Annotated in this window: 51 protein-coding genes and 3 pseudogenes (2 of these 54 cut by a window edge); 20 read left to right on the top strand and 34 right to left on the bottom strand. The window is 59.9% G+C overall.

What is annotated here, in order from left to right; all coding sequences use genetic code 11:
• The 5 genes from PQR54_RS03935 to PQR54_RS03915 all read right to left on the bottom strand — a co-directional run.
• Window positions 1-1,001 carry the start of a hypothetical protein gene (locus tag PQR54_RS03935; protein ID WP_408244150.1) on the bottom strand. It extends 1,231 nt beyond the left edge of the window, so only the first 1,001 of its 2,232 coding nucleotides appear in the window; its start codon is at window positions 999-1,001; its stop codon lies off the left edge, out of view.
• Window positions 998-2,185 carry a hypothetical protein gene (locus PQR54_RS03930; RefSeq protein WP_408244149.1) on the bottom strand — a complete coding sequence of 396 codons (1,188 nt, stop codon included), beginning with the start codon at window positions 2,183-2,185 and terminating at the stop codon, window positions 998-1,000. Before PQR54_RS03930 ends, PQR54_RS03935 begins: the two co-directional genes overlap by 4 nt.
• A gap of 126 nt (window positions 2,186-2,311) precedes the next feature.
• On the bottom strand, window positions 2,312-3,340 hold the full coding sequence (locus PQR54_RS03925; RefSeq protein WP_408244148.1) for a hypothetical protein: 1,029 nt from the start codon (window positions 3,338-3,340) through the stop codon (window positions 2,312-2,314).
• Between the two features lie 134 nt (window positions 3,341-3,474).
• The gene (locus PQR54_RS03920) at window positions 3,475-3,993 is read right to left on the bottom strand and encodes a shikimate kinase (protein WP_408244147.1); all 519 of its coding nucleotides are present in this window, start codon (window positions 3,991-3,993) and stop codon (window positions 3,475-3,477) included.
• Between the two features lie 295 nt (window positions 3,994-4,288).
• Window positions 4,289-4,924, bottom strand: a complete 636-nt coding sequence (locus PQR54_RS03915) for an SEN1982 family lipoprotein (protein ID WP_408244146.1) — start codon at window positions 4,922-4,924, stop codon at window positions 4,289-4,291.
• 198 nt (window positions 4,925-5,122) lie between these two features.
• Between PQR54_RS03915 and PQR54_RS03910 the strand changes: the two genes are divergently transcribed.
• The gene (locus PQR54_RS03910; protein WP_408244145.1) at window positions 5,123-5,680 is read left to right on the top strand and encodes a hypothetical protein; all 558 of its coding nucleotides are present in this window, start codon (window positions 5,123-5,125) and stop codon (window positions 5,678-5,680) included.
• A 58-nt stretch (window positions 5,681-5,738) separates the two neighbouring features.
• Here PQR54_RS03910 and PQR54_RS03905 read toward each other — a convergent pair whose 3' ends face one another.
• The 5 genes from PQR54_RS03905 to imuA form a co-directional block, all read right to left on the bottom strand.
• A complete protein-coding gene (locus PQR54_RS03905) occupies window positions 5,739-5,897 on the bottom strand; it encodes a hypothetical protein (RefSeq protein WP_408244144.1) in 159 nt (52 codons plus the stop codon).
• 188 nt (window positions 5,898-6,085) lie between these two features.
• Window positions 6,086-7,048 (bottom strand): SOS response-associated peptidase family protein, encoded by a 963-nt coding sequence (locus PQR54_RS03900; RefSeq protein WP_408244143.1) that lies wholly within the window; start codon window positions 7,046-7,048, stop codon window positions 6,086-6,088.
• Window positions 7,049-7,111: 63 nt separating this feature from the next.
• The gene (locus tag PQR54_RS03895) at window positions 7,112-10,261 is read right to left on the bottom strand and encodes an error-prone DNA polymerase (protein ID WP_408244142.1); all 3,150 of its coding nucleotides are present in this window, start codon (window positions 10,259-10,261) and stop codon (window positions 7,112-7,114) included.
• Between the two features lie 6 nt (window positions 10,262-10,267).
• A complete protein-coding gene (locus PQR54_RS03890) occupies window positions 10,268-11,737 on the bottom strand; it encodes a Y-family DNA polymerase (RefSeq protein WP_408244141.1) in 1,470 nt (489 codons plus the stop codon).
• Window positions 11,667-12,374: a translesion DNA synthesis-associated protein ImuA gene (gene imuA / locus PQR54_RS03885; protein WP_408244140.1), complete on the bottom strand. Its 708-nt coding sequence runs from the start codon at window positions 12,372-12,374 to the stop codon at window positions 11,667-11,669. Before imuA ends, PQR54_RS03890 begins: the two co-directional genes overlap by 71 nt.
• 87 nt (window positions 12,375-12,461) lie before the next feature.
• Between imuA and PQR54_RS03880 the strand changes: the two genes are divergently transcribed.
• From PQR54_RS03880 to PQR54_RS03860, 5 genes and pseudogenes are all read left to right on the top strand, one after another.
• A complete protein-coding gene (locus PQR54_RS03880; RefSeq protein ID WP_408244139.1) occupies window positions 12,462-12,677 on the top strand; it encodes a hypothetical protein in 216 nt (71 codons plus the stop codon).
• Between the two features lie 445 nt (window positions 12,678-13,122).
• Window positions 13,123-13,341: a hypothetical protein gene (locus PQR54_RS03875; protein ID WP_408244138.1), complete on the top strand. Its 219-nt coding sequence runs from the start codon at window positions 13,123-13,125 to the stop codon at window positions 13,339-13,341.
• Window positions 13,342-13,794: 453 nt separating this feature from the next.
• Entirely contained in the window at window positions 13,795-15,567 is a 1,773-nt protein-coding gene (locus tag PQR54_RS03870; RefSeq protein ID WP_408244137.1) for a hybrid sensor histidine kinase/response regulator, read from the top strand.
• A 280-nt stretch (window positions 15,568-15,847) separates the two neighbouring features.
• Window positions 15,848-16,285 carry a response regulator gene (locus PQR54_RS03865; protein ID WP_408244136.1) on the top strand — a complete coding sequence of 146 codons (438 nt, stop codon included), beginning with the start codon at window positions 15,848-15,850 and terminating at the stop codon, window positions 16,283-16,285.
• 91 nt (window positions 16,286-16,376) lie between these two features.
• Window positions 16,377-16,505 (top strand): annotated as a pseudogene (locus PQR54_RS03860) (KUP/HAK/KT family potassium transporter); the annotation flags it as partial.
• A gap of 37 nt (window positions 16,506-16,542) precedes the next feature.
• On the opposite strand, the gene PQR54_RS03855 reads toward PQR54_RS03860, so the two are convergent.
• The 4 genes from PQR54_RS03855 to ligD form a co-directional block, all read right to left on the bottom strand.
• A complete protein-coding gene (locus PQR54_RS03855; RefSeq protein ID WP_408244135.1) occupies window positions 16,543-16,674 on the bottom strand; it encodes a hypothetical protein in 132 nt (43 codons plus the stop codon).
• A gap of 785 nt (window positions 16,675-17,459) precedes the next feature.
• Window positions 17,460-18,302 (bottom strand): tetratricopeptide repeat protein, encoded by an 843-nt coding sequence (locus PQR54_RS03850; RefSeq protein WP_408244134.1) that lies wholly within the window; start codon window positions 18,300-18,302, stop codon window positions 17,460-17,462.
• Window positions 18,299-19,246, bottom strand: a complete 948-nt coding sequence (gene ku, locus PQR54_RS03845; RefSeq protein WP_408244133.1) for a non-homologous end joining protein Ku — start codon at window positions 19,244-19,246, stop codon at window positions 18,299-18,301. The genes PQR54_RS03850 and ku overlap by 4 nt, the downstream gene beginning before the upstream one ends.
• A gap of 174 nt (window positions 19,247-19,420) precedes the next feature.
• Window positions 19,421-21,928, bottom strand: a complete 2,508-nt coding sequence (gene ligD, locus PQR54_RS03840; protein WP_408244132.1) for a DNA ligase D — start codon at window positions 21,926-21,928, stop codon at window positions 19,421-19,423.
• Between the two features lie 758 nt (window positions 21,929-22,686).
• Here ligD and PQR54_RS03835 point away from each other — a divergent pair.
• A complete protein-coding gene (locus PQR54_RS03835; protein WP_408244131.1) occupies window positions 22,687-24,381 on the top strand; it encodes a hybrid sensor histidine kinase/response regulator in 1,695 nt (564 codons plus the stop codon).
• Between the two features lie 140 nt (window positions 24,382-24,521).
• Here the strand turns inward: PQR54_RS03835 and PQR54_RS03830 are convergent, their stop codons facing one another.
• The 3 genes from PQR54_RS03830 to PQR54_RS03820 form a co-directional block, all read right to left on the bottom strand.
• Window positions 24,522-24,950 carry a response regulator gene (locus tag PQR54_RS03830; RefSeq protein ID WP_408244251.1) on the bottom strand — a complete coding sequence of 143 codons (429 nt, stop codon included), beginning with the start codon at window positions 24,948-24,950 and terminating at the stop codon, window positions 24,522-24,524.
• A 197-nt stretch (window positions 24,951-25,147) separates the two neighbouring features.
• Window positions 25,148-25,318: a DUF2934 domain-containing protein gene (locus PQR54_RS03825; protein ID WP_408244130.1), complete on the bottom strand. Its 171-nt coding sequence runs from the start codon at window positions 25,316-25,318 to the stop codon at window positions 25,148-25,150.
• Window positions 25,319-25,384: 66 nt separating this feature from the next.
• Complete coding sequence (locus PQR54_RS03820) at window positions 25,385-25,879, bottom strand: YciE/YciF ferroxidase family protein (protein WP_408244129.1); 495 nt, start codon at window positions 25,877-25,879, stop codon at window positions 25,385-25,387.
• Between the two features lie 535 nt (window positions 25,880-26,414).
• Between PQR54_RS03820 and PQR54_RS03815 the strand changes: the two genes are divergently transcribed.
• Window positions 26,415-27,302: a manganese catalase family protein gene (locus PQR54_RS03815; protein ID WP_408244128.1), complete on the top strand. Its 888-nt coding sequence runs from the start codon at window positions 26,415-26,417 to the stop codon at window positions 27,300-27,302.
• A gap of 581 nt (window positions 27,303-27,883) precedes the next feature.
• On the opposite strand, the pseudogene PQR54_RS03810 reads toward PQR54_RS03815, so the two are convergent.
• From PQR54_RS03810 to PQR54_RS03775, 8 genes and pseudogenes are all read right to left on the bottom strand, one after another.
• Window positions 27,884-28,087 (bottom strand): annotated as a pseudogene (locus tag PQR54_RS03810) (hypothetical protein); the annotation flags it as partial.
• 166 nt (window positions 28,088-28,253) lie between these two features.
• The gene (locus PQR54_RS03805; RefSeq protein ID WP_408244127.1) at window positions 28,254-29,798 is read right to left on the bottom strand and encodes an IS630 family transposase; all 1,545 of its coding nucleotides are present in this window, start codon (window positions 29,796-29,798) and stop codon (window positions 28,254-28,256) included.
• Window positions 29,799-30,277: 479 nt separating this feature from the next.
• Window positions 30,278-30,556, bottom strand: a complete 279-nt coding sequence (locus PQR54_RS03800) for a hypothetical protein (protein ID WP_408244126.1) — start codon at window positions 30,554-30,556, stop codon at window positions 30,278-30,280.
• Between the two features lie 175 nt (window positions 30,557-30,731).
• Complete coding sequence (locus PQR54_RS03795; RefSeq protein WP_408244125.1) at window positions 30,732-30,944, bottom strand: helix-turn-helix domain-containing protein; 213 nt, start codon at window positions 30,942-30,944, stop codon at window positions 30,732-30,734.
• A 44-nt stretch (window positions 30,945-30,988) separates the two neighbouring features.
• A complete protein-coding gene (locus PQR54_RS03790) occupies window positions 30,989-31,228 on the bottom strand; it encodes a helix-turn-helix domain-containing protein (RefSeq protein ID WP_408244124.1) in 240 nt (79 codons plus the stop codon).
• Window positions 31,229-31,339: 111 nt separating this feature from the next.
• Complete coding sequence (locus PQR54_RS03785; RefSeq protein ID WP_408244123.1) at window positions 31,340-31,669, bottom strand: hypothetical protein; 330 nt, start codon at window positions 31,667-31,669, stop codon at window positions 31,340-31,342.
• A complete protein-coding gene (locus tag PQR54_RS03780) occupies window positions 31,653-32,636 on the bottom strand; it encodes a hypothetical protein (RefSeq protein ID WP_408244122.1) in 984 nt (327 codons plus the stop codon). Before PQR54_RS03780 ends, PQR54_RS03785 begins: the two co-directional genes overlap by 17 nt.
• A gap of 518 nt (window positions 32,637-33,154) precedes the next feature.
• Window positions 33,155-33,559 (bottom strand): DUF6088 family protein, encoded by a 405-nt coding sequence (locus tag PQR54_RS03775; RefSeq protein ID WP_408244121.1) that lies wholly within the window; start codon window positions 33,557-33,559, stop codon window positions 33,155-33,157.
• A gap of 1,362 nt (window positions 33,560-34,921) precedes the next feature.
• On the opposite strand from PQR54_RS03775, the gene PQR54_RS03770 reads away from it, so the two are divergent.
• Complete coding sequence (locus tag PQR54_RS03770; RefSeq protein ID WP_211605911.1) at window positions 34,922-35,209, top strand: helix-turn-helix domain-containing protein; 288 nt, start codon at window positions 34,922-34,924, stop codon at window positions 35,207-35,209.
• 871 nt (window positions 35,210-36,080) lie between these two features.
• Here PQR54_RS03770 and PQR54_RS03765 read toward each other — a convergent pair.
• Window positions 36,081-36,917, bottom strand: a complete 837-nt coding sequence (locus PQR54_RS03765) for an HNH endonuclease (RefSeq protein WP_408244120.1) — start codon at window positions 36,915-36,917, stop codon at window positions 36,081-36,083.
• A 53-nt stretch (window positions 36,918-36,970) separates the two neighbouring features.
• On the opposite strand from PQR54_RS03765, the gene PQR54_RS03760 reads away from it, so the two are divergent.
• The 7 genes and pseudogenes from PQR54_RS03760 (at window position 36,971) to PQR54_RS03730 (ending at window position 43,736) form a co-directional block, all read left to right on the top strand.
• Window positions 36,971-37,513 carry a DUF3732 domain-containing protein gene (locus PQR54_RS03760; protein ID WP_408244119.1) on the top strand — a complete coding sequence of 181 codons (543 nt, stop codon included), beginning with the start codon at window positions 36,971-36,973 and terminating at the stop codon, window positions 37,511-37,513.
• A gap of 199 nt (window positions 37,514-37,712) precedes the next feature.
• Window positions 37,713-38,084: pseudogene (locus tag PQR54_RS03755) on the top strand (glutamate synthase-related protein); the annotation flags it as partial.
• 218 nt (window positions 38,085-38,302) lie between these two features.
• Window positions 38,303-39,310: a glycine--tRNA ligase subunit alpha gene (glyQ, locus tag PQR54_RS03750; protein ID WP_106310562.1), complete on the top strand. Its 1,008-nt coding sequence runs from the start codon at window positions 38,303-38,305 to the stop codon at window positions 39,308-39,310.
• A gap of 15 nt (window positions 39,311-39,325) precedes the next feature.
• On the top strand, window positions 39,326-41,425 hold the full coding sequence (gene glyS, locus PQR54_RS03745; RefSeq protein ID WP_408244118.1) for a glycine--tRNA ligase subunit beta: 2,100 nt from the start codon (window positions 39,326-39,328) through the stop codon (window positions 41,423-41,425).
• 10 nt (window positions 41,426-41,435) lie between these two features.
• Complete coding sequence (gmhB, locus tag PQR54_RS03740) at window positions 41,436-41,990, top strand: D-glycero-beta-D-manno-heptose 1,7-bisphosphate 7-phosphatase (protein ID WP_408244117.1); 555 nt, start codon at window positions 41,436-41,438, stop codon at window positions 41,988-41,990.
• Between the two features lie 40 nt (window positions 41,991-42,030).
• The gene (locus PQR54_RS03735; RefSeq protein ID WP_408244116.1) at window positions 42,031-42,789 is read left to right on the top strand and encodes a lysophospholipid acyltransferase family protein; all 759 of its coding nucleotides are present in this window, start codon (window positions 42,031-42,033) and stop codon (window positions 42,787-42,789) included.
• A gap of 44 nt (window positions 42,790-42,833) precedes the next feature.
• Window positions 42,834-43,736 (top strand): M48 family metallopeptidase, encoded by a 903-nt coding sequence (locus PQR54_RS03730; protein WP_408244115.1) that lies wholly within the window; start codon window positions 42,834-42,836, stop codon window positions 43,734-43,736.
• A gap of 80 nt (window positions 43,737-43,816) precedes the next feature.
• Here PQR54_RS03730 and PQR54_RS03725 read toward each other — a convergent pair whose 3' ends face one another.
• From PQR54_RS03725 to PQR54_RS03715, 3 genes are all read right to left on the bottom strand, one after another.
• On the bottom strand, window positions 43,817-44,215 hold the full coding sequence (locus PQR54_RS03725) for a hypothetical protein (protein ID WP_408244114.1): 399 nt from the start codon (window positions 44,213-44,215) through the stop codon (window positions 43,817-43,819).
• Window positions 44,216-44,241: 26 nt separating this feature from the next.
• Window positions 44,242-44,628, bottom strand: a complete 387-nt coding sequence (gene gloA, locus PQR54_RS03720) for a lactoylglutathione lyase (RefSeq protein ID WP_408244113.1) — start codon at window positions 44,626-44,628, stop codon at window positions 44,242-44,244.
• Window positions 44,629-44,715: 87 nt separating this feature from the next.
• Entirely contained in the window at window positions 44,716-45,837 is a 1,122-nt protein-coding gene (locus PQR54_RS03715; RefSeq protein ID WP_408244112.1) for a porin, read from the bottom strand.
• Between the two features lie 257 nt (window positions 45,838-46,094).
• Between PQR54_RS03715 and PQR54_RS03710 the strand changes: the two genes are divergently transcribed.
• The gene (locus PQR54_RS03710; protein WP_408244111.1) at window positions 46,095-47,030 is read left to right on the top strand and encodes a DMT family transporter; all 936 of its coding nucleotides are present in this window, start codon (window positions 46,095-46,097) and stop codon (window positions 47,028-47,030) included.
• Between the two features lie 45 nt (window positions 47,031-47,075).
• Here PQR54_RS03710 and rsmA read toward each other — a convergent pair whose 3' ends face one another.
• The 4 genes from rsmA to PQR54_RS03690 form a co-directional block, all read right to left on the bottom strand.
• Window positions 47,076-47,906, bottom strand: a complete 831-nt coding sequence (gene rsmA, locus PQR54_RS03705; RefSeq protein ID WP_012431739.1) for a 16S rRNA (adenine(1518)-N(6)/adenine(1519)-N(6))-dimethyltransferase RsmA — start codon at window positions 47,904-47,906, stop codon at window positions 47,076-47,078.
• Between the two features lie 147 nt (window positions 47,907-48,053).
• Window positions 48,054-49,064 carry a 4-hydroxythreonine-4-phosphate dehydrogenase PdxA gene (gene pdxA / locus PQR54_RS03700; RefSeq protein WP_408244110.1) on the bottom strand — a complete coding sequence of 337 codons (1,011 nt, stop codon included), beginning with the start codon at window positions 49,062-49,064 and terminating at the stop codon, window positions 48,054-48,056.
• Between the two features lie 4 nt (window positions 49,065-49,068).
• Entirely contained in the window at window positions 49,069-50,430 is a 1,362-nt protein-coding gene (locus PQR54_RS03695; protein WP_408244109.1) for a peptidylprolyl isomerase, read from the bottom strand.
• A gap of 67 nt (window positions 50,431-50,497) precedes the next feature.
• Entirely contained in the window at window positions 50,498-52,864 is a 2,367-nt protein-coding gene (locus PQR54_RS03690; protein ID WP_408244108.1) for an LPS-assembly protein LptD, read from the bottom strand.
• 223 nt (window positions 52,865-53,087) lie between these two features.
• Between PQR54_RS03690 and PQR54_RS03685 the strand changes: the two genes are divergently transcribed.
• Window positions 53,088-54,179, top strand: coding sequence for an aminoglycoside phosphotransferase family protein (locus PQR54_RS03685; protein WP_408244107.1), 1,092 nt, complete (start codon window positions 53,088-53,090; stop codon window positions 54,177-54,179).
• A 3-nt stretch (window positions 54,180-54,182) separates the two neighbouring features.
• Window positions 54,183-54,911 carry an N-acetylmuramate alpha-1-phosphate uridylyltransferase MurU gene (gene murU / locus PQR54_RS03680; RefSeq protein ID WP_408244106.1) on the top strand — a complete coding sequence of 243 codons (729 nt, stop codon included), beginning with the start codon at window positions 54,183-54,185 and terminating at the stop codon, window positions 54,909-54,911.
• 72 nt (window positions 54,912-54,983) lie between these two features.
• Here murU and PQR54_RS03675 read toward each other — a convergent pair whose 3' ends face one another.
• Window positions 54,984-56,873, bottom strand: a complete 1,890-nt coding sequence (locus tag PQR54_RS03675; protein WP_408244105.1) for an ABCB family ABC transporter ATP-binding protein/permease — start codon at window positions 56,871-56,873, stop codon at window positions 54,984-54,986.
• Between the two features lie 282 nt (window positions 56,874-57,155).
• On the opposite strand from PQR54_RS03675, the gene PQR54_RS03670 reads away from it, so the two are divergent.
• Window positions 57,156-57,450: the 5' portion of an acyl-CoA thioesterase gene (locus PQR54_RS03670; protein ID WP_116118972.1), read on the top strand. The gene runs 101 nt beyond the window's last position; only the first 295 of its 396 coding nucleotides appear in the window; its start codon is at window positions 57,156-57,158; its stop codon lies off the right edge, out of view.

Raw genomic sequence — 57,450 nt, 5'->3', positions numbered from 1 at the left:
TTGACTTCCTTGTGGTCCTTCTTCAACAGCACCCGTTTGGGCATCAAATCGGACGGCGCAAAGTGCTCGCCAACAATCGGCAAATCTCTTAAGTGCTTCGCGGATTGGTCGCCGCTCGAGCCTTCCGGTCTCGTTCGTGCAAAGAGCGCGTTTTCCCGACCCTTCGCATCTTCGAGCGTAAGCAGCGTGACCACCTCCTCTTGATGACATCGCGTCCGCTCTCGCCAGTCTCTTTCGAGGTTCAACGACGACGATGCGGATATCAAGCAGAAGGAAGTCCCGGACAGTGGTGCATCAATGCGTTTGATGCCACCATGCGAGTGAAAACTTACGACTCGGGGCTGTGAGGCGCCATAAAGCGAACAGTACATATCGCGAAGCGCATACGCTACGCTCGCGATACTCATCGAGTCGATATATATGACTTCAAGGTCACTCTTCCAGATGTCGCCCCGTTTTTTTAGTTTGTGCAGCAATGCAAATGCGAGGAACTGCACACCCTCGACCTCCGTCAAGGCTTCCTCAGTTCGAAGAAACAAGGTTGAGCGTCGTTCAGACGGTTTAACGAAAGTGAAACCCGGCGGAGCCGAGACGACCACATGGCCCGCTGAGAACAGCTTTGCGAGACCAGCGGTTCGAATCGCCGCCGTTTTGTCGCGTAGCAGTATATCCAGTTCGTGAACGGGGTTCTCCAGCTGCGCGTGCAGGCGAATGGTTCCTTCTCGGTCGAATACACAAATGCACAGACAAACCTTTGTAGACGTTCTGGCTGCTGCCTGTTGAAGGACGGGTCCACTAAAGCGTTGCTTCACAAGCTCCGCTTCTCCTGATGAGCAAACAATCGCGACGACATCAGGTGCGTTGACGGTCTGCAAGCCGTGCTCAATGGCATCCGCCAAATATGTGTCGTGCAACTTTCCCGGGGGCTTGAACAGGAAGTGAAAATTTCGGATGGGGCCTGATATGGGGAGGACACAATCAAAAATGAAGAATCCCTTCATAGCAGGACCTTCGTCGCAGGAACAACGATTGAATAGCAGGCGCCTGCAGTCATGGGCAACTCCGGCCGGTCCTTGAGCCAGTGCTTTGGTTCAAACGACACGGTCGCCCTAGGGCTAGAAAAGTCCTGCGTGAGGCAGACTCGCCCAGTACGCAACCGAAGATATGCGTTCAGCTGTTGCAAGGTTCGCAACACGTGAGAGAGCCCCCCTCCGCTCCCCGCTGTGGATTTTGTAGTCGCATGAAGCTCGAAACATTTCTGAACTAGAGAAACTTCTTGCTCGATTGAGAGACTCCCAATCTCGTCTGCATCGTGACCATGTCGTGATAGCCAGCGACGGGCAAGCCCTGGTCCCGTATCGACGACTGTTAGCTCCAGCAGAGAGGTTTGTTTGCTGGCGACCTGTTTACCCTCGGCATTGGCGTATTTATGCCGATTGGCAATGTTGTGCATGAGGAAAAATGCGAGCGATGGGTCTTCTTCGCCGAGATAAGCGGCCGCATCCTTCGCTTCGTAGGAGATGAACTTAGCCATAACGGCGCGTACGCTCTTCCCGTAGGGACGACCCCTCTCATCGGTAGTCGCGTGCTCGTCTGTGTTGCGAAAAAGTTCATAGAGGAGCGTTCCCAGCGCGATGCGCGAGGATTCCGGCATCTTCTGTCCAGTTGTTGGCGCGCACGAAGCAATCAAGCGACTGGTCAGATTCACGAAATCTTCTCGGGACCGGACAGCCCCTACCTCTGGACGAGAGTAAAGTGGAATGAGGAATTCGTTTTTTGCTCTGGCAAAACAACACAGAAACGCACCTCGACCGTGCATCGTGCTCCGGAAGCTTCCGTCTTGCATCGACATAATTCGTGGGACCGCGCTCGCCAACGCCTCACGGGTGGACAACGGGGCGCCTCCGTTGGTCTCAATGATTTCGGAGAAGTACGCAGCAGCCATACCGTACGGTTCTTTCGCCAAGGCCTCAGGTGCATCCGTGGCACCCCTTCCATACGGACGCAGTGTCGGATGCTTGACGGTGCGAGACCACGCGGCCAGAAACTGCATGAGCGAGCCTGGGACACCAACATTCCCGCCAAATCTCAAGTTCGTCTCGAGCCGCAATACCGCACTTTCCTGAAGCATCTCGTACGCGGCTTCAATATTCTTGAGACTCGTTGTGTTTGGAAAAGAAATCATCTCATTTCGGTCCGCATGCATTTATCCGAAGATTCTGAGGACACTAATCCCGACGCAGCGTCGACTCAATTGACGTTCCAACACCACCCGTATCAACGCAGAACAGGTGCCGGACCTTGCTGAATCTCAGTCGTCCTTCATCGCCTTCTCCAACATGTGCGCATGGTAGCCGCATAAGCCCTCGTTATCTTGGTCATCTTGGCGGAGCGGTTCAGAACAGAACTTACACTTACGGAAGTCGAGCTCAGCGTCGCACCATGAGCACACTTGCTCTGCAATGACAAAGGTAACTCGCTTACATTGATAACATTGCTCGACACCAGGTTCCCCGCCATCTCTATGGTCATAGTCATTGGCGTCATTCAACGCCTTGATTAGCAGCGGTCCAATCAAATCAGTGTGGCCGCAGGCAACGCAATGGTAGCGAAAGACATCGTCCGCACGGCTAATGCTCTCCCCCGCATCGAGCTCCTCTTGATGTGGACGGTGGAGCGATGAATGGCACTCTTCGCAGCGAGTCTCGGCTAGCCATGACTTCATTCCCTCGGGCACACCCGCTTCTTCCCAAGCCTTGTCGGATTCGAGGGTCGCCGCAGCGAAAAAATCGTGATGCGCAAGCATTATTGTCCACGCTGGCCCAAGTAGGTCCGCGGGCACCGCCTCTAGTTGCGTCTGAACAAAATCCTGTAGGACGGGAAACAAGTCCGCCACAAAGCTCGCGACTTCGCCGAGTGTGTTAGCCGGATGCAGATGTTCGAGATGGTTACGGCATTCCTGGAGCCTCTCAACCGCAGCCCAATCTACTTCAATATCGAACGCATCAAGCCGTTTTTTAATGGTTGCAACATCGATGGTCGTCCGCCTGAACTTCCCAACCGGTTTCCACTCGATGCCGCCATTGCCGTCTGAGTGCGGGAGTACCTCTGGCGGGTTGAATATGAGTGCAGTTGCGTCCTCAGAGTCGTCGACCGAAATGGCAATCTTGTACTTGAACAAGAGGAGAACGCCTGCGAACAGATTCCTGACAGCGGATAGCGCGCGAGTCGCATCGCCACCCTCCGCCTCCGGCTTCTTGCTACGTTCGAAATCCTCAATGCCAAGCCGAATCGAAATGAGCGCGTTGTCTCGAAGTTTTGTTACGTCGAATTCGGGCATAGCAGAGTTTGTCCCTATTGTCCTGCGCTGAGACGCAAACCTACGTCGGCGCCGCACCATTCGCAGCGGCTTCAAAGAGAGGAGAGGCGGTTCCCCGGTGGCAACGGGCTGTCTTGTACCAGCTCAAGCGTCGCTCAATCTGAGACGCGGACAAAAATGATGTTGGCATTCGCCTTTGGCCGATGCTTCCTATGATAAGCAAAAATCTCGTGGTCGAGCGGCGTCCAGAAATGTAGTATGTCGGGGTGAGGCTCATATCCGTCCTCGACATCGAGGAAATCTTGGTCTCCAGCAAGGCCTGCAGACGTGTTCCGCTGCACATAGATATTAAGCGCTGCCGTGTAGCCCATGCGCATCAGAACTTCCTGCATGCATGCCCCTGACGCCAAGACCACATCGGACTGGGCGAACTCGGCGTCGAGCTTTGATTTGAGCCTTGTAATGTCCAAAGCTCCGACGAAGTGGCCTTTTTCGCGCTCGATATAGTCATCGAAGTCGACCATCGGACGGCCCAAGCCCTTTGCCACCGCGGTTGCCAGCGTCGTCTTACCTGCGCCAAGGCATCCATCGAACGCAATCAACCCATCCGGCGCCACCAGAACTGCATCAACGAGTTCGTTCAGCTCTCGAAGCTCGATTCCAGATTTTTTCATTTGCGCATCATTGACCGGTCAAATACAATACGATACCCGCAACGGCCGCTCGAAACGCCCGGTCGAACTGATTCTACCCAGACACTTTAGTTAAGCCCAGCAATCAACTATCTCGAAAGAGTTAGGCGTTCGACAACACGCGCGTAGACGTCGGGTTTAAGGAGCGCGATGCACGAAGACCGACGCTTCCGTCCGTCGCCTCGCAACGCGCTAATAAGCTCCGCCAGCGTTGCATTCAACCTCACCAAGTCAATTGCCGGCGTACGTTACTCAATAATCGCCGTTGGTCCGTCCGTCAACCTCCCTTGCTCTTGAACAACCGCTCATGCATCCAGCCATCGTTGGTTGCAACCAATACGGCCTTGTCGCCAGGCGACCCCGTCACATCGTGCTGCACCGACGGATACGCCGCCTGGATTGCAGGCTGTTTCGCCCAAGCCGGCGCGTCGTCAACCTCATAGAGGTAGTTGACCTGTGAAATTTTGGTGCCAAACATGTCCGCGGGCTGGGTGAAGTTTTCCACTTCCTTCACTTTATATTTACCACCGCAGAAAGCATCCCAGCCGCCCATGTTGCCGGCTCCGCCCTTCACAAGATACTTTTTGCCTTCGTCAGTCAGGGAGTACTGTGCACCGGGAACCATCTGATTGCCGAATGCTGACTTGACGTCCATATCCTTCGCTGAAAGCAGGCCGGCGCTAACTAGCGCGGCCGCCTTTTCAGGAGCGTTGATGAAATCCATGCCCCCCTTCTTCTGAAGGGTGAACGGCGCTTCTTTTGCGGGCATCATCACGCAGACGCCCGTCTTTGTATTTAGATAATCCTGAATTGCTGTCTGGAAGTTGCCTTTGCTCGCATCCTGCTTGCTGCCACAACCAGACAAGAGGAAAAGACTTGTAGTAACAGCGGCGATAACATTCTTCTTCAACATTCATGCACCCCTATGCATCATAGATATTTTTGTCTCGTTCTAACGAAGCGAGGTGCCGATTATCTCCGTCTTAGGCTTTGGCTCCAAGTCGATTTTGAACGATTGAATTTTATGCTTCAAGGCGCACCATAGACCTAAAGAGTTGCAATCCAGAAGCCGATAACCAAAGGTCGAAGCTCGTGTTAGAGGACCAAAAAAGTGAAGTTGCAATTTGTTCTGGCGGCCGTAGCGGTCGCATGTGCGGGTTGCGCCGAAACTGGTGCAGCGCTGCAAAACCTGAATAACGGACTGAGTCAGGTCAATCAGGCGATGGCACCGAACGGTAGCGGTACGCCCGCGATGTTTGGCCCGTCGCTATCTGTTGAGCAACAAGGGCAAATGCGCGATGCCATCAGTGCATCATTGTCGTCAAGGGACGCCGCACTTCGCGGAATGGTCGGGTCCGCGCAACCAGTGCTGGTCGCCGTGATGTCAAAATCGGCCTGCTATCACGAAGGGAACACCTCTCGGGTTCTTAGCATGTACACGTCAGCACAGCTTGGAAACGGATATATTGCGGCACCGTTCAGTTACATGAGGTACGCTCCGAAGAACCGTTGCCTGAGCGTCTTGCGGACGGATTCATGGACGCAGAAGTCGCTAAACGCTTTCACCTTCAGGGCCGTCTACTACAGCCCGGAGAGCGGTGAGAGTCAAGGTCAAACTTACGAGTTCATCAAGTCGGATGGCTCGTGGCTTTTGAACGCCGTACTTTGAGAACCTTGGATGCCGGTGGACTTTCGCTTGGTCCACCGGTGAGTGAGAAAACTGTCGCTCAGTCACCAAACGGATTGCCGGTTTCTTTCACCTCAGTACTGAGATTATATTTAGCACGTACGGCCTTCACGACGTCCTCGACGATTGGCTGCAATCGATGGATTCGCCGGTCGACCTCCTGCTGAAGTCGCGAAGCATTCAGCGTCTTGCGCATCATCACGTCTCCCTCCAATGGCTTAATCCAGTCTAACGGAATTGAGGCGTCCGGCGACACGGCGCTAGAATGCGCACTGTATAGATAGCCGGCGCCTTCTTTCGTGCCGGTATCTCAGTGAGTCAGCACGCGTCAATAATCAAGAAAATGGTCCCAGACCCGTGCGCACCGCGCCAACCCCACGCTGTGTGCTAGGCCGCTAGACGGTGCTCGTAGTACGGCCGGTCCCTGTCATCAAGTATCGCGTACATTGCGTCCAATTTCTCCGGGTCCGGGTTCAACCACGCGTCCACATTCTCAGGCTTGATGGGAACGATGCACCGGTCGTGACCTGCCGCCGCGACTTCTGGTGGCGGCTCGTCAGTGATGGCCGCAAACGAAACTAAATCTGGCTCGCCAGGAGCGGTCCATCGAGACCACAGGCAGGCGACGAGCATCAACTGTCCGTTACTCGGGCGGAACTCCAGAACGACGTTTTCGTCTTTCTCATGTGTCTCGCTTAAAGTTCCTTCGAACTTTGCCTTGCTGACATTCTCGTAGAATACATCGACGAGAATGACGCCGTGCGTGTAGCCAAAGCAAGGCTTCCAGAATCCTTCAAGGTTGTCGCGGCGGGCGTTGTAGGTTCCGGGATACTTCACGTCGTAAGACGCGGGCTTGCCCGCGATGCGGCATTGGTAGCGCATCGGCTTGACAACAAGTCGACCGTTCTCCATAACCATGACGGGGGCATAGTGGCCGGGGAAGATGCGCGAGTCTTTCGGCTTGGGCTCGGTGCGCTGCATATCGTCGAGTTTGCCGCGCGTCCATGCGATTTTATCGGTGGCGATACGTTGGCTTTCAGTGGCAGCCTTGGTCACCTTTGTCAGCAGTGTCCGTTCCGCGTCCGCTAGCCTCTTGCGTTGCTTGAACAGGTCCTGTTCGAGCTTACTCGTCTGGTCGCGGTTGAACTTGTCGATGAAGCCTTTGATTTTACGCTCGGCGTCGGTCTCCGGCGCGGCAAAGGCTTCCTCCATTGCTTTCGGTATCTTCGCCTTGCTGACACCCTCGGCGCGCTCGAAGAACAGCCGCGCAAATTCGTCGATGTCCATGAGAGCACCAAACGTTCGCACGAACTTCCGGTAGTCAGCCTGAATTTGAGCCGAATAGCACATCACCGTCCTCCTGTAATAGCGGAGCCACAATCCAGAAGCTAGCACATCCTGGTTTTCTCCGGCTCAGCAGAAATCCCGACTCGTGCTCGTCAACCCGCCGAGCAGATGGGACATGTCGACAAGTCTCTGGGCGACCAGGTGCCGAACCTCTCCCTGGCATTGCCACGTGCCGTACACCGCAAGCAACGACGCCCCAAGCGCTTCCTTCCTTTGCTTCTCCAGCAAGCTCGGCCAGACAATGACGTTGACATTGCCCGTCTCGTCCTCGAGCGTGACAAACATGACACCCTTCGCTGTTCCGGGGCGTTGGCGCACCGTGACGAGCCCGCACCCTCGTGCCAACCGTCCGTCGCGATAGGTACGCAGCGTCGACGCTGGCATCAGCCGGTTTGCGAGCAGTCGCGGCCGGAGCAGTTCCAGCGGATGTCGCCCTAAGGTCAGTCCAACAGACCTGTAGTCCGCAACGATGTCGTTCGCTTCGGTCGGTGCGCCCAATTCGGGTGTTTCATCCTGCAGCGTCGCTGCGGCAAGCATGTCCTTGTCAGGCACAGCGGCGACCGACTGCCATAGAGCCTCGCGGCGATTGCCAGCCAGCGAAGCGAGTGCGTTGGCGTCCGCAAGAGCATGAAGGTCCTTTCGGTCCAGTTGCGCTCTACGGGCCAGGTCAGCGACGGTCTCGAACGGACGTACAGCTCTGGCATTTTCAATGCGCTCCGCGGCGCCATCCTTCATGCCGCGCAGGAGCGACATGCCGAGGCGCACAGCTGGACGGTCATTGTCGCGCAATGGCACCAGGACAGAATCCCAGCCACTGACCGCAACGTCTACTGGCAGCACCTTTACGCCGTGACGTTGTGCATCCTGCACAAGCTGTGACGGCGAATAGAATCCCATAGGCTGACTGTTGAGCATCGCCGCAAGGAATGCCTCTGGCTCATGGCACTTGAGCCAGCTACTCGCGTACACCAGGAGCGCGAAACTGGCCGCATGGCTTTCCGGAAAGCCGTACTCGCCGAACCCTTTGATTTGCTGAAAGATGCCTTCCGCGAAGGCCTGGTCGTAGCCGCGTTCGAGCATCCCGTTGACGATACGGTCATAATATTTCTCAAGCCCACCTTTACGTTTCCACGCAGCCATCGCGCGCCTCAACTGGTCGGCCTCGCCGGCGGTAAAACCGGCAGCCAGGATAGCAACCTGCATCACCTGCTCCTGAAAAATCGGAACCCCGAGCGTCCGCCCAAGCGCCGTCTTCAGCGCCTCACTCGGATATGTCACGGGCTCGAAGCCCTGACGACGTTGCAGGTAAGGATGGACAGCACCGCCCTGAATCGGTCCGGGCCTGACAATGGCGACCTCAATGACTAGGTCATAGAAGGTGCGTGGCTTCATGCGAGGAAGCATGCTCATCTGCGCTCGCGACTCAATCTGGAAAACGCCTACCGTGTCCGCGGCGGAAATCATCTCGTACGTATGCGAGTCCTCAGCCGGAATGTCCTGCATTTCGAATCGCTCACCGCGCTGTTCCGACACAATGTCGAGGGCCCGGCGGATTGCAGACAGCATGCCGAGCGCGAGCACGTCGATTTTCAGGAGGCCGAGCGCCTCAAGGTCGTCCTTGTCCCACTCGATGACGGACCGGTCCGCCATCGCCGCATTCTCGACAGGGACAAGCCGCGTGAGCTTCCCGCGACTGATAACAAAACCACCGGAGTGTTGAGACAGGTGGCGCGGAAAGCCAAGGAGCTGGGAGGCGAGCCTCGCCCACGCCTGAATGAGAGGCTTTTCCGGGTCAAGCCCAGACTCGGCGAAACGCTTCAGAAGGTCCTGGCTCGTGTCGAACCACTGATGGCTTTTTGCGACCAGGTCGACAATCTGTGGGTCAACGCCAAGCGCCTTGCCGGTTTCACGCAACGCGCCTCGAGGCCGGTATGTTGAAACAGCGGCGGCGATTGCTGCGCGGTCGCGACCATACTTGCGATAGATGTACTGGATGACCTCTTCGCGACGCTGGTGTTCGAAGTCGACGTCGATGTCCGGCGGTTCACCGCGCTCCTTCGATATGAACCGTTCGAACAGCATGTTGCCGCGCGCAGGGTCGACTTCGGTAATGCCGAGGCAATAGCAGACCGCCGAATTGGCGGCCGAGCCGCGCCCCTGACAAAGGATGTGCTGGCTGCGCGCAAAACGGACGATATCGTACACCGTGAGAAAGTACGGTTCGTACTGCAGGTCGGCTATGAGCTCAAGCTCATGCTCAATCTGCTCCTGGACTTTATGCGGAATGCCCGAAGGAAAACGCCGCTGTGCTCCGATATACGACTCCTGACGCAGATACGCGCCTGGCGTAAAGCCGGTTGGCACCAGTTCATCCGGGTACTCGTATCGCAACTCGTCAAGCGAGAAAGTGCAACGGCTCGCAATGTCCACAGTCGCCGCGAGCGCTTCGGCTGGATACAGGTTCGCGAGCCGCAGCCTGGAGCGAAGATGCTGCTCGGCGTTGGGCGCAAGGTCATAGCCGCATTCATGAACTGGTTTCCCGACGCGGATGGCGGTCATCGTGTCCTGCAGTGGCTTGCGCGAGCGTACATGCATGACGACGTGCCCCAGCGCCACCACGGGTACATCCAGGCTGCGCGCGATGAACTCGACCGAGCCACGGTGAATGTCATCCATGGCGCGTTGATGAAGCACCAACCCTACCCACGCCCGGCCAGAGAAGGTATCGTCAAGCCACTCGACCTGTGCGGCAAGGACGTCCTCGTTGGCCGGGAAATCCGGTACAAGAATGGCGAGACAGTCCGGCATCCCGCGAAGGTGCCGATATTCCTTCTCTGGTCGCGAGAGGTCCTGTGGCGTCAGCCGATATTCGCCCTTGGTTGCCCTGGTGCGGGCGAGCGTAATCAGTTCAGACAGGTTTCCGTATCCCTCGCGGTTTCTGGCGAGCAGGATGAGTCCGAACGCGGGGGAGCCGTCGGCATTGACGAGGCGGAAGAACGAGCCGACGATAAACGGCAGCTTTGCTTCCTTCGCCGCGACGTGCGCACGCACCACACCAGCTAGCGAACATTCGTCCGTGACAGCCAGCGCCGAATAGCCAAGTTGTGCCGCGCGCTCAGACAGTTCCTCGGCATGCGAAGCGCCATGCAGGAAGCTGAAATTCGAAAAGCAGAAAAGCTCGGCGTACGCCGGCAGCACGTTGAACGTTGTGTCCATGGTGCATCAGCCGAACAATCCGTGAAGGAACCACCGCTGCTCTTCCTCCGCGTCGCGGCTGCTGACACGCTCGCGATATATCCAGTAGCAGCTCTGGTCTTCCCCCTGCGCCACGAAATAGTCACGCGTCACCAGCTCACCATCAAACCAGCCAGCTTCGATACGTTCACCGGGCGACACCATCCGCAGCGGAGACCCATAGAAGGGACGATGCTGACGCATAAGCAGCCGCACCGGACTGTCCAGCATCCAGGTGGGTCTTGGCAGACCGAGCGGAAGTGGTTCCTGCTTTGACTTGAGCGTCACCGGCACCCAGCGGTTGGCGACCTCCGGGCGATGGTCGGCAGTCGGAGCGGGGCGAAGAACGTTATCCTCTCCGAGTCGCGCAACTAGCAGCTCAAGAAGACGTGCGTGGTCTTCCTTTGAACCTCCCGGTTCCGGGAATAGCGTGTCAGATGCCGGTGCTGCGGACTCGACTTTGGAGGCATCGAGTCGCAGCGCGATGACCGGTGCAGCCAGCTCAATCCGGTGCAACCGCTCCTTCAATAGTCTGACGAGATGCTCCTCCTTCCATGTCGGCTCGCCCAATGCGATGTCGATGGCCGTCGGCTCCATGGCGTCGCGACCACGTTCATGTTCGAGCAGCAACCTTATAGTCGTGACCGCCAGCTGCTTGGCGCAAAGCCAGCCGCACAGTTGCACGATGAGTCGATGGGCACCGAAGACTGCGCCGTCCGCATCCTCAAGCCGGTCCGGCATTTCGATACGTGCGGAGAAAGTCGGCGGCAGTTCTAGCCAATCAAAGAGTTCGGGCGCGGTGCCAAATGCACGGTCGAGCGAGTCGAGCAGATGTTCACCACATCGACGCTGCAGGCCGGCGCGTGGCAAACGCCGAATGTCAGCAATGGTCTCGCAGCCAAGTCCGGAGAACCAATCTCCGAACGGACGAACTTCGGGAACGGCCATCATCGGCAAAGCACACAGCCGTTGTTCGAGCGATGCTAGCTTGAGCACACGCCGGTTCCCGAACTTCGCAAGTAGCCATCCTCCCTGGCCGGTGGGCGCAGCGCTGATGCGCGCAGTAAGCCCAAGCGTCCCAAGAACGGCCTTCGCTTCCCGACACAACGCGAGTAGCCCGCCAAAGAGGCGCAGACTCGCGCCGACCTCAACTATGACGGTCGCTTCGTCAAGCAAGGCGACCTCCGGCGAGAAGCGCATCAGGGCAATACCCACCTCGCGCTGTGCCGCTGCCTCCCTTGCGGCATCGCGTTCATGCATCTCCGTTTCCGGCGACAGCGTCAGCACTCCGCCGCGCTTCATCCCAAGGCGCACGCCAGCTGCCCGAGCCGTGCTATCTGTAATGACCACTTTGTCTTTCTCCAGTACAGCACTTCCGTGCGCCGGCTCAGATGACCACTTCGGTCGGAACACCTCGAGTGGCAACTTCGGCAAGTGGACGGCGAGAAAGACGCGCATGTCGGGAAAGCAATACAGGAGTGGGTTGAAGGGGAATCGACAGAGGCTCTGCGCGCGCTGGCCCTCGTCGTTTCACAATGTCGACGGTCAAGCCGTCGGCCGATGGTCTTAAAGCAAGCCGCAACAGGGCGGGCGACGAATCCTGTGCGGCCGCCAGAGGCCTGACCATCACGAAAAGTGTTTCGGATGACTGCGCCGCTAAATGCAGGCGTCGCAGCGATGAGGCCTGCGCGTATTGCGCCCAGAAGATGAGCGCACCGCAACTGCCTGCCCGCAGAATCTGCTCAGCCGACCAAAGCGCATCTGCGGTCTTCTGCGCTTTCACCCGCAACACTTGGTCAAGAGGAAGTCCGATGTAGCTGAGTCCAAGTCCGTCCGGAGTGTGCGGCGGCTGCACGAATGCAACCGGCCGGTTGCCTGCGGCACTGAGCGCGGGGCGCAACAGCCGCAATTCGCCCACGCCGGCTTGCTGCACCATCAGGTCAACGAGAGCTCCAACCGGCCAGCCCCCTCCGGGAAGTTCGGCAGACAGCGCGGGATAGCCGGTCTCAACCACCCGCCCACGGCCACGCGCGAGCTGGGACGCACGCCACAAGGACGGGTGTATCTCTTCGGCCGTGACGGTAGCGGTGGACATATGGCATCAAAAAACCTGTATATTTATACAGTATCGTACACGCAATTCTGAGATAGTGAACTGACACTTTTTATCGGGAGCTGAATCGTGGATGCACGCGTTCGCAAGGTCGGCCATCCGATGCCGGAGGTGGCAACATTCACGTCAACGATGCGCAATGCTTTCGGGGACGAGTGCGTCGATGATGCGGTCCGGCGCGGCAAAGCTGGTGAGCCGACGTTGTCTGCGCGCGAGAATGGACGCACTGTTGGCACAGCAAGTCCGGCGAACGACAATGTCTGGCGCGTCAACGCTGACATATGAGACCGGCACTATTGTCCCGGGTGTGACGGCGGGTGCGTCGGCCAAGCAATTGGTTGCAAAGAGTGGCGGCAACGAACGGCCAGCAAGGAGAAACCGTGAAAAGAATTGGATTGGCGTTACTGGCAGCGACGATGGCGCCGACAGCGTTCGCAACTGGCGGATATTCGGAGATGTGGAATCCACCAGAGGCGCGCACGACCGCACCACACAGCGTCAGTGCCGCACACAAGCTGGTAGCTCGTCGGCATGTCGCGCCCCATGCAGTGAAAGTGCACGCACGCCGCGCGCCGACATCTGCAACCAGGCTCATGGCGAAGCAACACCTCATGCAAGAAGTCGTTCCAGCGAAGGAGCCTGACATGTCGGACGTTCCTCGCCAGATAGCTCCCGAGGGAAATGTGCTTCGCGTGAGTTCGCGCGGAGCATCGGCAAAGGTTGGGCGCTGATGGAGTCGGAAAGCTATCGCGACTACAACATGCGGGGCCACGCCATCCTTCAGCAGAAAGACATCCTCCGGCCGGAGCGTTATGCGGGAAGCGGGACCATTACCAGGAGCGGTAAGCTAATCGAAGCATCGGGTGTCCTCGGTCATTTCGACAGTGAAGAGGACGCGCAACATGCTGGCTTGGATTGGGCCCGCGCCTGGGTCGACGCGCACGGGTGAGGCCACGGCCTGGTCAGCAAGCTTGCACTCACCGCCCACGACGTCGTTGAGGAGTTCCTGCAACTCGCGAGCTGCCGTGCGGAGCATGTGCAAGATGCCTTGCAGTTAGTGGCGCAGGCCCGATGTCGTCGTGGTGGACATCGCTTGTACCTTGCGTTCAAACGCAAGGCGAGCGAAGGGACATGGGCCGCTAGGCATCGTCCAGCCTGTCTTCGCGAGAGACTTGCGTAAGGCCAGCTTTTCGGCCCTGTGTGAGAACACGCTTAAAAATGTCGCATTGCCGCCGTTCTGTTTCGTAGAATCGGTGAGCGAATCGGCACAAACATGCATCCGGTGGAGTCCTTAAAACCAGGATAGGCGTCGCAAACGGCTATGATTGTTGTTGCGCCCGTCGAATCCGGACTGGCGTCTCGCCGAGCTGGAACGCATTCCTGAAAAAGCCTTTCACAGCTTATGACCATCCCGAAGCCGGACAACATCCGCGAGAGCCATCGCCAGTCGCTCATAACTTCTGCACTGTATTCGAGGCCAAGTCGGCATCCGGATTATGAAGCAGAGGCAAAGGTTTTGGGCGAACTCGCCCATGCCCTGGCCACGTCAGACACAGAGATGCTAGATACGCTTGCACGCGAAGCTGCGCGGCTGTGTCGCGCGGACAGCGCAGGCATCAGCGTACTTGAGTCGCCACCCGACCGACCTGCCAGCTTCCGGTGGGCGGCTCTCGCGGGGCGGGCTGTGCCCCTTCTCAATACTCACCGGCCCTTCGACGACAGCCTGTGCGGCGTTACGCTGGCAATGGGCAGACCGGAGCTGTTCGGAACGCCACAGCGCTTCTTTCCGTCCATCGAGATGCTGTCCCCACCCGTGGTCGAGGCATTGCTCGTGCCAATTCCTGTCCGGGACGACGCGTGGGGCGCCATCTGGGTGATGTCGCAACGTCCTGAAGTTCGCTTCGATGCCGAGGACCTGCGATTGCTCACCAGCCTCGCAGATTTCACCGGCGCGACGATGCATGTGGCGCGCATGAAGGCGCTAGCCGAAAGTCGGGCCATTCAGGCCGAAGCCGCCCAGTCCGCCCTGCGCGAAGCGGAGACGCGTAAGGACGAATTCATAGCGACACTAAGCCACGAGTTGCGCAGCCCAATTGCCCCCATCGACAGCGCCCTCAAATGTCTGGGACGTCTGGAGCTCCAGTCACAACAGGCGGAGCAGGCGCTGGATATTGCCGCACGTCAGCTCCACAGGTTGCAGCGCCTTGTCGACGACCTGTTCGACGCGTCCAGAATCCGGCAAGGCAAGGTCACGGTACAGCCAGAGAACAGCCTCCTGGCAAACATTCTGAACGATGCAATTGCCGCTGTCCGGCCGCAAATGGAGGCGCGCAAGCACATGCTTAACGTCACCGCGCCGTCTGAGGCGGTGCTGGTTTACGTCGATGCCGGCCGCATTACCCAGGTGCTTGTCAACGTATTGAGCAACGCCGCGAAATACTCACCAGATGGCAGTCGCATAGTTTTGACTGCGGCTGTAGAGGCTCCGGCAACACCTACCGGGTCGACGACTGAGCCTACCTTGTTGATGACCGTCGCCGACGAAGGATATGGCATATCCGCACCAGCGTTGCCTCACGTCTTTGACATGTTCACCCAGCGCGGTAGCCGCTCTCCTTCGACGGAAGCCGGTCTGGGAATCGGGCTCGCCCTGGTGAAATATCTGGTAGAGGCGCACGGCGGCACCGTCACCGTCCAAAGCGGCGAGTCGTCCTCCGGAACAACGGTCACCATTCGTCTGCCGTTGGCGCGCGGGCCTGAATTGCCCGGCACACCGCCTCATGGCGGAGTGCCTTGCGCGGCGCCCTGCCGCGTGCTCGTGGTGGATGACAACAGGGATACGGCGGAGTCACTTGCGCTCCTGCTCAGTCTGGACGGCCACGTCGTCCGTACCGCAACCAGTTCGCCTGAGGCACTGAGCGCTCTGGACGACTTCATTCCTGACGTCGCGTTCATCGACGTGAATATGCCTGACATCGATGGCTTTTCGTTGGCGGCAGAGCTACGAACCCGGCCAACGCTTAAACATCTGAAGCTCGTCGCATTGACGGGAGACGCGTCGGAGAACGACCGCGTGGCGGCGCTTGCAGCTGGCTTTGACCGTCACATGACGAAACCCGTGGATATGCAGGCACTTACTTCCATCCTCGCGTCCGTTGGGGACACGCCCCGCTGACGAAACGGAATTTCGGCTCGTCCTGACCGACAGCTCAAGCGGGGAATCGAGGTGACCATATCTGGGGCAGAGCAGAGGAAGGATGCGCGGTCGACTCCGACCCGGTGCCGGCGCCTGTGCGGTCGCGGTTCCTCAGGTCCGGACCTCGGCGCCGTGCTGTAATTGCCGTGTAGCAGGTGCGCAACTCTCGGCCTACGTAGTGCCTACGTACCGCAGCAAGCCTTCCCTCGGGTACAGCGTTTGCGGCAGACAGGGATAATCCTGTGACGCGTGAAGTGCCATGTCTACCGTACTCCTTGTAGACGATGACCTAGAAAACCGGTGGGCTCTCCAACTGGCCCTGGAAAGCGGCGGCCATCACGTGATGCTTGCCGAGAATGGGTGCGACGCATTGCGGAAGGCAGCCCGTGATATTCCACAACTCGTTATCACTGACTGGCAAATGCCTGAAATGGACGGCGTGGAGCTATGCCGCCGTCTCAAATGTCAGCCGTCCCTCGCCGGGATACCGGTCGTCATGTTGTCCGCAATGCCGGAACCACCGGATGAACCACGCTGCTGGGCTGCTTTCCTTCGCAAGCCGGCTCCGATAGACCTGTTGATGCACACCGTCGATTTGTTCATCGCACAACGGCTGACTACGAAGCGTCCCGAACCTGCTTGTGAAGAGCAGAGCGCGTCTCGTTGGCGTCCCGTCGATTCCCGTTGTTGGCCCTGACTTCCTCATAGTTCCGTCGGGCGGCGCTTGTCCGCGACGCCCTCGGCGGTGGCGCTGCCCGTTTCCGGGTTAGCGTCCGGCTGCACCTCTCATCCCGACTGTCCTGCTCGCCGCGGCGGCGACCATCATCGCGTCGCAGGCGGTTATTTCCGGCGCGTTCCCGATGACCAGGCAGGCTGGTCAACTCGGCCTCCTGCCGCGCGTACTGGTAGTCCGACCGTCGACGTACGAAATAGGACAGGTATATGCAGCGTTCATCAAGGTCTCTCTCTGGCGCCGCAGTTGTCTTTCCCGTCGCCTTCTTCAGGTCCTCCGACAATCTGGAAAGCAGCCTCCGGCATCGCGGTCTCATCGAAGATGCCGCTGACGACTTTACTGATGTACTTCATCAGCCCCCTGTTGTGTCGTCGTGCGTCATCGAGGCCCTTCCTGGTCAGTAGGTATCAAAAGGCGATGAGTTGGGATACTTTCAATACGGGGCTCGACTTGCTGCCTTGTATTTCAGTCTACTGTAGTGCAGAGCTTCGCGGCCAGTCCACCGTTCGACGACGAGGCGCCCCCTATCAAAGTCTGCGCGCCCGTTGCTACCGCGCGGTAAAGTCAAAATCAAAAAGCTCGCAAGGCCGATGTCGCAGTCCACAAGCGGATTATCGAGACGTGGCGTCTCCGACGCCTAGACCAGCATCTACTGTCTCGTCGATACGACTCGGCTGACATGCATTTCTAGCTGGGCAGCGGTCACGAAGGCACAGTGGAAAGACCGCTGCCCTTCATCCATTAGCTACCGCCGGACGCAGGGTTGGTAGCTGAAGCTGGCATAGCGGCGTTCGCCTTTTTATGCATCTTTTTGTGCGAAGTGGTTCCGGCGGGGGCCATAGAATTTGCCCCGGACGCACCCGATACCGTATCGGTTGAACCACTTGTACTCGGCTTGCTCATTCCTGTTCCGCCTTGACCACCTCCGGCTCCGCCGCCTCCCGCTCCCTGCGCGTAAGCCGCCCCTGAAATGCTGATAAAAAACGCCGTAATTAAAATTCCCTTTGTCGAGCCGTGCATGGTCGTCTCCTCACGTGTGAAGCGGTCATTACCCCGGGAGGTGTAAGAACGCTTGCTACCCTGCGCAATTCCTATGCCAAAAGGCTGGCAATCATGCATGAAGCCCATGCCGCTCGCGTCAAACGACCAGCCGACGATAGGCGCTAAGATGTCGCACGAGACCTTGTTTGTCACCGCGAATCTCGCTCAGGCGAGCGAGGTTGAAGTGGGCATCGGCATGCGCTGGGTCAACCGCTATGCACCGCTCGTAGGCCGCCGCCGCTGCGTCGTAGCGCTTCAATTCCTCGAGGACGACCGCGCGATTGAAGTGAAGCAACGCGTCATCGGGAAAGTGCTCAAGTGCGCCATCGAAAATGGACAACGCATCATCGCACCGCGACTCCGCCTCGCATAGCAATACGCCCAAATTGGTGTACGCGTAGTAGTGAGGTGATGGTGCAAGTTCGAGCGCTTTCCGGTAGGCCTGCTCCGCACCGAGAGCATCGGTTCCGGCGAGCTGTTCGGCAAGCGCGAACCATTCTTCTGCCTGCTCCTCCCGGCTCGCCAGGTTTCGCGGCGCAGAATCCAGAAATGCGACATCACCTCGAATAGGTGCAACCTCGAAATCGAGCAGGTGCTGGCCCGAGGCCGCGTCCCATTGGAACTGTCCTGACCTGACAGCCACTGTCTCGCCAACCGACGTGATTCGGATTCCAGACAGCGGAAGCTCGTCAGGGAGTTCGGCTTTCAGCTTGGCAAGCGCCTTCAGAATTTTCCGTGATGAGACTTTCGCCGATTGCAATTGAAATGCGGTGCGAAGGACCACGACATCCTGGAACGAGAACCGGAGTTCGTTCCGCCGGCCGCGCGCGGGATGAACAAAGCCCGCGTCAATCAGTCCGGATAGAACTCGGCGCGAGACACCCAGCAGCGACTGGAGGCTCCGCAACGAATAGTCGTGTGACAGATTTCGTCTGTTCACTTGCGAGCTCGAACCTTTGCCGGCGGCGCTTCTTTCACGTCGCCTCTCGGAGCGGCTCGTTTGACGGGCCGCCGGGGTTTGGCTGATAGCGCCTCGACGTCATCGGGCGAGGCCTTCTTCGGAGCAGCCGTCTTTGCAGCCGTTTTGGCAGGGGCGGCTCGTTTCGTCTTGTTGGCACTCAGACTTGCTCGCAGCGCTTCCATCAGGTCAATCACCTGTCCACCGGATTCCTCTGCTGGCGCCTCTGGAGACACAATCTGTTTGCCAGCAATTTTCCGGTCGATGGCTTCGAGAATCCGCTTCTTTTCTTCGTCTTCGTACGCAGTCGGGTCATAAGCGTCTTCTGAAACCTGGTCGATGATTTGAAGCGCGAGCTTTAGCTCCGTATCACTGACCGTGACGTGCTCAATGTGCAAATCGCTCAGCGCGCGCACCTCATCGGCGAACAGCAGTTGCTGAAAGACCATCCCGTCTTCCGCCGGCCTTATCTGAACGACTCGGGTCTTCCCCTTGTACGACCATTTTGCGAGCGCACAACGTTCGCTCTCTCGCATGGCTTGTTGCAGCAGACTATAAGGTTTGCCGCCGCGCTTGTCGGGAGCAATGAAGTACGCCTTGTCATAGTAGAGCGGGTCCACCGACTTTTCTGGGACGAAGGAGACAATCTCCACCACGTGGCTCGCCCCTTCCTCAAGCGCTTTCAATTCGTCAGGAGCAAATACGACAAACTGCCCCTTCTCAAATTCGTAGCCTTTCTTCATGTCAGCGCGGGCGACAACATCGCCTGTGGCCTCGGATATGTACTGCTGCTTGACCCGGCCGCCTTCCGGCGTCAGCAGATTGAAGCCAACGCCAGCAGCGCTGTCCGTAGCCGAATATAGCTTCACCGGTATGGACACCAGACCGAAGGAAAGCGTCAGCGATGCGATGGAACGCGCTGCCATGAGATTCTCCTGAGACCGGCCGGCGACAATGCCGCAGGCGCTGCTTGCCCAATATCCGTTTCGAGGTGACAACCCTCCGCAGTGCACAGCATGGGGTGTGCCTATCTCTGCTGCCAGTTACTAGCCATGCACGTAGCTTCGAGCCATCAGACCGTGTGCAGCCCGACAGACGTCTTACCGCAGACGCTTCACGGCCGACGCCAGTGATTGGCGCGTTGACCAATATGCCTCCCACGGGTCACGCGTCTGGAAGCTAAGATACTCTCTCGCTGTTTGCACCGTCCAGTGCGCGCCGCTTTTCAGGTCGGGGAGTTGCTCCCACGACACTGGCATCGAGACACCCATTCCCGGCCGCGCCCGCGCAGAGAATGCGGTGGCAGTCGTCTGCGCCTTTCCGTTGCGCAGGTAATCAACATAGATTTTGCCAACTCTGTTGGCCGGTCCCGACGTTGCCGAAAAACGGTCGGGGATGGTCTTCGCCAGATGCCGGACGAACGCCTGCGAAAACGCCTTCACCGATTTGTAGTCCAGTCGGGGTGTCAGCGGCACGACAACATGCAGCCCCTTGCCTCCACTTGTCTTCAGCCAGGCTTTCAAGTCCAGCTCCGTCAGCAACGCATGGACAAGGACCGCCGCCTCCCGAATCTGCTTCCACTTGACCCCTTCGCCCGGGTCGAGGTCAAAGATGACCCGGTCGGGTTTGTCGATTTGCAGGACCGTGGAATTCCAGGTGTGAAACTCGACGACGTTCATCTGGGCCGCCGACATCAGTGCCTCGGCGGTATCGACCGTCAGTAGCGGCGGGTGATTCAGCCATAAATCCCTGTCATGAGCCTTCAGCCCGGGCATGGCGGTCTTTTCTGCGTGCTTCTGGAAAAACAGCTCACCAGAGATGCCGGTGGGCGCGCGGACCATGGCCAGCGGCCGTTCCTTCAGGTGCGGAAGCATCCATTGGGCGACACTTTCGTAATACCGAATCAGGTCAAGCTTCGTGACACCAGTTGTCGGGTCAACGACACGCTCAGGGTGCGTGACTTTGACTTGGGAGACGGGCGCTGGCGTCAGCGTGTCACCGGCCTCCCGGACAACAAGGCGTGCGGGCTTGTCGACGCGCAAACCCTTGAACGAAGCCTGGCGCACGACACCTTCCGCAGTCCACTCGGCAAACTCGACCTCGGCAACGAGTTCAGGCCGAACCCAGCGCTCGCTGCCCGCTGCACGCCTCGACCAGCGGCTGGGCTTCGATACGGCGACGTCAAAGGGAGCTGCCTCCAGCTCGAGCGGGGTCAGGCGGACCCATAGGTCCCGACCCATACGGGCGTTCCAACCGGTGCCGACGCTGCCGGCGTCATGGAGCTGGTTGCCGACATAGTATCCAAGCAGGAGGCTGCCGACTTCCCCATCCTTGCCACCTCGAGCGGTGAAGCCGCAGACAACGAGTTCCTGTCGCAGGCGGCACTTCGCCTTCAACCATGTCTGAGTCCTTCCTGACTCGTATTTCGCGTCGCGACCTTTCAACATCAGGCCTTCGAGACCCAGCCCAGCCGCCGCCTCAAATATCTGGGCCACTGGCGCGTCGAAGTCCTGACTGAACCGTATGCGGTCGCCGTCATCCTTGAGCAGCTGTAAAAGCAGTGTGCGCCGCGTCCACAGCGGGACGTCCCTAAGGTCCATTCCATCGAAGTACGGCAGGTCGAAGAGAAAATAGATGATTTCCTGATTCTTCGCGCCATCTATAGCATTCTGTAGAGCGCCGAAATCTGGCAACCCGTTGCTCAGGACGACAATTTCGCCGTCAAGCCAGCCGCTGGAGACTGGCAGGTGCGCAACCTCTGCGGCCAGACTCGCGAGCTTCTTCGTCCAATCGTGGCCACCGCTTGTGAACAGCCGAGCGCGCCCCTTGTCGACGCGAGCAAGCATCCTGTAGCCATCCAGTTTCGACTCGACTACCCATTCGCCGCTCGTCGGTAGCGACGAAGCCAGCGTCGCGCGCTGCGGTTCGAGTTTGGCAGGGAGCGGCGCGCTCATGGCGGCAGACAGGTCTAGTTCCTGGTTGCTCCTTCGCGCCGACCGTACGACCTTCGGTTCCCGCTCTTCGAGCAGCCCAAGCGGCTTGGTGGTGACGCTGTCCGGAAGTGCCTTGATGACATCGTATTTCGCCAGCGGCTGCGCCCACTCGTCGCGCTTCTTGAAGAGCATCCACTGGTCTTGTTTGTCGTCTGGCTTGGATATGCGGACCAGTTCCCACAAGCCCGCGAGTTTCTCGCCGTGGAGTTGAAATATCAGCTTGCCGGCAACCAATGCCTTTTGGGGGTCACCGACTGGCTCCCACGTCCCGCGGTCCCAGACTATTACGGTGCCAGCGCCGTACTGTCGCGGTGGAATCGTTCCTTCGAACGTCGCGTACTCAAGCGGATGGTCCTCCACTTGAATGGCTATCCGCTTTTCCTTTGGGTCATAGCAGAGCCCCTTGGGTAACGCCCACGAAACCAGCACGCCATCCAACTCAAGGCGGAAATCGTAGTGAAGGCGACTGGCCCAATGCTTCTGGACGACGAAACCAAGGTGCGGTGAACTGATTCTGGCTTTGACCGGTGCTGCGGGTTCGGGCGTTGCACCAAAATCCCGCTTCTTTTTGTAGCGCATTAAAGAGGGAGATTTTGGTTCGCGCTCTGAGACCATGGTCATGCTCGTAAAGAAGGGAACAGGCGGCCTGTGTCCATGCCTTGGCACGCCGCTACCGCTTACGCTACGACATAGGCAGGCCGACACCGGAACGACTCGAAAGACGGAAACCGTACTCAATTCTTACAACGCTACGCCGAGTCCAGAACGACGCAGCGTTTTGCTGGCCAGAACAGTCAGCTCCGAGCCTGGGTACCCTGCAGTTCAATGTTTTAGTGGGTCCCACTAGCCGCGATTGCCTCGGCCCGTACATGAAGTACCAACAAGTGAATGCGAGCATATTTATGATGCAACAGCTATGCCCGGAGCGGCGCGAATCGCTCGGACTTCTGAGCCTTGCCATTCAGTGGTGCAATGACGAGTCATCTGACCGTAGGCACAATGCGTACAGGTGTGTGGCACGTGGCGGAATATCCCTTGCTTGACTTGGATAGGTGACGCGACCCGTCCACTCGATTCGACTTGTCATACCGCGGGTCTGAAAGTCAATCTTGTCCTGCAGCCCTGTGCCGAAAGGGGTTTCGGAGGAGGCTCATTTTATGCGTCCATGATGCCGACGGTGATGACGCTCACCATCCGGCCGCGCGTATCATGACGCAATGCCGGTTCGAATCGCGGCGCGACCTGACCCAAGGGTTGTCGCCTCTCGGGTCGAGGCAATTTCAGACGCATTAACCATTGATTCGGGGTTGCCCGGGCGCCCTGAGGTTTATTCAACTTAGAAAGCTGGCCCAGACTTCATGGAACGCAATCGCATGTCTACCGATAACGCCCTCCTCGGTTCGCGGAGAGCGAGGGAGCCGGACTATGCGGCAGAAAACAACGCGCTTGTCCGGCTCGCCAAGGCCCAGATGGGGGCCAAGGCCAATTTGCTGGAGCAAATCGCAGAAGCTGCGCTGTCGGTTTGCGACGCCGGCAGCGCGGGGATAAGCCTTGTCGAAGGAGCCGGTGAAAAAAGGCAGTTCAGGTGGTTAGCGGTTGCGGGCCTCTGCGCGGACCTGCGTGGTAAGACAACGGCTTGGGACGAATGCCCGTGCGGGGTGACGCTGCAGTCAGGCTCGCCACAGTTATTCATACGGCCGCAAGACCATTTCCAGTGCATTCAGTTTCCAGGCGTCAACGTCACTGAAGGTATCGTTGTCCCGATACCGGGCGGTGAAGCTCAGTTGGGCGCGATATGGGTGATGTCTCATGTGGATGAACGCAAATTCGACAGCGAAGACGTCCGGCTGCTTTCAAACCTGGCGGTTTTTGCGGGCGCAGCACTAACCATCGTTGATGCCCGCGACAGTGGGATTGAGAGCGACCGGCGACATAGCGAATTCATCGCCATGCTGGGGCATGAACTCCGAAATCCTATGGCCCCCATCGACAGCGCCATCGGCGCCGCCAAGCGCCTGTGTGCAGAAAATGAGACCGCAGTCGAGGTTCTGACCATAGCGCAGCGCCAAGTAAGACACTTGCGGACACTTGTCGATGACCTGCTTGACGCAGCACGGCTGAAGCACGGCAAACTTGCCATCAAACATAGCGACACGTCCCTCAACGAAATTGCGTTTGACGCCGTGACCACGGTCAAACATCACTTCGAGTCCCGCAGGCACACACTGAAGCTTAATGGGCTCGATGTTCCCATTCCTGTTCGCGCGGACCACGTACGTCTGAGCCAGGTTTTAGGCAATATCCTGTCAAACGCGGCTAAGTACACTCCAGTCGGAGGGACAATCGAAATGACCGTTGACGTCGACACGGACGGCGTCAGCAGGGAGCCGGCCGGGCTGGTCATCATCAGTGTTAAAGACAACGGAATCGGCATCGATAGTGCCGTTCAATCGCACGTCTTCGAGCTGTTTGCGCAGTCCGCTCGTGGTCACGCCCGAGCCGAAGGCGGACTTGGGATTGGCCTTGCTGTCGCCAGACGCATGGTGGAACTTCATGAAGGAACCATATCGCTTCACAGCCAGGGAGCGGGCACGGGCACAGTCGTAACCTTGCGTTTGCCAATCCTTCGCAAAGCATCGACGTCGCCCCAACCTGAGGAAACCGATGACGCCTCGACTCTTGGGTCCGTACGCCTTCTTCTGGTCGATGACAACCAAGACGCCTTGATGTCGTTGGGCATATTGCTGGAACTTGAAGGTCACAATGTGACCACCTCAAGCAGCGGACGCGACGCCATCCGCCTTGTAACGGAAGTGAGGCCGGAGGTAGCAATTGTCGATGTCGGGATGCCGGACGTTGACGGATTCGACGTCGCGCGAATTGTCCGCTCTGACCGAAGTTTGGATAACGTCACGTTAGTCGCATTGACGGGTTACGCCGCGGAGTCCGACAAATCACGAGCGCTAGCTGCAGGCTTCGACTACCACCTGACCAAGCCGCTCTCGCTTGAAAAGCTGCATTACATCCTGGCGAATCGAATTGGTGGCAAGCTGGGTGGGTTGGTTTGACAGCTACCGGAAACTTCGCGAGTTGAACGTGCGGAGCATTGGTGAGCAGCGGGTCTGACGGTTGACCGCGGGGCGGACAGGCTCCCGTCCTTGACACTTAGGACCACCACGCTCCCCATACCTCTGCCATCAGGCGGACCTCAGGATATAAATGCCGAAGGTATGGGCGGCCATCGCGACACTGCACGGTCGGAAAACACCGGGCTTAGCGTCTCACGCAGGGGGCGCGATAATAATAGCAGTCCCACGGTGGACTCCAACGCGTCAAGGTCTACCGGTTTGAGGAAGAACGCGTTCCAAAGGGCCGGTTTCTGGTTAGTCTGCACTTGCGCGGAGACCATGATTACCGGTATTGCCGCAAGAGCTGGATATAGCTTTAGCTGCCGGCACAAATCAACGCCGTCCATCTCTGGCATGCTGCAATCTGTGACGATAAGGTCAGGAATACATCTTCCAGTCATTTCCAGCGCGGCCTTGCCATCTCCCGCCGAGAGGACCCGATATCCGCGCCATTCCAAAGCCATGCTAAACGCGGCGAGGATGTCTGGTTCGTTATCTACGAGAAGAATGGTTGGCGTCGGGAACGTTCGGAGCAGTAGTCATGCGGATGCAACATTTATACCGTGACCCGAAAATTGGAGTTCACAGAGGGGGTCCGTCAATGCCAAAGGGCACGTGAGCCCAAGGCGTTCCAGCGTCGGCAGGGCGAGCGTCAGCGGGACTGTGCCGCTGAACACTCGCCCTAAACTTGCCGACGGGACATTTATCAGTCAGGTCGAGCTGCGTCTGGAGTCGGCTCCGCCGTCGAACCGTCGGCGACTAGCTGCTGTCGCGCCTTCTCCCAGTATTCTTCGGACCGCCCGTCAGGACTTCCATCTCTCTCCCACAGATAGAACGCGAGCGTGCGAATCTGCTCCTCGGTAACTGGCATATCCATTTCAATCTCCAGAGAAACCGTCAAGTTGGCAGAGGCGGCGTTGGCCGCCCCGGGCGCCGAGCTAGCCTAATTGCCCAAGGCTTCTGCCGCCACCTTTTCCATAGCGAGGAGAGATAGCTTGTCGTCGGTAGCCTTTTCTTCCTTCAACGTTTCGGTTAGAAGCTTTACAGCAGCTGTTTCACCGAGCTGATTGGCCAGCGCTATCAGCGAGCCATACGATGCGATTTCGTAGTGCTCCACCTTTTGCGCTGCAGCGATGAGGGCCGTATCGAGAACAGGGCCTTTCTCGATTTCGTCAATCTGTTCCTGGCCTTCTTCGACGAGCCCCTCCATGGCAACGCACTTGACGCGCTTGAGTTTGATTCCGCTGGCCTCGACAACCTGGTCAATTCTTTCAATCTGGCCTTGCGTTTCTTCCAGGTGCGTCTCGAATGCCGACCGAAGGTCAGGACTGGTCGCTGCCCGTGCCATCTTCGGAAGTGACTTCGTCATCTGCTTTTCGGCACTGTAAATGTCGGACAGCGAATGAATAAACAAGTCCTTCAGGGTCTTGGTAGCCATAAATCCTCCTAAGTTGGTTGAGGGCCGCAACTCCCAGCAAGCGCGGCGCGCCGGAGTGCCGTGCAACCCGCATGCCAGGGTGTCACGGCGGGAATCCACTGTTCGCACTTCTTCCGCCTGCCGTCCTACTGACGACTCTGCGGCATCCTAGGCTGGGTTCCGGTGTCTCCGCGCCCCCTGCTGAACTGGCAGAGGTGCAGCTTCCGCGCCCTTTTACATAGTAGAACTGGCCGAATTTATTCCACCAATCGTCAACCGGTGAAAGATGCACATCCGTCAACGCTACAAGGTAGGCAGCTCCTCGGGAACGCAGCATGCATAGTCGATAGTGCAGTGTCCTTTATCGTGCGGCCCGAGCTGCACATTTTGCCGGAGCGGATTGCTCCGAGACCCGGACGCCCACGAGGGTGCAGCATGGAGGATGTAACACGCCGCTGTCCGGGCTTTACAGCCAGCCCGATTATGCTGCCGATGTCAGTGACGGAACGTCCTGCCATGGTAGTCCGTGGCGTCGGGCTTTCTACGGAGAAATGAAATGTTCGTGCACAACAAACGGCTTCAATACACCGTCCGCGTGGCAGCGCCGAATCCCGGCCTGGCCAATCTGCTGCTGGAACAATTCGGAGGGCCGCAAGGCGAACTGGCTGCCGCTTGCAGGTATTTCACACAAGCAGTCGGCGAAGACGACCCGGGCCGCAAGGATTTGCTGTTTGACATTGCCACCGAAGAACTAAGTCACCTCGAAATCATCGGGTCTATCGTGGCTATGCTAAACAAGGGCGCGAAGGGTCAGCTTGCGGAAGGGGTGGAAGCGGAGGCCGAACTCTACCGTTCGCTCACGGGAGGCGGTAACGACTCTCACACCACTGCGCTTCTATATGGGGGCGGGCCGGCTCTTACCAACTCGGCCGGCGTTCCTTGGAGCGCAGCATATATCGACACAATCGGCGAGCCTACGGCAGACCTGCGTTCAAACATCGCCGCAGAGGCGCGGGCCAAGATTGTCTATGAACGCCTGATGAACGTGACCGATGACCCCGGTATCTCTGAAGCGCTTGGATTTTTGATGACCCGGGAGATTGCCCACCAGAAGTCGTTTGAGAAAGCGCTGCATTCGATACAACCCAACTTCCCGCAAGGCAAGCGCCCGGGGGTGCCGGAATTTACAAACGTCTACTACAACATGTCGCAGGGCGATGAGTCGCCACGAGGTCCCTGGAACGAAGGTCCCGGTTGGGAATATGTCGAAGCCCCCGAGCCGGCGGTCGACGGTGGCGATGGGCTGGCCACGGTGAATGTCTCCGGCGCCGACGTGAAAGTGTTGTCGGCAATGGCTGCGCGGACAGCTTCGGACACGACCTCGGACCCAACTACCGGTGCCGACCTCGGTTCCGGACAGAACGTGGCAGCGCCCGAGAAGTAAGCGTTTGCGACGGCGGCGGCGCCTTTCGCCGCCGCTTCGCAATCCCCGAGGTACTGCACAACGTTGCACGCCCGTGACCCCTTGGCTCCGACGGACCGGCCCGAGCCGGGCAAGGTCACCCGAACTCCCGCCCGTCGCCCGCGGAACGCGATTCGCTCCAGTGATTCATCCAGCGGTCACGGGCCTATCCGCCGCCATGGGTAGCACCGGGCCCCTTCCATCGCGACAGCGCCTTCAGAAACCACGTTCTCTTTCGCCGGCTCCAGTCGTCCACCATTCCTCGGGTGGTCTTGAACGCGGCATCCGATTTGTTCAGCACGTGTTGAAAGACAAGCATCGAATCCTTGGTGTGTTCAGATATCTTTTCCTCCTGTAGCAGCAAGAAAATAACCGCGTGTGTCCGTCCAATCCGCTCAAGGTGCAGCAAGAAATGCGTTATAGACGACGCGACATCTAAAAAAATTTGCGAATTCAATTTAGTAAAAGCGCGTCGCAATTTCAAGGGACTAGGGCATGTGGCTGAAGCTGGCTCCGTGACGACGCACTCAAAACCTCCGACGCCGACGCCATCGTTTTGGCCGTTACTGGATGGGCGGCACGACTCCTAACTTCTCAGCAAGCATCCGTTCGTAGACCCCGAAATGCAGGTTAACTTCTTCCTGCGTCACCGGCCGAACCAACAGATTCACCTGGTCCGGCAGCAGGCCCATCACGGTAGCAATTGCCGCCTCCAGTTGCGGTGCACAAACGCGGTCCTCCGCGAGCGTTGTCCCGATAGCGCCTTCGGTAACTTCCGAACGGTCTCGCCGGCTATGGAATGCCGGCGCGTTCGGGTACATGGGCATCTTGTTCGCAGGTGCAAACTGCTACCGCCGCCCAAGCGCCATCATCATCGGCCGCCTCCGCACCACCGGCCGCCCTCTCCGTATCGATAATGAAGTCCCGAACGATTCATCTGTATGCCGGGTCCTTGCAATTGTTCGCAGCCGAAAACTCGCTCGTCGTCCGCTCCTTTCGCCAGATTGCTTTGCCCGCGCGTTTCGGATGTTCCGTGAAGTGCTGATTGCGCTCTGCGAAATAGCGGTCAATTGCCGCCTTCGCAGCATCCGCGGACGCGTAGTCACTATTGTGGATGATGGCTCTCGCCATGCCACTGAAGACTGATTCGATGACATTCAGGAATTGAGCACTTGCAGGCAAAGGAGCCAGTTCCAGAATCGGCTGATGACGCGATTGCGCTGACTCATTGTGGTCGGAGATGAACGCCGACAGCTTTTTCGAAAGGTGCCAGGAGGCTGCGTCCCACGAGAGGTATAGCTTCCGCATCACACCGTACTCGTCGAGCAGGGCAGTTGCCATGCGAATCATCTCATCGGTGTTCTTGGCCGTGGAATAGAAATGCGTCACCTGGTTGGACGACAACTCCAGTGCGGCCGTGCAAATCAGACACCCCTTCGATTTCTGCCATTGCGGAACATTCGGCTGAACATCGGGGGCCGCCAGCACGCGGCCCGGCTTCATAGTGACGGAGAAGGGCCCAAACTCGTCGATAGAGAAGAACCGTTCGTCTGGCTGAAGGTTGGCCAGAACCGACCGGATGAGGTCAAGTTTTTCCCGATAATTGGGGTCGGTGCTTGTGAGGACAATCTTGGCCGATTTCCAGCGATAGCCGGCGTGCCGCATTATCGACCGGATAGCGTCCATGCCCGCATGATGCCCACGCACCGCCAGAACGCGTCGCAGGTCGTCCATTTTCCATGTCGTCCTGTTAATGCCTGATGCAGACGGTGGCTCGTGCAACAGCGTGAAAACCGCGCTCTTCAGCGCTTCGTCGTCCTCCCTGCGGGAGCGGTTCGTTTTTGCGAACAGTGATTCCAACCCAGCTACCTTGTAGTCGCCGATGTACGTGCGAACGGATGCGCGGCTAATGGCGAGATGCGTCGCGATTTCACGTAAGGAAAAACCTGCTTCGTGTGCCAGCACGGTAAGCGACTTATGGCGCTGGTTCCTTGATACCGGCAACAGCATTCGCATCAGCCTGTCCTGTTGCCTACCATCCTCACCTGCTGGCACAGAAACGAGTCCCTGTTCGACTTGATACATCCAGTTCTGCCATCGCTGTCGGCTCCGCTCAGCAGAGCCTATCTTCGGAGATTCGAGAACACCCCATCTGCGCAATCGACGCCCGGCTGCCTCTACGAGTTCCTCCGTGTCGTCCTCGCTAAACAAGCGGGCCAGGAACTGCGCTGCCCCGCGCTCCGGGAGTGCACGTACGATGCGTTGGACCGCTAACCATGGCACTGCCAGTTTTCGGCAGCGGGTGGCATCTCTCGTATTGTCGGTGACCCGGCGGTAGCTTGGGGGCAACTCGAAGTGGACCATTTTCCGGACAGTGTTCCGGCTCATGGCCTCGACTTTTGCGACATAACGGATGGATTCGCACTTTTTGAGAACCCGCGCCCGGATACGCGTCCACTCTTTGATATTTGAGTACAAGGGGAGCCTCCTCATCTGGGCCGCATCGAAATAGCATGACCCTATCGGTGGCCACAAGACGGTAAGGGCGACCGCAGAACTATTGAAACGCAGCCAGCATCTTGATGAAATTTCGCTTGGCACGGTAAGCCCTCCGGATTTCGTCGAGTTCTATGGTGAACTGCGCGTGCTCGCTCAGTTCCGCTCTCAACCGGCCGATGGCCCGTACGATTCCAGCAGCCTCGTCATATCGCGCGTTCCGTGTGACGTTTTCCGCCGCTATTGGCAGTAAGCGATGGTACAGCGCAATGGCGTCACGCGGTCCGCGTCTGTGCGCGCGGCAGTATAGGTGCCATCCGCATTTGCGCTTGCCAGCAATTTGCCGTCGCTGATTAGCTGAGGACGTAGGTAGACGTCGCATTCGACCGATGTCTGCCGTCGCAATGACTTAGCAACTAACTCACGTCCGCCCGGACATAAGCCGACTGTCACGCGCAGCATTACTTCGCTCGAATGGCTTTGTGAACGCGCTCCGCGAGGGCCACTGCTTCGCTTGGCGACATCGGCAGCGGCTCGAGCGGCGCTACATTCAAGACCCAGTCGGCCAACCGACTGACAAGTGAGGCATCGCCTGCGTTCAGTCCAAGCACCGCCATCGAATGCGCCAACGATTCCAACTGTGGAGAACAGCAATAAATGGCATCAAACGCTGCACGTACACGCGTAGACTCGGTCAGCCCGGCATCGCGAGCATCGGCAATCAGATTCTCGTATCGCACGTCAGCTCCAGTTTTGTCTTGAGTTCCGCCAGCACCAAGGGCTCGCTGATACCGAGGAGCGGGTCGGCTCGCGCCAGATTTGCGCGGCGCCGAGCGGGCCAGTGAAGATAGTCATCATCTAGCTCTAACCAAGCATTGGGGCTTGCGGCGCAGAACGTCACTCCATATATGCATCTCACAGCCCGGGCGGTTCGTCGTCCTCCGTCTGAGTGTCGAGATATCGCCTTACCCTTTCGTCCAATTCTCGCCGGTAACGCATGACAGACCCCTCATCGACGATGTACTCGCCGTCATGGCCGAGCGCACCGTGAAGGTGTCCGCATTCCAGCAGATGTCTAACGTGCGACCGGCTTACGAATAGAAACTTGGCGACTTCGGCGATGGTCATGTTTGGCTCCGCTAGGGGCGGGCAACTGTACGAGCAGTCTGCGGTCACTTTTGTTTGTTGTGGATGTCGGCGCTTTCCGAGACGCGCGCAAGGTTTTCGAGCGTCCTGCGGCCGCGCCGTCTTGCTCTCAAGCGGTAAGCCTCCGCTTCTTTGCGTGCGACCGTGTGCGTGTCATCCGGATTTTTGCTGGCGCGCAGTTTGCCGTCGCCGATTAGCTTGACAACATAGGCGGGTGAGACGTTCAACATCTCCGCAACTTCGGCGACGGTCATGGTTTGGTTCATGTTCATACCCTTGGTAACTGTGGGCGAGCCGGCGTCGTCAACGGCTTCCAACGTTCGCGCGGTATCTGGCGAATCGACGCAGAATCGACGCAGAATCGAGTCTACGGTCCGTTAGCCGTACCGGTGGAGCAACGCTCGCAGCCTTTCGACAAGCCAGTCCGCTTCGACAACGCTTACCCAGCCTTTGACTTCAATCGCGCGTATTATTCGCTGCAACGTCACATCCAAGGAATGCTGCGGATACTTTGCTGCGTCCTTTCGAGCCTTCGCGACCAGTTGCTGCGCGAGGTCTTCACATAACTCCCATCGCTGGTAGCGCTCATCGTCCGTCTGCCCAACGATAAACTCGCCGTCAATGAGGCGCGCGGCTAGTTTTGGCTGCGCTCCGGACAGCGACGCTGGTGTCACGTCTCGGGGGACGTCGTCAGGCACGTTTCGCATTGGTGAGATGAGCGATGACTCGCTTCGCAATATCAATAAGGCTTTTGTGATTGCCCGCAGGCGTTGTCTTTGAGCCAGGCGTCGTGTCGGGCGCAGAAACAATACGCATGCGGATATCTTTGCCGTCCACTACGATTTGGACGCAAGCTTCTGGCATCAGCGAACCATCTCCAGCAGTTTGTCGTTCAACAAAGAGAGTAAATTTCCGTACGTCCGGATACGGTCCCAGCGGCCATTCGTATCCGGGTGCATTTAGCGCCTCCGACGCACGCTCCCACAACGGTCTGCGCGGGTCAATCTCCGCACTCGCCGTGTAGCACGGCGCGACGCCATCCGGCTGAGCCAAATAATCGCCCTGATACAGACTCACAGTAGTACGCGACCACTCCGCGGCCCAAGCCACTGCTGCTCGCCGGAGCGTCTTGAAATCACTGTCGTCTTCGAGCATGTCGAGCGGCCTGCGGTCACCTAAACTACCCCGTGCCGACGACAGGAATTCACTTCGAGACCATGGCGGAGCCGGGACGATGATTCGGCAGATTGTCCGCAGCCGCCGTAGGTTATGTGCACGGGTTGCCAGCACGGCCGGAATGAAGAGACCTCCATCCACATCAACGCTAAACAGGCTCCCATCGCCGAGCAGTTGCTCAAGTCGCCTCTTAGTCACGCGGATTCGCCGCCGAAACTCTATGGGTGACAGCAGTTCTCGATTTGCAATCATCCCACGACGGCGGTCGAGCGCTTGCTGCCAAAGATGGTCGCGCAAAATGTCGCCACCGACGTCCTCTCCGGCTTCCAAGTAAGCGTCAAGCACAATCTGCTCGATGCGAGCGATTACATCGTTCGGCAACTGCGCGAACCTGGTGCGGTCCGCTGCCGGCAGCCGGAACTTGTTAGAAGCGATTGTGCGTACAAGAGAGGACGCCAGAAACTGCGGGATGTCGTACTCCGCATCGATGCGTCGCATTGCTATATCCCAACCCGAGTTAGCCATTGCGAACTCCGGAACTTGCGACGGTGACACCGTCGGCGCACGCATGCTGTAGCACACGCCGCGCGGTTGTTACGGCGTCGTCTCCAATCGGACACAGAATGGGTGAAAGGTGCGTTAGCGAATGTGCAGTTTGGACAGTTGCATACGCGAGGCTTGCCTCGCACGTAATGTCGATTCGATATGTTGTCGACATGCCGTCGTTGGCGCGCTCGCCTGGAAGCGTCTCGAAGATGAAAAGTGTCACTCGGTTTGATATGGCGTACGGACCACGCGGCGACGGTTTCGCGAGTGCGTCGAATGCCCGCTCCCATGTCGAACCGCCCGTCAGAATTGAAATTCCGTCGCAAACGACATCCAAGGACTGCCCGGTACAGTCGCCCAGATAAACGGATACTGCCGTCCGACCTTCGACAGTGTGCGAAGAAATGTCCTCATGCCTGCTCATGGTGTCTCCTAATGAGCACTCAACGACGCCGGGCGTTGCGGATTCTTTAACAATCGCGCTCGTACAGCAACCGTTTGCTCCCGACCTGAATCTTTCGGGTGATTCGGCGTCGCCCCGTATGCACGACAGGAGCCATGGGAATTTGCGTCGTCTGTCCGGCGTTGTAGTCCGCCGCTAGCGTCCCTGGCGTAACCTCGATGCCGAGCTTTCGCAGGGTCTCGGCGGCAATTGTTTCGAACGGAGCGGCGGGTGCCAATTTGCCAGTAAAGCGATTTGGTTTGGTTTTGGCATACACGCCTCTGCTGACTCGAACTAACGCCCCGTCGCTGACCAACTTCGCAAGCACACGACTAAGCTGTGCATGACTCCCCAGCGGCGCAAGCTCAGCGCGCAAGACGACTACGCTCTGCCGCCTAGCGATTGAACGCAGCACACGTGACTCCAGTTTCATGGTTGCCTTCGTAGGCTCTCCGACCATTGCGTTGGGCTGACCGCGAGCTTTCCTCGCTGCCGCAACTTAATTTAGCTCCAGCGGAATCCGACGCGGTCCGGCGAGGACAAGCGTCACTTCGTTTCGCCACGTCGCATCCTGTCCATCAGGCTCGCGACCGCAGGCTGATGCTCGATGCTTGCAAGGTGCAGCAACACGCCAAGGCAAATATCGGACGCAGAGTGGGCTGGGTCCACACGCACGCGCGCGATTTTTACCGCTGGCTGGCCAGTTGCAACGGCCTCACCGCGAACCCGTCCTGCAGAGTCAATCGTCACGTTGAAGCGCGCCGCGGCATCCTGTACCGGTCCTCGCGCACGCTCCACGAAGCATGAAAGATGCGCTACGCGGGTTGACTTGGACGTCGACACCTCGCGGACCGCGGGAGCCTTGTCTGACACAAGCTGAGCGCTTTGGTACCGATACAAGGCGTGGTACGCATCGCCCCAAATGTCCGGGGCGCCGCTGTGCTGTATGCAACCTGTGTACATCTCCTGGACCCACTTCAAGGCAGAGCCCCATCGACCGACACAAACTGAAATAGCTATGTCCTCACCGGGTCGAAATATTGCGTGGTCGACTACGTACACCGTCATCCTTACTCCTGTTCCTTCACGACCCGCAGCCAAAAACATCGTCTGTTGCCGCCAACGCGTTGCTCATTCCGGTGGCAGTGTCTGGTCTATTGCAGAGCCAGGTTCCTCTGCTATCGAATGCCAGTTTCCCTCGGACGCTGGTTGCTCCAGATAATCGGCCGTGGCATCTCTCCAACTCTTGACTCCATTCTTTGCACACCATTGCAGCCAGACCGCTTGCGCCGCGAGTGAGTATGCGGTGGGACCGTGGAGAACATAGAGCGCGTCCGAGCGGGTGACGCCGACCAACGACTTGGGATTGAACAGTTGGATTTTGGAACTTACCCTTCCGCGCCCGTTGGTAGCTCGACAGCCAACGAAATGCGAGGACCCTGCGTCGGTGCTCAATATTCGCCAGTCCACAAGGTCAACTCGCGGCGCATTTAAAGTGGAGTCCATAGGCATGACTAATTTCCGTTGCTGTTCCGATGTCCGTACAAGCCCTTCGTCTCCGACGTCGCTCTCGAATTCATCCGGGTGGCGAAATTCGTGACGAAGGCCTGACTTTGGTTCGCTCGGTCAAGAACCTGGGGCGACCTAAAATCCATACCGTGGACCCAGGCCTTGCTAGCGCCTCGACAGGTTAAGTTTAGCCAGGCTTAAATGAGATGTAAACACAGTAAATTTAAATAACGTAGATTTACGGTCTGTAGATTAGTAGACTGCAATCGGCCATGCTTCGTCCAACATGGACAAGCTCTACAAAGCGCAGAAAGCTGCTAGGCAAAATCTCTCCGACAACCTAAAGTCGTTCCGAGAGAAGAACAAGATTTCGCAGGAAGCCCTAAGCGACCTTGCGGGGTTTCATCGCACCTATGTCAGTCAGCTTGAAAGACAAGTAATTAACCCATCGCTCGATACCTTGGCGGCGCTAGCGGTCGCGCTCAACGTCGACCTTCCTGTCCTGCTTTCAGCTCACGATGGGCCGCCCGCGACTTTAAAGCGCGGCCGGCCGCCTTCTAAAAAGTCTGGCTGAATCGTCGCGGCCACGCCTCCCCCGTCACGCGCCGGTTGTCGCACGTAGCGACGGTTCGATAGTTACCCGTTTAGCAGCGACTGCCGAACCATAGGGCGATGACATCCCGCCGCCAGCGAAGCAACTCTCGGTCATAAAGTTCGGCGCGTGGGGGCAGCAACCAAGGGCGGTGCTTTGCTCGCGAAACGACCGCGTGCTCGGATATGCCGAGCAATGCGGCCAGTTCGGAGGGGTCGAGATAGGTTACGGGTTGGGGTAGGTCGGTTTCCATGCGCTCTGTAGCGAGCCGGTTTTAGACAACCAACGTTGAACCCATTGAAGGCAGGACCGAGTGCGATTTCCACGAAAGCCTCAGACCCGCGTTGACGTTAAGTCGAATAAGAGAAAACGCGCTGAATCGATACTGACGAATCCGACTCGTAACACCCCCCGCTACGCCAGCCGGAATGTCATTGGTCGGCGTCGCGACCAGCGACTCGCTCGTGAGTGTTCTGGATGCAATTCGGAGAGAGCTAGGCTGGCGTGACGACCGCACGCCCAGAACTGGTCTTTTGCATTGAATCAGCGTTGCGCTTGTGCGCTGTAAACTTGGTTTGCAATTTGATAACGTGGCGTTTTCCCTTGCGAACAAACGCTGCGAGAAGGGTCGCGTTCTCGGAAATAAGTCCGTTGGAAACACCCGGCTACTGAAGTGACTGGAGTTTGACCTCGTAGTTGTAACGCCGGATGCTTGCGAGACCCGGCATCATTGGTACGTAAGCATCCGGGCAACCTTTGCGGCGGAGACAGCTTCTCGTAAAGGCGTCAAGCTATTCAAATTGAAACCGCACTACCTCCCTGCGCTTGAAAGATTGTGCACACTAGCAGCGTTTCACTCCTCTATCTGCTGAAATCCACCGGTGTAAAAGTCTTCGCTTTCGGCCAGACATCGGTACAGCCCTGCCATCCAGCTGTTCAGATTTGCCCGCGACCTCGCAGTAGCAATTCTCAACAATTCATCGCGCAATGCGTCAGGTCCCGATTCGAAGTTGCTCCGGTATAGCTCCTTATTCTCCGACAGCTCGGCCGCAGCGTGGCTTGAATACAGCTCATTGAGTTGCAGAATGTCAAAGTGATGTCGAGCGCGCGCCATGTCGACGGGTGACATCCCAGGAGCATCAAGAATCTGATACGACACCGTGAGTCCCTCGTCAATTTCGAGCGATGCCCCGAGTACGCAGTGCTCGCCCCAGTTATCAAAGTATGGGTGGAAAGTTTCTTCGATGCGGGTTTGAGCCACGTGCGCAAGTTTGGATTTGTTGCAATCCGCGCAGGCAGGTACCAAGTTGGCCGGGTATACGGCGAGCTCTGGATATTTCGTTTGGGGCAGATAATGGTCCAGCGTTTTCACAATTCGATGACCACAAAGCGGACAACGCCGAAATTTCGCGCTTGCTTTTATACGGTCGTAGGTCGGTCGCCCAAAACCTCCAACCAACACGCGGTCGTATACGCCAGAAAGCTGGGCTGCGGTCACGCCGACCGGGTCCTCTTCACCGAAAACGGAAAGGTCTCCTGCTTCTGCTAGCCTCAGATACTCGCGAGCTCGACGCTCGACGCGTGGACCTTCGGCAACAAGCGCAGCACGCAACGCCCGGTCTTGGGTATGTAAAGCTAACTCTTCGAACAGTCTTTTCGCGTCGTCGTCAGGGCAAGCCATACCAATCATTCTTCGCGTCCCCGCAGAAGCGAACGCGCAACCGCACGTCCCTCAGCACCAAGTTGGTCATTAAAGGCTGCGAGCACCTGCTCAAAGTCCTGCGATTTCGCCACCGCTTTCATTCGCAGCTCGATGTTGAACGCAAGGACGCGCCTGCACGACTTAACATCAAAGAGCTGACGGTCGGCGTGACCGACTACGCTGGACGCGAAGACTTCCTTTGGCAACTAGGCAGTGGCGCAAATTGGCTTTCGTATCACGTCGCAGCGATACTAGCCCTTCAGGCCTTTTTTCTTAATCAAACTCAGTCCCCGGTACCCGCGCTGGTTATCTTTGACCAACCGAGTCAGGTGTATTTTCCGCGCCGGCTCGCCAGGCGAGAAGCCGAAATGGATGAGCTGCTTGATGAAGACGTCCAGTCAATCCGCGGCTTCTTTGACGCGATGGGTAAGCTAGCAGTTCACTTCAAGGGGAAACTCCAGATTATCGTGCTGGACCATGCCGGCTCCGACGTTTGGGGAAACCTCGAGGGAGTGGAGCTCGCTGAAGAATGGCGCGGCGAAGATTATCTTGTTCCGCCGACGTGGTTTGACTTACCCGACTAATGCAAAATACGTTGCCGAGCAATTGACGAGGCACTTTGACCCACGGTGGCATGCGCCGATGGCAGCTCACCGACGCGGGTTCCGTCCAGCGTTCAGATTGCTTAAAGGGTCGCAACATTGAATAGTTATACAACTATCCGGAAACCCTGTACTCACTCACATCGAGCCGAATAGTTGTCTTTTGGGGGGCATACCATGCGGCTGCATCCAGGCGCAGACCTGCCACACGGGGCGCTGCCCAACCGGCGTCGCGACCCAGGACCCCGTGCGCCAGCGGGCGCTGGTGGTGCCGGACAAGGCCGACCGCGTGTTCAACTTCCATCACAACACGCTGCATGCGCTGAAGGAAATCATTCAGGCCGCGGGGCTGAAGCATCCGGCGGAACTGCGCGCGCATCACATCGTGCGGCGCGTGTCGTCGCATGAGGTGCGGTTGATGTCGGAACTGCTGAAGTATCTCGAACCGAACGATCTGCTCAACGGCAACCATCGGTACTCGTTGTTCGAGAAGTACTGGCCGGTGGCGCAAAGCGATTCGTTCTCGCCGAAGGTGGAGCTGGCGGCGACCTGAGCCGGCGGCCGATACGGTCGGCAAGACGCACGACCAAAGATGAAGGGCCGCCACACGCGGCCCTTTGTCGTCTAAAGCGCACTCGAACTCCCGTCCGACCCCGCAAAACGGACACCCCCCTCCCTTTCCGTTAAAATCTCCGGTTTAGCACTTCGCTCCACGGCCAGCCTGGCGCGCTTCGGCGCTCACGGCGCGGCCTCATGCCCGAAAGGCACTTCATGCTCACGTTTCAGCAAATCATCCTGACCTTGCAGTCCTACTGGGACAAGCAGGGTTGCGCGTTGCTCCAGCCGATCGACATGGAAGTCGGCGCGGGCACGTCCCACGTCCATACCTTCCTGCGCGCGGTCGGCCCCGAGCCGTGGCGCGCGGCGTACGTGCAACCGTCGCGCCGTCCGAAAGACGGCCGCTACGGCGAGAATCCGAACCGTCTGCAGCATTACTACCAGTATCAAGTGGTGCTCAAGCCGGCGCCGGAAAACATCCTCGACCTGTACCTCGGCTCGCTCGAAGCCCTCGGCTTCGACCTGAAGCAGAACGACGTGCGCTTCGTCGAAGACGACTGGGAAAATCCCACGCTCGGCGCCTGGGGCCTCGGCTGGGAAGTGTGGCTGAACGGCATGGAAGTGACGCAGTTCACGTACTTCCAGCAGGTCGGCGGTCTGGATTGCAAACCGGTGCTCGGCGAAATCACCTACGGGCTCGAACGCCTCGCCATGTATCTGCAGAAGGTCGAGAACGTCTACGACCTCGTCTGGACCGAGTGGGAAGAGCAAGGCCCGAACGGCCCGGAACTGCGCCGCCTGACTTATGGCGACGTGTACCACCAGAACGAAGTCGAACAGTCCACCTACAACTTCGAATACGCGAACGTCGAGTTGCTGTTCTCGATCTTCAACAGCTACGAAGCCGAAGCCAAGCGCATGATCGAAGCGCAGATCGCGCTGCCCGCCTATGAGCTCGTGCTGAAGGCCGGCCACACGTTCAACCTGCTCGACGCGCGCGGCGCCATCTCGGTCACGGAACGCGCGGCGTATATCGGCCGCATTCGTGCGCTGTCGAAGCTGGTCGCGCAGGCCTACTACGATTCGCGCGAAAAGCTCGGCTTCCCGATGCTCGGCAATCCGGTGCACGGCGTGCCCGGCCTCACGACCGACGAACAGGATGCCGCGATGCCCGCGTGGGCGCCGCCGCTGAAAGTCGAACGCAAGATCGACCAGGACTGACGAGAACATCAAGAAATGACTCAACCCCACCAAGCTACCCTGCTCGTCGAGCTGCTGACCGAAGAACTGCCGCCGAAAGCGCTCGCGCGCCTCGGCGACGCCTTCGCAGAAGGCATTGCGCAGCGCCTCGCGGCGCGCGACCTGATCGAAGGCGAACTGTCGTTCGAACGTTATGCCACGCCGCGCCGTCTCGCTGTCACGATCAAGAACGTGCGCGCCGTCGCGCCGGAAAAACACGTGCGCGAAAAAGTGCTGCCGGTTTCCGTCGCTCTGGATAAGGACGGTCAGCCCACCGCGCCGCTGGCGAAAAAACTCGCCGCGCTCGGCTTCCCCGATTTTTCGGTGAACGACCTGGAGCGTGCGCAGGACGGCAAGGCCGAAGCCTTCTTCCTGCGCTATGCCGCACCGGGCGCCACGCTTGCCGACGGCCTGCAAAGCGCGCTCGACGAAACGCTCGGCAAGCTGCCGATCCCGAAGGTCATGACGTATCAGCGCCCGGACGGCACCAACGTGCAGTTCGTGCGTCCGGCGCAGCGCCTCACCGCGCTGCATGGCGAACAGGTCGTGCCGGTGAGCGCGCTCGGCATCGACGCCGACGACACCACGCTCGGCCATCGTTTCCTCTCCGAAGGTTTCGTGCAGATCCAGCACGCGGATACGTACGCCGAGACGCTGCTGCATAAAGGCCGCGTGGTGGCGAGTTTCGCGGACCGCAAGGAAACCATCCGCACGCATCTGCTCGCGCAAGCCGACGGCGATCAGGTCGTGATGCCCGAATCGCTGCTGGACGAAGTGACGTCGCTGGTCGAATGGCCGGTGGTGTACGCGTGCCGTTTCGAGGACGAATTCCTGCAAGTGCCGCAGGAATGTCTGATCCTCACCATGCAGACCAACCAGAAATATTTCGCGCTGACCGATGCGAACGGCAAGCTGCGCTCGCGCTTCCTGATCGTGTCGAACATCGAAACGTCCACGCCGGGCGATATCGTCGAAGGCAATGAACGCGTGGTGCGTCCGCGTCTGGCCGACGCGAAGTTCTTCTTCGAGCAGGACAAGAAGAAGCCGCTCGCGGACCGCGTGCCGTTGCTCGCGAACGTCGTGTATCACAACAAGCTGGGCTCGGCGCTGCAACGCGTGGAGCGCGTCGAAGCGCTGGCCGGCGCGATCGCCGAACTGACCGGTGCGGATGTGGCGCTCGCGAAGCGCGCCGCGCGTCTGGCCAAGGCCGACCTGATCACCGACATGGTCGGCGAATTCCCCGAGTTGCAAGGCACGATGGGCACGTACTACGCCCGCCACGACGGCGAGCCGGAAGAAGTCGCGCTCGCGTGTTCGGAACACTATCAGCCGCGCTTCTCCGGCGACGCATTGCCCGCAAGCGCGACCGGCACCGTCGTCGCGCTGGCCGACAAGCTCGAAACGCTGGTCGGCATCTGGGGCATCGGCCTGCAGCCTACCGGTGAGAAAGACCCGTTCGCGTTGCGCCGTCACGCGCTCGGCGTGCTGCGCATTCTGGTCGAGAAGCAACTGCCGGTCGACCTGGTCGAACTGCTGCGCACGGCTTATGCGCAATTCGCCGCGGTGCCGAACGTGGCCGATTCGACGCAAGCCATTTACGAATTCAGCATGGACCGTCTGCGCGGCCTGCTGCGTGAACGCGGCTACGCGCCGGGCGAAATCGACGCGGTGCTGGCGCTGAACCCCACGCGTCTCGACGACATCGTCGCGCGTCTGGACGCCGTGCGTGAATTCGCGGCGTTGCCGGAAGCGGCGTCGCTCGCGGCGGCCAACAAGCGCATCTCGAACATTTTGAAGAAGTCGGAAGGCGCGGCGACCGGCGGCGTCCAGGTCACGCTGCTCATCGAAGCGGCGGAAAAAGCCTTGCATGCGCAACTAGAACAAGTCGCGCCACGCGTGCAATCGCAACTCGCCGCACGCGACTACACGGGCGCGCTCACCGCGCTCGCCGCGTTGCGCGAACCGGTCGACACGTTCTTCAACGACGTGATGGTCAACGCCGAAGATCCGGCGTTGCGCGCCAACCGTTTGGCTTTGCTCGGCGCACTGCATCAGCAGATGAATTGCGTCGCCGACATTTCCCGACTCGCCGCCTGAGCCCCGCGCCATGCCGACCAAAAAAGTGGTGATCCTCGACCGCGACGGCGTGATCAACGTCGACTCCGACGCGTTCATCAAGTCGCCCGACGAATGGGTGGCACTGCCCGGTTCGCTCGAAGCGATCGCGCGTCTGAATCAGGCCGGCTATCGCGTGGCGATCGCCACCAACCAGTCGGGCATCGGCCGCGGCCTGTTCGATATGAACGCGCTCAACGCAATGCATCTGAAGATGCATCGCATGGCGGCGGCGGTCGGCGGACGCATCGACGCGGTGTTCTTCTGCCCGCATACGTCGGAAGATCACTGCGAGTGCCGCAAGCCCAAGCCCGGCATGCTGAAGATGATCAACGAGCGTTTCGAGGTCGATCCGGAGCAAACGCCGGTGGTCGGCGACTCGCTGCGTGATCTGCAAGCAGGTGCGTCGCTCGGGCATCCGCCTCATCTGGTGCTGACCGGCAAGGGCCGTAAAACGCTCGAGGCCGGCGGCTTGCCCGAAGGCACGATCGTCCACGACGACCTGCGCGCCTTCGCGCTCGACTTCCTCGCCGACGCTCAAGAATAACGCGCATCACGCGCGTCCCTATTGCTCACTGACCACGCCGATGCGCTTCATTCGTTCTTTGCTTCTGCTGATCTATTTCGTTCTGTTCACGGTGCCGTACGCGACTGCATGCTTCATCGCATTCCCGTTCATGCGCGCCGATAACCGCTACTGGATGGCGGCCGGCTGGTGCCGCGCGACGCTGCACACGGTGCGCTGGCTCAACGGTATCCGCTACAACATCGAAGGCTTCGAGAACCTGCCTGACGGTCCCGCCGTGCTGCTCTCCAAGCATCAATCGGCGTGGGAAACGCTGGCGTTTCCGGCGCTGATGCCGCGGCCGCTGTGCTACGTGTTCAAGCGCGAACTGCTGTACGTGCCGTTCTTCGGCTGGGCGCTCGGCATGCTGAAGATGGTCCATATCGATCGCAAGGAAGGCAAGTACGCGTTCGAATCGGTCATCAAGCAAGGCAAGGCGCGCATGGCCGAAGGCGCCTGGGTCATCATGTTTCCGGAAGGCACGCGCACGCCGACCGGCAGGCAAGGCAAGTACAAAACCGGTGGTGCGCGATTCGCGACGGCCACCGGCGCGCCGGTCGTGCCGATCGCGCACAACGCGGGACGTATGTGGCCTCGCAACTCGTTTCTCAAATATGCGGGTATAGTCACAGTGTCGATCGGCAAGCCGATCGACACGACGGGGCTCACGCCCGATGAAGTGAACACGCGCGTCGAACAGTGGATCGAAGCTGAAATGCGTCGCATCGATCCTACTGCGTACCGCGCGGCGGAAAGCAGTTCCGCCGCCGCACCAATCTGACGCGCCCACGCCCTCGAAGGCGTATTTGCGCGAAGCCGAATCCGATGCAGAAGTCTCCTACGTCGCAGCCTGCTGCGGCGCTCGATAACCGGCAACTCGATCTCCCGCTCTTCGCCGAGCCGGGGTCGACGTCGTCGTCGCCTTCACCTTCCGCACCAACGTCGGGCGCTTCGCAGAACTCGTCAGGCGGCCAGCAGCCGGCCGTGCCGCTCGCGCCGGATGGCAGCAAGCTGCGCAGTCTCGCGATCGGCTCACGCACGCTGCACTATGCGCTCAAACGTTCGGCGCGCCGCTCGATCGGCTTCGCGATCGACAGCACGGGTCTCACGATCACCGCGCCGCGCTGGGTCACGCTCGCCGACATCGAAACCGCGATCACCGAAAAGCAGCGTTGGATCTTCACAAAACTGATCGAGTGGCAGACGCGTGTCGAACAGCGCGCGTTGCCGAAAGTCGATTGGAAAGATGGCGCCGAAGTGCCGTATCTCGGTCAGCCCGTGCGCGTGAAACTCGGCGCGCCGCAAGGCATGCTCGCGTTCAGCGCGCAAGATGCGGCGCTCCAAGTGCCGCTGCCGTTGCAGGCGGATCCGCAGCAGATCAAGGACCGCGTGCAAGGCTGGCTGCAGGGTGAAGCGAAGCGTCTGTTCGGCGAGCGCCTCGCGATTTACGCGGAGAAACTGGGCGTGAACTATCGCGCGTACGCGCTCTCGTCGGCGGCGACGCGTTGGGGCAGTTGTTCCAGTGACGGCAAGATTCGCCTGAACTGGCGGCTGATTCACTTCCCGCTTTCCATCATCGATTACGTCGTCGCGCACGAACTCGCGCATTTGCGTGAAATGAATCACAGCCCGCGCTTCTGGCAAACAGTCGAATCGATTTTTCCGGAATTCCGCGAAGCACGGCAGACACTGAAGTCGCATCCGCCGGAATTGCTGCCGACGCTTTAACGCGCCTTTTGTGCCTTGCAGTGCCTTGAAACCGGCGCTTCGATTTCAATCCGAAGCGCCGGCTTGTCACACAGTCCCGCTCATTCCGAGCAGAAAGTTTCCTGCAGATGACGCCACGTCACCTTGCCGTGCGCGTCGAGATCCATCACCGCCGTGGAGCGCCGCACATTCGCGTTGCCGGCGTTGTCGCGCTGATACTCGCGATATTTCACCACCGCCCCTGACGGATACTCGGCGACGATCTCCTTGTCGCGGATCGTGATTTGCGAGCCTGGACGCGCGCCGTGCAGCTTCGAGAAAATCTCGCGCACGCCGGCGTGATCCAGTGCGATGCCCGATGTCATGACCAGCGTGAATTGCGGTGCGAAGCGCGCCATGATTCGCTGCAGCGCGCCTTCGTCCGCGGAACCGTTGAACAGGGCTTCGATTTCAACGTGGATCTCGTCGAGTTCTTTGAAGTAGGGATTGATGTTATTCATTGTCTGACCTCGCCCTGCCGCCAGCCTTATTTCTTCTTCTGGATGAACTCGATCTTGTAGCCGTCCGGGTCCGTGACGAAAGCGATCACGGTCGTGCCGTGTTTCATCGGACCGGCTTCGCGCACCACCGTACCGCCTTGTGCCTTGATTTTGTCACAGGCGGCGTAGGCGTCTTCCACTTCGACGGCGAGGTGGCCGAAACCGGTGCCGAGGTCGTACGACGGCGTGTCCCAGTTGTGGGTAAGTTCGAGCACGGTACCGTTGCGTTCATCTTCGTAACCGACGAATGCCAGCGTGAATTTGCCGTCCGGATAATCTTCGCGGCGCAGCAGTTTCATGCCGAGCAGGTCGGTATAGAAGGCGATCGAACGGTCCAGGTCGCCGACCCGGAGCATGGTGTGAAGCAGGCGCATGATGCACTCCCTGTTGCGTGGTAACGAGACCGTCAATGTACCCGGAATCGCTCGGCGTTGCAGGGAGCGCCACCTGTGAATCAGTACTCAGAACTGATGCCGGATACCCGCCATCAAACCGATCTGCGAGCCCTTTTGCGCGAGCCCCACGCTGTTGACGCCCTGCAGTTGCGCGCCGATCAGGTCGCCGCGATACAGCGAATAATCGCCTTCCAGATAGACGTCCGTGCGCCGGGACAGGTTGTAGTCGGCGACCAGTTGATACTGCCACGCCGAGCCGTCCTGCGCGGCGGTCTTGCCGTCCTGCAACGTGCGCCAGACGTTCGCGGCGAAGTGCCATTTGTTGCTGACCTGTTGCGTGATGCCGCCCATGATCATGCGGCGCCGCGCGAAGTCCGTGTACTTGAGCGCCGCCAGCACGGGCGCGGTGAACGGTCCGTTGGCGAAATTCGAAAAGCCAGCGTCGTTCTGATTGACGATATAGCCGACGGAAAAACGCGTCAGATTCCACGTGTACGCGCCGCCGAACGTCCATGTCTTCGCGGCCGCGCCGTTGACCGAATCTTTCGACACTTCGTACGCGCCGCCCACGCTCAACGGACCGCCTTCGGGTTTATAAGCCGCGGCCGCGCCGATCTGGCTACCATAGGCATTGCCCGCATTGCCGCCGAATGCGTAGCCGGCCGCGAACGTAAAGCCGTTATATCTCGCTTGATATTGCACCTGGTTGCTGGTCCAGATGCCGCCCGTCATGGTGATTTCAGGCTGGAAACTGAAGTCGTACGGGATCCACGAATTGCTGCCGTAGCCGGCCACCGTGACACCTTCGATCACCACGTTGTACTGACGCCCGAGGATGATCTGGCCGTACGAATCCGATCGCACGCCGACCTGTGCTTCATTGAAGAACGGCAGCGTGGGATCGCTCTGGCCGCTGTTGACGTAGATGCGGTTTTCGAGTTTGAAGAAGGTAGACCAGCCGCCGCCGAGATCCTCGACGCCCTTCAGCCCCCAGCGGCTTTGCGTCATGCCGCCCGTGCCGAGTCCGAGCGACGAATCGCCGGCCTTGTTGGCGTGAGTCAGGTAGCGCACGCTTTCGTCGACCACGCCGTACAGCGTCACGCTGGATTGCGCCTGCGCCAACTGACACCCCAACGACGCCAATGCCGCCGGCACCGCGACCGCCGCCAACCTGCCTACGTTCTTCATAGCTTCTCCTCGTACAGGCTCCGCGTCGCGCGGATGGAGTTCGTCTGCTTGGAATGTCCTGACAAAACCTTAGTGGCAGAACCTTAGCGCGAAACGCGAGCCGTGCGAAATTAGTCTGAAGCAGGTGTTGCTAAGTCGGCAAAACGCCTGCGGCCTTGCTTGCGGCCTAAAAGAAGCACGCGTAGGCAATGGGGTCATCGGCGGGCAGCGTGGGCAGGTTTGCTATCGTACGAGCTATTTCCGACCCGACACCGCCCATGAGCACCTCCGCCCTGCCCGCACGCCGCGCCCCGGATAGCTTCGCCATCCTGTTGATGATCGGCCTGTGCGCGATCTGGGGCCTCCAGCAAGTCGCGATCAAAAGCACCAACGCCGCCGTGCCGCCGGTCTTCCAGGCGGGCCTGCGTTCGGCGATTGCGTCGGTGCTGGTGTGGGGCTGGGCGCGCTCACGCGGCACGCCGCTCTTTCGCGACGACGGCACCTTGGGCGCCGGCCTGCTCGCGGGCGTACTGTTCGCGGGCGAGTTCGTGTGCATTTTTCTCGGCCTGACGCTGACCAGCGCGTCGCGCATGGCGGTCTTTCTGTACACCGCACCGTGCTTCACGGCGCTCGGCCTGCACTGGTTCGTCGACGGCGAGCGCATGCGGCGGATTCAGTGGGCGGGTATCGTCGTGGCGTTCGCGGGCATCTCGCTCGCCTTCGCGGATGGTTTCCTGCATGGCAACGCCGCCGGCGGTTCGCTGCTCGCGGGTGTCGCGGGCGACGCGCTCGGGGTGCTGGGCGGCATCACGTGGGCCGCGACAACCGTGGTGGTGCGCGCCACGCGGCTCGCGCAATCGAGCGCCAGCAAGACGCTGTTTTATCAACTGATGGTGTCGGCGGTGGTGCTGCTCGCGCTTGCGCTCGGACTCGGCCAGGCGCATGTGGAAACCGTTACGCCGCTGACCGTGGTGAGCCTCGCGTATCAGGCCGTGATCGTGGCGTTCGTCAGCTATCTGCTGTGGTTCTGGTTGCTGACGCGCTATATCGCTTCGCGCCTGTCGGTGTTCTCGTTTCTCACGCCGCTGTTCGGCGTGACCTTCGGCGTGCTGCTGCTCGGCGAGTCGTTCAGTCTGCGCTTTCTGATGGCCGCGGTGCTGGTGCTGACCGGCATCGCGCTGGTCAACGCACCGGCAAAACGCGTGACGGGCTAGAGCATCGCGTCATTCGAGACCGCAGTCTCGCTACTCCGCCAAGGCCTAGGCTTTGGCCGCCACGATCTGCGCCACGCGCACGTATTCGTCCACCGGCACGTCTTCGGCGCGGCGTTGCAGGTCGAACCCAAGCGCCTCGAAATCCACCGAATCACGGTACGCCGCGAGCGTGTTGCGCAGCATCTTGCGACGCTGCGAGAACGCGGCCGTCACCACTTCGCCGAGCACGCGCTCGTCCACTGGCGCCAGTTCATGCAGTTCGTACGGGATCATGCGCACGATCGCCGAATCCACTTTCGGCGGCGGGTTGAATGCTTCGGGCGGCACGTCGAGTTGCTTGTCGATCACGTAGCGGTATTGCAGCATCACCGAGAGACGGCTGAACGCCTTGGTGCCCGGCTCCGCCACCATCCGCTCGACTACTTCGTTCTGCAACATGAAGTGCTGATCGATCACGCGATGCGCGAACGACGTCAGATGAAACAGCAGCGGGCTAGAAATGTTGTACGGCAGATTGCCGACAATGCGCAGCGACGCTTTTTCACCCGGCGCGGCCAGCGAGCCGAAGTCGAACGCGAGCGCGTCGCCGGCGTGAAGTTCGAGCAGGCCGCCGAATTTCGTCTTCAGACGGCCGATCAGATCGCGGTCCAGTTCGACGGCGTGCAAGGGCGCTTCCGGCGTCGCCAGACGCTCGATCAGCGGCTCGGTGAGCGCGCCGAGACCCGGCCCGATCTCGACCATACGCTCGCCGCGTTGCGGCCGGATGACATCGACGATCGAATCGATCACGCCCATGTCGACCAGAAAGTTCTGACCGAAACGCTTGCGCGCGATATGACCTTGGTGCCGGCCCTGTTGCTGTCTGCTGGTGGACATCGAAGAAACGCTAAGAAAGAGAACTGCTTAAGAAAAGGAACTGACTGAGCGGCGCGCAGTTGCTGGATGCGCCCGACGCGCTCGCCGAGCTGCATACGCTGCTGCTAGCGGCAGGATACACGCGCGCAGTTGCACGGCAGCGCCGAGTCAGCCCGCGCGGCGGTGCTGCGCCATCGACACCGCCGTCTCGATCGCGGCGATCAGGCTGCCCGCGTCGGCGCGGCCGGTGCCGGCCAGATCGAGCGCGGTGCCGTGATCGACCGAAGTGCGGATGATCGGCAAACCGAGCGTGACATTGATGCCTTCGCCGAACGTGGCGTACTTCAACACCGGCAGACCCTGATCGTGAAACATGGCCAGCACGCAGTCGGCTTCATCCAGATAACGCGGCTGGAACAGCGTGTCGGCCGGATACGGACCGCGCGCGTCGATGCCTTGAGCGTCCGCGAGCTTCAGCGCCGGCGTGATGACCTCGATTTCCTCGCGGCCCAGGTAGCCGTTTTCGCCCGCGTGCGGGTTCAGCCCCGTCACGAGGATGCGCGGCGCCGGCAAGCCGAAGTGATGCCGCAAATCGTGATCGATGATGCGCAGCGTTTCGACAATACCTTCGATGGACAGCGCGGCGGACACATCCTTGAGCGGCAGATGCGTGGTCGCCAGTGCGACGCGCAACGGGCGCTTGCCGGTGCCGGCCAGCATCATCACCACGCGCGGCGTGTGCGTGCGCTCGGCCAGATATTCGGTGTGGCCGGTGAACGGCACGCCGGCATCGTTGATGGTGCTCTTTTGCAGCGGCGCGGTGACGATCGCGTCGAACGTGCCGGCTACCGCGCCGTCGATCGCGCTGTCGAGCAGGTCGAGCACGTAGCGACCGTTGGCCGCGTTGAGCTTGCCCGCGACAGCAGGCGCGCCGAGTGGCCGATGCTGCAGACGCACGCGCTTGCCGTCCGCCACCAGCGCGTTCCAGTCGACGCCCACGGCGTGCGCGCGTTCGGCGAGCAAGTCTGCGTCGCCCAGCACGGTGAACTGCGCGTGGGGCCAATGCGCCGCCGCGCCCGCCAGTGCCTGCACCGTCAATTCGGGACCGACGCCGGCGGGCTCGCCGGTCGTGATCGCGATCTGCGACGGTGGGCGGGCGGACTGGGTGGCGCTTGTCATGGCGTTATTGCGTGCTCGACAGAGTGGGCTTCACTTCCACGTACGCGGTGTCGCGCAGTTCGCGCAACCAGTCGGCGTAAGCCTGTTCCGCCTTGCGCTGACCGATGGCCTGGCGCGCCAGATCCATCTGCTGCGAGACCGAACCTTCGGACTCACGGCGGCCCAGCACCTGAATCAGGTGATAGCCGTATTCGCTGCGGACCGGATCGCTGATCTGGCCATCCTGCAGGTTGTTCATGGCGCGCTCGAATTCCGGCACCGTCTCGCCCGGGCTAATCCAGCCGAGGTCGCCGCCTTGCGACGACGAACCGTCTTGCGAGTAAGTATGCGCGAATTTCGAGAAGTCGCCGCCCGCGGCGATTTCGTTCTTGATTTCGAGCAGTTTCTGACGCGCTTGCGGTTCCGACATGCCGTCGCCGACGCGCAGCAGAATGTGGCGCACGTGCGTTTGCACGAGCTTCGGCGCATCCGAGCTGGTGCCCTGACCCGCACGGCGATCGACCAGACGCACGATTTCGAAACCGTCGTTGGTGCGGATCAGATCCGGATTGACTTCACCGGGACGCATGGTCGAGACAGCCTTGACGACTTCAGGCGGCAGCTTGGACGGCGCAACGAAACCGATATCGCCGCCTTTCGATGCATCCGGCGCCTGCGAATTCGACTTCGCCAGCTTGTCGAAATTGGCGCCGCCCTTGGCTTCGGCAAGCAACGCCTGGGCCTTCTGCTGCGCCGCTTCGATGTCCGTCTCCGGCGCGTTCAGCGGCGCCTTCAGGAAGATGTGCTGAAGATGCAGGTCGCTCGTCGCGCCAGCGTTCGGGCCACGCTGACTGGCGATGTAGTTCGCGACTTCGGCGTCCGACACCGTGACCTTGCTGTCCACTTCCTTCTCGCGCAGGCGGGAGAGCGTCAGTTCGGTACGCGCGTCGCTGGTGAACGTGCTCCAGGGCACGCCTTGCGCCTCGATGCGCGAGCGGTACACGTCGAGCGACAGGTTGTTCGCCGCGGCCAGCCGTTCGAGCGTTTTCTGCACGGTGGCGTCGTCGATGTTGATGTTGTCTTCTTTGGCCTTCTGCAACTGGATGCGTTCCAGCACCATCTGGTTGAGCACCTGCTGACGCAACTGGTCCATCGGCGGGACCGGCGCGTTCTGCTGGTTCAGGCGGCGGGTAATCAGGCCCATGCGTTCGTCGAGCTCGCGCCGCGTGATGACACCGTTGTTGACCACTGCGGCAATGGTGTCGACCGTCTGGCCGCTACTGCCGCCCAGCGCCTGCGCCTGCACCGGCGCGACCGACAGGAAAGACGCCGCGGCGGCCAGACCGGCCGCAAGCGTTGCCAAGCGAAGCTTTTTCATGATTGCCACAGATACTCCAATGATGTCGGGCGCGCCTGGCCCGTCTTTTCGCACTTTATAAATGATCGGGCGAGCGTCATTCGTAATTGGTGAAACGCGACTCCGGCGGCGGCGGTGGCGGCAACGGCGTATAGCCCGCCACGCTGGCGCGGAATGCGCTCATCAGCCCGTTGTCGACGCTCGACAAGCCCTTGAACGTCAACTGCGCGAGGAACCGCGTGCTCGACTGATTCTGCCCCGAGGTGTTCAGACCGTTCGCGTAGCGCTGGATCCCCGCGCCGAGCGTCCAGCAATCGGCGTCGTACTGCAGGCCGACCAGACCGTCGACGATGCGATGACCGCCCAGGTCGTAATTGAAACGGCCCACGCCGAACACCCGATGCGTGAGCGGCCATTGCCCCGAGATCAACACCTGATTGATCGGCTGGTTGTCCAGCGTGGTGTTCGCGCGGGTGTAACGGTACCCGACGTTGATCACCTTGCCGGTGGCCGGGCTGAACCCGAAGCCGATGCTCGTCTTCACCAACTGGTTGTTGTCGGCATTATATTGGAACGCCGTTTCCGAAGCGAAACCGGCGCCGAGCTTGAACGACGCACCCGCGATCAGGTCCGAATGCGTGGCCTGCGTGCTGGTCTGCGTAGGCTGCAGCGTGACGCGCTGGTCCTGGAAATAGTACTGCTGCGCGATCACGAAACGCGCCCGCTCGTCGCCCGTGGCCGCGTCGATGAAGCGCGTGGTGAGAGCGGCCGTCAGGCGGTTCGCGTCGGCGATCCGGTCATTGCCGACGAAGGTATTCGGCGTGAAGATTTCCGCGAGGCCGAAGTCGGAGTCGGCGGTGTCGAACAGCGGCGCGGATTCCTGATTGCGATACGGCGTGTACACGTAATACAGACGCGGCTCGAGCGTCTGGATGTAATCCTGGCCGAAGATCCGCACCGAACGGTCGAAGATCAGGCCCGTGTCGAAGGTGAACGTCGGGATCGATTCGGTGAAATTCTTCGGCGTGCCGACCGGCACGTCGTTGCTGATATTGCGCAGGTTGTACGACGCAAAGTGCCATTGCACCTTCGGCGTGACGAAGTAACCCGGCCCGACCACGGAATACGCAAGGTACGGGTTGAACATCACCCGCTGACCTTCGGTCTGGTCCGCGGTGGTGATGCGGAAATTCGTGTAGTCGGCTTCCGCGCCGTAGTCGAAGCCGCCGACGTTGTACTTCGCGTACTTCACGTTCAACTGCGGCTCGCGGCCGTACGGCGCCGTTGAAGGCGCCAGCGTCTGCCAGTGCTGTTCACGCGCGAGCACCGACCACGGACCGTTGCTGTAGGTCAACCCGGCTTCCTGTTGATACAGGAGCTGGGTGCCGTTCATGAACTGACTGACCGACGACGACAGGTCTTCCGGATACGTGTTGTCCGAAACCTTGTTGTAGTAGATGTAGCCGCCGAACCCGTTGCCGAAGTTCTGGTTGTGCTGGATATACAGCGCGTAGCGGTTGGTCTTGGTCAGACGATCGTCCGGCAGGAACTCGCCGGTGATCGAGCCGGAATACGTGGGCGACAGATAACGGAACGTGGACTGCAACTGCACACCGCGCTTGGAGATCAGACGCGGCGTGACCGTCAGATCGCGATTCGGCGCGATATTGAAGTAATACGGCACCGACAGTTCGAAGCCGTTCGACGAACTCAGCGAGAACGTGGGTGGCAGAACCCCGCTGCGCCGCTGGCCCGAAAGCGGGAACGACAGCCAGGGCGAGGCGAACACCGGCACGCCCTGGAAGAACAGCACGCCGTTATGGGCGACGCCTTCGTCCACGCCGGTGTCGAAATCGAACTCGCTGCCTCTGATGTACCAGGCCGGATCGTCCGCGCACTCGCAGGCCGTGTAAGTGCCCTTCGTGAACACCGAGCGCTCGTTGTCGAGCAGGTCGACGCGCTCCGCGCTGCCCGAGCCGCCCGTCACGTTGAAGTGGTACTTCGGCGCGGTCATGAAACCTTCGCTCGAATCCACGCGCATGTGCGCTTCCGGGCCGACGAACGAATTGCCGTTGTTGACCACGTGGACCTGGCCGTACGCGTCGGCCATGTCCGTGTCCTGGTCGTAATGCAGCGCGTCGGCCTTGATCACGACCGTATTGCGGCGCACCTCGGCCGAGCCCTTGGCGGCCATGTCCTGGTCGCTGGTGCCGGTGGTCGCGTCGCCGAGTACGAACGTGGCCGGCTTCTGGCCCGTCTGCAGCGGACGGTCTTCGAGCTGCGGGGCGAGTTGCATGCCCCAGGGCGCGTCGATAGGTTGCGGCTGCGCGGCTTCCCCCACCAGCTGGGCGTGCGCAAGCGCGGGCATCAGGCCCGGAACGGCGATCAACGCCGCGACGAGCCGCCTTTTGCGCGGCACAACAGCACAAGAGGGAGTCGTTTGGGAAAGCTGTCTAGGCGGCATGTATCGTTTGGCGAATCGGCTCGTCCGTCAGCATCTGCAGTCACGGTCCACCGCCTGCACACCCCGACCGTGACAGTCGGCTGCACATCAATATTTACAATCTGTTGAACGATGCGGCGGGCGGTAAAGCGGAATACGCGAAAAGCTGGCGTGAGCCGCGTCAAAAAAGTCGTGGGGTATTATATGGCAAGACGTTGCCCCTCTGAATTTGCCGCCGGTTTTCATGACGCTGCCCCCACTCCAAGACTCTACCGATACCCGTCTCGACCTGCTCAAAGCCTGGCTGAAAGGCCACGCGGCGCGCTATTCGCTCGAGCTCGACACACTTGTCCCGGCTTCGTCCGACGCCAGTTTTCGCCGCTATTTCCGGCTCGCCGGTAAGGCGGCGGAAGGCGAAAGCGACGGCACGCTGATCGCCGTCGATGCCCCGCCGCCCGAAAAGTGCCGCGAATTCGTGCAGGTCGCGCAGTTGCTCGCGGCCGCCAACGTGACGGTGCCGCGTGTGCTGGAGGTCGATTTCGAGGCCGGCTTCATGCTCGTCACCGATCTGGGCACCGCTTCGTACCTCGGCGCCCTGACCGAAGCGCAAAACGCCGATGACCCGCGCCGCGCCCGCGCGCTGATGCGCGACGCGCTCGACGCGCTGATCCGCTGGCAACTTACGTCGCGTGAAGACGTGCTGCCGCCGTTCGACGAAGCCTTCCTGCGCCGCGAGATGGAGTTGATGCCGGAGTGGTTCCTCGGCCGGCATCTGGGCCGCGAAGCAGACGAAAAAGCGGACGAAAAAATCCGTGGCGTGCTCGATCGCACGTTTGCGCTGCTGATCGCGAGCGCTCGCGCGCAGCCGCAAGTCTTCATGCTGCGTGATTTCATGCCGCGCAATCTGATGGTTGCCGCCGAACCGAACCCCGTGAACCCCGGCGTGCTGGACTTTCAGGACGCGGTGTACGGCCCGATCACCTACGACGTCGCCTCGCTGTTGCGCGACGCGTTCCTGAGCTGGGACGAAGAGTTCGAGCTGGATTGCTTCGTGTACTACTGGGAACGGGCGAAAAAAGCCGGCCTGCCGGTCGACCCCGATTTCGGCGAGTTCTACCGCCAGATCGAATGGATGGGTTTGCAGCGGCACATCAAGGTGCTGGGCCTCTTCTGCCGGATCAATTATCGCGACGGCAAGCCGAACTACATGAAGGACCTTCCGCGTTTCATCGGCTATGCGCGCAAGGTTGCCGAGCGCTATGCCCCGCTGCGTCCGTTCGCGAAGCTCCTCGACGATCTCGAAGGCCGCGCGAATGAAGTCGGCTACACCTTCTGACCGATGACGATGTCCCTGAAGAAAGCGATGATTTTCGCGGCCGGACGCGGCGAGCGCATGCGTCCGTTGACCGACACATGCCCCAAGCCTTTGCTCGACGTGGGCGGCAAGCCGCTGATCGTGTGGCAGATCGAACGGCTCGCGCAAGCGGGCTTTCGCACCATTGTGATCAATCATGCATGGCTCGGCGAGCAGATCGAAGCCACGCTCGGCGACGGTTCGCGCTGGCAGGTCGAGTTGCGCTATTCGGCCGAGCGCGAGGCGCTGGAGACTGCGGGCGGCATCGTGCAGGCGTTGCCGCTGCTCGAGGATGGCGGCGCGAGCGAAGTGTTCGTCGCGGTCAGCGGCGACGTGTATGCCGATTTCGATTACGCGACGCTGAATGCGCACGCCGAAAAATTGCAGGCCTTGCCCGAACCGGGCATGCATCTGGTGATGGTGCCGAACCCGGCGTTTCATCCGAACGGCGACTTTGGTCTGGTGGACGGCGGCGCGTTATCGCTCGATGCGCAGCCGCGCTTCACGTTTGGCAATATCGGACTCTACGACACGCGCATGTTCCGCGATCTGCCACGCGGCACGCGGCGCGCGCTCACGCCGTACTATCGCGACACGATTGCTCGCGGTCTCGCGAGCGGCGAGTTGTACGAGGGCTTATGGGAGAACGTCGGTACGCCGGCGCAGTTGGGTGAACTGGATCAGCGGTTGCGCGTGTCAGACGGTAGGAGTTAGAAAGTTCGGCGCTCGGCGCTAGAATTTCGCGCCGCATTGCGCGGGGACGACGCCAGGAATCGCCGCGCAAATTTATCGCCCGCCGTCCCCCGCGCCCACCGTTTCCACCGCCTCCGGCGCCTCCGCCGCGCGTTGCTGCTGCAACGCCCACATCTGCGCGAACAGGCCGTTCGCGCGCAGCAGTTCCGCATGCGTGCCGCGCTCGACGATCCGCCCTTTGTCCATCACGATGATCTGCTGCGCGTGCACCACTGTCGAAAGCCTATGCGCGATGATCAGCGTCGTGCGCTCGCGAGCAATCAGATCGAGTTCGTGCTGAATCGCGCGCTCGGAACGTGAATCGAGCGCGGAGGTCGCTTCGTCGAACAACAGGATCGGCGGATTCTTGAGAATGGTCCGTGCAATCGCCACGCGTTGCTTTTCACCACCGGACAACTTCAGGCCACGTTCGCCGACCGGCGTGTCATAACCCTTCGGCAACCCTTCGATGAACTCGTGAATATGCGCCGCGCGCGCCGCCGCGATCACTTCGTCGCGTGTCGCCGACGGCCGACCGTAAGCGATGTTGTAGTAAATCGAATCGTTGAACAGCACCGTATCCTGCGGCACGATGCCGATCGACGCGCGCAGCGAATCCTGCGTGACGTCGCGAATATCCTGACCGTCGATGGTGATCGCGCCGCCCGTCGCGCGGTCCAGATCGTAGAAGCGGAACATCAGCCGCGCGAGGGTCGATTTGCCCGAACCGCTATGGCCGACCACCGCCGTCGTGGTGCCGGCGGGAATCGTAAAGCTCACGTCGTGCAGAATCTGGCGCGCCGGTTCGTACGCGAAGTTCACCCTTTCGAAGCGCACCTGCGCGCCGGACACACGCAATGCGGGCGCGTCCTCGAGATCGGGCACTTCCTGCGCGGCGCCGAGCAGCGTGAACATGCGGTCCATATCGGTGAGGCTTTGCTTCAATTCGCGATACACCACGCCCAGAAAGTTCAGCGGAATATAAAGCTGCAGCATGAAGGTGTTGATCAGCACCAGATCGCCGAGCGTGAGACGCCCGGCCATCACGCCTTGCGTGGCGCGCCACAGAATGAACACGAGCCCGGTGCCGATAATCGCCTGCTGCCCGAAGTTCAACGCCGACAGCGAGCGCTGCGACTTGATCGCCGCCGTCCGATAGCGCTTGAGGTTTTCGTCGTAACGGCTCGCTTCCCACTCTTCGTTGCCGAAGTATTTGACCGTCTCGTAGTTCAGCAGCGAATCGATCGCGCGCGAATTCGCCTTCGAATCGAGATCGTTCATGGTGCGACGAAAATGCGTCCGCCACTCCGTGACCTTCACCGTGAACACGATATACACGGCCAGCGCAATGAACGTGACCACCGCGTAATACGCTTCGTATTTGACGACGAAAAAGCCGAGCACGAGCCCGACTTCGACGAGCGTCGGCAGAATGCTGTACAGCGAATACGAGATCAGTTGCGTGATGCCGCGAGTACCGCGTTCGATATCGCGCGACATGCCGCCCGTCTGCCGTTCAAGATGAAAGCGCAGCGACAGCGCATGCAGATGGCGAAACACTTTAAGCGCCAGTTGGCGCACCGCGCTTTCGGTCACCTTCGAAAACAGAATCTCGCGCAGTTCGGTAAACAGCGATGTGGACAGCCGCACCACCGCATACGCGACCACCAGCAGGCCGACGCCGCCCAGCAGCACGATGCCAGGCGAATCGTGCGCGCGGCCGAGCGCGGTGAGATGCTGCACCGAGGCGAGGCCGTCGACGATCCGCTTCATCACGATCGGCACGCCGAGATTGGCGACCTTCGCGCCGATCAGGCAACTCAGCGCGAAGCCGACGCGCCATTTATAGGTGGCGAGATACGGCAGCAACGAGAGGATCGTCTGCCAGTCGTTGCGCGGCTGGGTGGAGATCGGGGAAGGTTCGGACGAGGGCGTGCGGCGCATGGGGATCGGCTGGGGAGAGTGTGGAATGCCGGAGTTCGCAGCGGCGCGCCGACGGCGGCGTGCCTGCCCGGCACACTGCTTCGTCGCGCGACCTCGCTGGGCGCTTTCCCGTACAATTCCTGATCTTTCTATTGTCGCAGAAGCCGGCTGGCGCCGCTTTTCATGGGTTCGCCCGCCGTAGGTGGCACGTTGGCCGCGCGGTGCGTGCCGTACCGTTGTCGTGAAATCCCCCGCCTGCCGGTCGAGCCGACCGAGCCAACACGTTTCTCAAGGGTGCCCCCGATGACCGATATTCTTCAACTCCCGCAAAAGCACTGCGCGCTGCGCGTCGTGCCTCAGCCCTCGGACGCGAACGTCCACGGTGACGTGTTCGGCGGCTGGATCATGGCGCAGGTGGACATTGCCGGCTCGATTCCTGCGAGCCGCCGCGCCAACGGGCGGGTGGCGACCATCGCGGTCAATTCGTTCGTGTTCAAGCAGCCGGTGTTCGTCGGCGATCTGCTGAGTTTCTACGCGGATATCGTCAAGACGGGTAACACGTCGGTCACCGTGGCGGTCGAGGTCTACGCACAGCGCA

The organism is Paraburkholderia phytofirmans (genome assembly GCF_046028095.1).
In the GTDB taxonomy this organism is placed as follows: Bacteria; Pseudomonadota; Gammaproteobacteria; order Burkholderiales; family Burkholderiaceae; genus Paraburkholderia; species Paraburkholderia phytofirmans_A.
The sequence above is the reverse complement of the archived record's forward strand: the minus strand, read 5'-3'. Positions and strand labels throughout refer to the sequence as shown.

Excerpts from the sequence above, each read along its gene's own strand:
- PQR54_RS03930 (WP_408244149.1), bottom strand. The coding sequence starts at position 2,185 with ATGATTTCTTTTCCAAACACAACGAGTCTCAAGAATATTGAAGCCGCG.
- PQR54_RS03925 (WP_408244148.1), bottom strand. The coding sequence starts at position 3,340 with ATGCCCGAATTCGACGTAACAAAACTTCGAGACAACGCGCTCATTTCG.
- PQR54_RS03920 (WP_408244147.1), bottom strand. The coding sequence starts at position 3,993 with ATGAAAAAATCTGGAATCGAGCTTCGAGAGCTGAACGAACTCGTTGAT.
- PQR54_RS03915 (WP_408244146.1), bottom strand. The coding sequence starts at position 4,924 with ATGTTGAAGAAGAATGTTATCGCCGCTGTTACTACAAGTCTTTTCCTC.
- PQR54_RS03905 (WP_408244144.1), bottom strand. The coding sequence starts at position 5,897 with ATGATGCGCAAGACGCTGAATGCTTCGCGACTTCAGCAGGAGGTCGAC.
- PQR54_RS03900 (WP_408244143.1), bottom strand. The coding sequence starts at position 7,048 with ATGTGCTATTCGGCTCAAATTCAGGCTGACTACCGGAAGTTCGTGCGA.
- PQR54_RS03895 (WP_408244142.1), bottom strand. The coding sequence starts at position 10,261 with ATGGACACAACGTTCAACGTGCTGCCGGCGTACGCCGAGCTTTTCTGC.
- PQR54_RS03890 (WP_408244141.1), bottom strand. The coding sequence starts at position 11,737 with ATGCGCGTCTTTCTCGCCGTCCACTTGCCGAAGTTGCCACTCGAGGTG.
- imuA (WP_408244140.1), bottom strand. The coding sequence starts at position 12,374 with ATGTCCACCGCTACCGTCACGGCCGAAGAGATACACCCGTCCTTGTGG.
- PQR54_RS03875 (WP_408244138.1), top strand. The coding sequence starts at position 13,123 with ATGGAGTCGGAAAGCTATCGCGACTACAACATGCGGGGCCACGCCATC.
- PQR54_RS03870 (WP_408244137.1), top strand. The coding sequence starts at position 13,795 with ATGACCATCCCGAAGCCGGACAACATCCGCGAGAGCCATCGCCAGTCG.
- PQR54_RS03865 (WP_408244136.1), top strand. The coding sequence starts at position 15,848 with ATGTCTACCGTACTCCTTGTAGACGATGACCTAGAAAACCGGTGGGCT.
- PQR54_RS03855 (WP_408244135.1), bottom strand. The coding sequence starts at position 16,674 with ATGAAGTACATCAGTAAAGTCGTCAGCGGCATCTTCGATGAGACCGCG.
- ku (WP_408244133.1), bottom strand. The coding sequence starts at position 19,246 with ATGGCAGCGCGTTCCATCGCATCGCTGACGCTTTCCTTCGGTCTGGTG.
- ligD (WP_408244132.1), bottom strand. The coding sequence starts at position 21,928 with ATGGTCTCAGAGCGCGAACCAAAATCTCCCTCTTTAATGCGCTACAAA.
- PQR54_RS03835 (WP_408244131.1), top strand. The coding sequence starts at position 22,687 with ATGTCTACCGATAACGCCCTCCTCGGTTCGCGGAGAGCGAGGGAGCCG.
- PQR54_RS03825 (WP_408244130.1), bottom strand. The coding sequence starts at position 25,318 with ATGGATATGCCAGTTACCGAGGAGCAGATTCGCACGCTCGCGTTCTAT.
- PQR54_RS03820 (WP_408244129.1), bottom strand. The coding sequence starts at position 25,879 with ATGGCTACCAAGACCCTGAAGGACTTGTTTATTCATTCGCTGTCCGAC.
- PQR54_RS03815 (WP_408244128.1), top strand. The coding sequence starts at position 26,415 with ATGTTCGTGCACAACAAACGGCTTCAATACACCGTCCGCGTGGCAGCG.
- PQR54_RS03795 (WP_408244125.1), bottom strand. The coding sequence starts at position 30,944 with ATGACCATCGCCGAAGTCGCCAAGTTTCTATTCGTAAGCCGGTCGCAC.
- PQR54_RS03790 (WP_408244124.1), bottom strand. The coding sequence starts at position 31,228 with ATGAACCAAACCATGACCGTCGCCGAAGTTGCGGAGATGTTGAACGTC.
- PQR54_RS03785 (WP_408244123.1), bottom strand. The coding sequence starts at position 31,669 with ATGCGAAACGTGCCTGACGACGTCCCCCGAGACGTGACACCAGCGTCG.
- PQR54_RS03780 (WP_408244122.1), bottom strand. The coding sequence starts at position 32,636 with ATGCGACGCATCGATGCGGAGTACGACATCCCGCAGTTTCTGGCGTCC.
- PQR54_RS03775 (WP_408244121.1), bottom strand. The coding sequence starts at position 33,559 with ATGAAACTGGAGTCACGTGTGCTGCGTTCAATCGCTAGGCGGCAGAGC.
- PQR54_RS03770 (WP_211605911.1), top strand. The coding sequence starts at position 34,922 with ATGGACAAGCTCTACAAAGCGCAGAAAGCTGCTAGGCAAAATCTCTCC.
- PQR54_RS03765 (WP_408244120.1), bottom strand. The coding sequence starts at position 36,917 with ATGATTGGTATGGCTTGCCCTGACGACGACGCGAAAAGACTGTTCGAA.
- glyQ (WP_106310562.1), top strand. The coding sequence starts at position 38,303 with ATGCTCACGTTTCAGCAAATCATCCTGACCTTGCAGTCCTACTGGGAC.
- glyS (WP_408244118.1), top strand. The coding sequence starts at position 39,326 with ATGACTCAACCCCACCAAGCTACCCTGCTCGTCGAGCTGCTGACCGAA.
- gmhB (WP_408244117.1), top strand. The coding sequence starts at position 41,436 with ATGCCGACCAAAAAAGTGGTGATCCTCGACCGCGACGGCGTGATCAAC.
- PQR54_RS03735 (WP_408244116.1), top strand. The coding sequence starts at position 42,031 with ATGCGCTTCATTCGTTCTTTGCTTCTGCTGATCTATTTCGTTCTGTTC.
- PQR54_RS03730 (WP_408244115.1), top strand. The coding sequence starts at position 42,834 with ATGCAGAAGTCTCCTACGTCGCAGCCTGCTGCGGCGCTCGATAACCGG.
- PQR54_RS03725 (WP_408244114.1), bottom strand. The coding sequence starts at position 44,215 with ATGAATAACATCAATCCCTACTTCAAAGAACTCGACGAGATCCACGTT.
- gloA (WP_408244113.1), bottom strand. The coding sequence starts at position 44,628 with ATGCGCCTGCTTCACACCATGCTCCGGGTCGGCGACCTGGACCGTTCG.
- PQR54_RS03715 (WP_408244112.1), bottom strand. The coding sequence starts at position 45,837 with ATGAAGAACGTAGGCAGGTTGGCGGCGGTCGCGGTGCCGGCGGCATTG.
- PQR54_RS03710 (WP_408244111.1), top strand. The coding sequence starts at position 46,095 with ATGAGCACCTCCGCCCTGCCCGCACGCCGCGCCCCGGATAGCTTCGCC.
- rsmA (WP_012431739.1), bottom strand. The coding sequence starts at position 47,906 with ATGTCCACCAGCAGACAGCAACAGGGCCGGCACCAAGGTCATATCGCG.
- pdxA (WP_408244110.1), bottom strand. The coding sequence starts at position 49,064 with ATGACAAGCGCCACCCAGTCCGCCCGCCCACCGTCGCAGATCGCGATC.
- PQR54_RS03690 (WP_408244108.1), bottom strand. The coding sequence starts at position 52,864 with ATGCCGCCTAGACAGCTTTCCCAAACGACTCCCTCTTGTGCTGTTGTG.
- PQR54_RS03685 (WP_408244107.1), top strand. The coding sequence starts at position 53,088 with ATGACGCTGCCCCCACTCCAAGACTCTACCGATACCCGTCTCGACCTG.
- murU (WP_408244106.1), top strand. The coding sequence starts at position 54,183 with ATGACGATGTCCCTGAAGAAAGCGATGATTTTCGCGGCCGGACGCGGC.
- PQR54_RS03675 (WP_408244105.1), bottom strand. The coding sequence starts at position 56,873 with ATGCGCCGCACGCCCTCGTCCGAACCTTCCCCGATCTCCACCCAGCCG.